Origin of the sequence: Blautia caecimuris, assembly GCF_024622975.1 — a bacterium.
Classification (GTDB): Bacteria; Bacillota; Clostridia; order Lachnospirales; family Lachnospiraceae; genus Blautia_A; species Blautia_A caecimuris.
The window spans coordinates 1-57671 of the sequence record NZ_JANJZT010000008.1 but is presented as its reverse complement, the minus strand read 5'-3'; the positions used below and the strand labels follow the sequence as shown (position 1 = coordinate 57671).

49 protein-coding genes, 1 tRNA gene and 1 pseudogene are annotated in these 57671 nt (G+C 45.3%); 12 read left to right on the top strand and 39 right to left on the bottom strand.

What is annotated here, in order from left to right:
- Positions 1-14: 14 nt before the first annotated feature.
- Positions 15-1259: a DUF1015 domain-containing protein gene (locus NSA57_RS07075; RefSeq protein WP_257464415.1), complete on the bottom strand. Its 1245-nt coding sequence runs from the start codon at positions 1257-1259 to the stop codon at positions 15-17.
- Positions 1260-1468: 209 nt separating this feature from the next.
- Here NSA57_RS07075 and dpaL point away from each other — a divergent pair, with 209 nt between their 5' ends.
- The 4 genes from dpaL to arcC all read left to right on the top strand — a co-directional run bounded on the left by dpaL (position 1469) and on the right by arcC (position 6360).
- Positions 1469-2698, top strand: a complete 1230-nt coding sequence (gene dpaL, locus NSA57_RS07070) for a diaminopropionate ammonia-lyase (protein ID WP_257464414.1) — start codon at positions 1469-1471, stop codon at positions 2696-2698.
- A gap of 98 nt (positions 2699-2796) precedes the next feature.
- Positions 2797-4107 (top strand): YgeY family selenium metabolism-linked hydrolase, encoded by a 1311-nt coding sequence (locus NSA57_RS07065; RefSeq protein ID WP_147599586.1) that lies wholly within the window; start codon positions 2797-2799, stop codon positions 4105-4107.
- 35 nt (positions 4108-4142) lie between these two features.
- Positions 4143-5336: a knotted carbamoyltransferase YgeW gene (gene ygeW, locus NSA57_RS07060; protein WP_147599585.1), complete on the top strand. Its 1194-nt coding sequence runs from the start codon at positions 4143-4145 to the stop codon at positions 5334-5336.
- A 79-nt stretch (positions 5337-5415) separates the two neighbouring features.
- The gene (arcC, locus tag NSA57_RS07055; protein WP_257464413.1) at positions 5416-6360 is read left to right on the top strand and encodes a carbamate kinase; all 945 of its coding nucleotides are present in this window, start codon (positions 5416-5418) and stop codon (positions 6358-6360) included.
- A gap of 93 nt (positions 6361-6453) precedes the next feature.
- Here arcC and NSA57_RS07050 read toward each other — a convergent pair whose 3' ends face one another.
- Together NSA57_RS07050 and NSA57_RS07045 are read right to left on the bottom strand one after the other, a co-directional pair.
- The gene (locus NSA57_RS07050; RefSeq protein ID WP_138270556.1) at positions 6454-6747 is read right to left on the bottom strand and encodes a BMC domain-containing protein; all 294 of its coding nucleotides are present in this window, start codon (positions 6745-6747) and stop codon (positions 6454-6456) included.
- A 22-nt stretch (positions 6748-6769) separates the two neighbouring features.
- Entirely contained in the window at positions 6770-7069 is a 300-nt protein-coding gene (locus NSA57_RS07045; protein WP_022067939.1) for a BMC domain-containing protein, read from the bottom strand.
- A 524-nt stretch (positions 7070-7593) separates the two neighbouring features.
- Between NSA57_RS07045 and NSA57_RS07040 the strand changes: the two genes are divergently transcribed.
- Complete coding sequence (locus NSA57_RS07040; protein WP_257464412.1) at positions 7594-8961, top strand: MATE family efflux transporter; 1368 nt, start codon at positions 7594-7596, stop codon at positions 8959-8961.
- Positions 8962-9001: 40 nt separating this feature from the next.
- Here NSA57_RS07040 and yqeC read toward each other — a convergent pair whose 3' ends face one another.
- The 20 genes from yqeC to NSA57_RS06940 all read right to left on the bottom strand — a co-directional run bounded on the left by yqeC (position 9002) and on the right by NSA57_RS06940 (position 35788).
- Positions 9002-10411 carry a selenium cofactor biosynthesis protein YqeC gene (yqeC, locus tag NSA57_RS07035; RefSeq protein ID WP_257464411.1) on the bottom strand — a complete coding sequence of 470 codons (1410 nt, stop codon included), beginning with the start codon at positions 10409-10411 and terminating at the stop codon, positions 9002-9004.
- Positions 10412-10510: 99 nt separating this feature from the next.
- Positions 10511-11329, bottom strand: a complete 819-nt coding sequence (yqeB, locus tag NSA57_RS07030) for a selenium-dependent molybdenum cofactor biosynthesis protein YqeB (RefSeq protein WP_138270555.1) — start codon at positions 11327-11329, stop codon at positions 10511-10513.
- Positions 11330-11332: 3 nt separating this feature from the next.
- Positions 11333-11824 (bottom strand): xanthine dehydrogenase subunit XdhC, encoded by a 492-nt coding sequence (xdhC, locus tag NSA57_RS07025; protein ID WP_022067935.1) that lies wholly within the window; start codon positions 11822-11824, stop codon positions 11333-11335.
- Positions 11821-12705 (bottom strand): xanthine dehydrogenase subunit XdhB, encoded by an 885-nt coding sequence (gene xdhB, locus NSA57_RS07020; protein WP_257464410.1) that lies wholly within the window; start codon positions 12703-12705, stop codon positions 11821-11823. Before xdhB ends, xdhC begins: the two co-directional genes overlap by 4 nt.
- A gap of 16 nt (positions 12706-12721) precedes the next feature.
- Positions 12722-14998: a xanthine dehydrogenase subunit XdhA gene (xdhA, locus tag NSA57_RS07015; RefSeq protein ID WP_257464409.1), complete on the bottom strand. Its 2277-nt coding sequence runs from the start codon at positions 14996-14998 to the stop codon at positions 12722-12724.
- Between the two features lie 260 nt (positions 14999-15258).
- On the bottom strand, positions 15259-15723 hold the full coding sequence (locus NSA57_RS07010) for a 4Fe-4S binding protein (RefSeq protein WP_147599579.1): 465 nt from the start codon (positions 15721-15723) through the stop codon (positions 15259-15261).
- A 3-nt stretch (positions 15724-15726) separates the two neighbouring features.
- Positions 15727-18291: a selenium-dependent xanthine dehydrogenase gene (gene xdh, locus NSA57_RS07005; protein WP_257464408.1), complete on the bottom strand. Its 2565-nt coding sequence runs from the start codon at positions 18289-18291 to the stop codon at positions 15727-15729.
- Between the two features lie 90 nt (positions 18292-18381).
- Positions 18382-21381 carry a putative selenate reductase subunit YgfK gene (ygfK, locus tag NSA57_RS07000; RefSeq protein WP_257464407.1) on the bottom strand — a complete coding sequence of 1000 codons (3000 nt, stop codon included), beginning with the start codon at positions 21379-21381 and terminating at the stop codon, positions 18382-18384.
- Positions 21382-21420: 39 nt separating this feature from the next.
- Positions 21421-22758, bottom strand: a complete 1338-nt coding sequence (ssnA, locus tag NSA57_RS06995; RefSeq protein ID WP_147599576.1) for a putative aminohydrolase SsnA — start codon at positions 22756-22758, stop codon at positions 21421-21423.
- Between the two features lie 275 nt (positions 22759-23033).
- Entirely contained in the window at positions 23034-23624 is a 591-nt protein-coding gene (locus NSA57_RS06990; RefSeq protein ID WP_147599575.1) for a histidine phosphatase family protein, read from the bottom strand.
- Positions 23617-23997, bottom strand: a complete 381-nt coding sequence (locus tag NSA57_RS06985; protein ID WP_257464406.1) for a bifunctional adenosylcobinamide kinase/adenosylcobinamide-phosphate guanylyltransferase — start codon at positions 23995-23997, stop codon at positions 23617-23619. Before NSA57_RS06985 ends, NSA57_RS06990 begins: the two co-directional genes overlap by 8 nt.
- A 19-nt stretch (positions 23998-24016) precedes the next feature.
- Positions 24017-24790: an adenosylcobinamide-GDP ribazoletransferase gene (gene cobS, locus NSA57_RS06980; RefSeq protein ID WP_257464405.1), complete on the bottom strand. Its 774-nt coding sequence runs from the start codon at positions 24788-24790 to the stop codon at positions 24017-24019.
- Positions 24765-25316 (bottom strand): bifunctional adenosylcobinamide kinase/adenosylcobinamide-phosphate guanylyltransferase, encoded by a 552-nt coding sequence (locus NSA57_RS06975; protein ID WP_147599572.1) that lies wholly within the window; start codon positions 25314-25316, stop codon positions 24765-24767. Before NSA57_RS06975 ends, cobS begins: the two co-directional genes overlap by 26 nt.
- Positions 25317-26369 carry a nicotinate-nucleotide--dimethylbenzimidazole phosphoribosyltransferase gene (gene cobT, locus NSA57_RS06970; protein ID WP_173752451.1) on the bottom strand — a complete coding sequence of 351 codons (1053 nt, stop codon included), beginning with the start codon at positions 26367-26369 and terminating at the stop codon, positions 25317-25319.
- Between the two features lie 18 nt (positions 26370-26387).
- On the bottom strand, positions 26388-26813 hold the full coding sequence (locus tag NSA57_RS06965; RefSeq protein WP_022067922.1) for a GtrA family protein: 426 nt from the start codon (positions 26811-26813) through the stop codon (positions 26388-26390).
- Positions 26814-26860: 47 nt separating this feature from the next.
- Positions 26861-27820 carry a glycosyltransferase family 2 protein gene (locus tag NSA57_RS06960; protein WP_257464404.1) on the bottom strand — a complete coding sequence of 320 codons (960 nt, stop codon included), beginning with the start codon at positions 27818-27820 and terminating at the stop codon, positions 26861-26863.
- Complete coding sequence (locus NSA57_RS06955; RefSeq protein WP_257464403.1) at positions 27817-30594, bottom strand: YfhO family protein; 2778 nt, start codon at positions 30592-30594, stop codon at positions 27817-27819. Before NSA57_RS06955 ends, NSA57_RS06960 begins: the two co-directional genes overlap by 4 nt.
- Positions 30595-30653: 59 nt before the next feature.
- The gene (gene nifJ / locus NSA57_RS06950; protein ID WP_147599569.1) at positions 30654-34193 is read right to left on the bottom strand and encodes a pyruvate:ferredoxin (flavodoxin) oxidoreductase; all 3540 of its coding nucleotides are present in this window, start codon (positions 34191-34193) and stop codon (positions 30654-30656) included.
- Positions 34194-34508: 315 nt separating this feature from the next.
- Entirely contained in the window at positions 34509-34916 is a 408-nt protein-coding gene (locus NSA57_RS06945; protein WP_022067918.1) for an RrF2 family transcriptional regulator, read from the bottom strand.
- A 182-nt stretch (positions 34917-35098) separates the two neighbouring features.
- Entirely contained in the window at positions 35099-35788 is a 690-nt protein-coding gene (locus tag NSA57_RS06940) for a cytochrome c biogenesis CcdA family protein (protein WP_022067917.1), read from the bottom strand.
- A 204-nt stretch (positions 35789-35992) separates the two neighbouring features.
- Between NSA57_RS06940 and NSA57_RS06935 the strand changes: the two genes are divergently transcribed.
- Positions 35993-37633 carry an ABC-F family ATP-binding cassette domain-containing protein gene (locus NSA57_RS06935; protein ID WP_022067916.1) on the top strand — a complete coding sequence of 547 codons (1641 nt, stop codon included), beginning with the start codon at positions 35993-35995 and terminating at the stop codon, positions 37631-37633.
- Positions 37634-37678: 45 nt separating this feature from the next.
- On the opposite strand, the gene ybaK is transcribed toward NSA57_RS06935, so the two are convergent.
- From ybaK to NSA57_RS06865, 14 genes are all read right to left on the bottom strand, one after another.
- Positions 37679-38155 carry a Cys-tRNA(Pro) deacylase gene (gene ybaK / locus NSA57_RS06930; protein WP_147599567.1) on the bottom strand — a complete coding sequence of 159 codons (477 nt, stop codon included), beginning with the start codon at positions 38153-38155 and terminating at the stop codon, positions 37679-37681.
- Positions 38139-39497: a TM7S3/TM198-like domain-containing protein gene (locus NSA57_RS06925; RefSeq protein WP_257464402.1), complete on the bottom strand. Its 1359-nt coding sequence runs from the start codon at positions 39495-39497 to the stop codon at positions 38139-38141. Before NSA57_RS06925 ends, ybaK begins: the two co-directional genes overlap by 17 nt.
- A 28-nt stretch (positions 39498-39525) precedes the next feature.
- Positions 39526-40770, bottom strand: a complete 1245-nt coding sequence (locus NSA57_RS06920; protein WP_147599566.1) for a transglutaminase domain-containing protein — start codon at positions 40768-40770, stop codon at positions 39526-39528.
- Positions 40771-40882: 112 nt separating this feature from the next.
- Entirely contained in the window at positions 40883-42910 is a 2028-nt protein-coding gene (locus tag NSA57_RS06915; RefSeq protein WP_257464400.1) for an NlpC/P60 family protein, read from the bottom strand.
- 189 nt (positions 42911-43099) lie between these two features.
- The gene (locus tag NSA57_RS06910) at positions 43100-43690 is read right to left on the bottom strand and encodes a zinc dependent phospholipase C family protein (RefSeq protein ID WP_138270652.1); all 591 of its coding nucleotides are present in this window, start codon (positions 43688-43690) and stop codon (positions 43100-43102) included.
- Between the two features lie 196 nt (positions 43691-43886).
- Entirely contained in the window at positions 43887-44837 is a 951-nt protein-coding gene (locus tag NSA57_RS06905; protein WP_303003501.1) for a DNA/RNA non-specific endonuclease, read from the bottom strand.
- A 148-nt stretch (positions 44838-44985) separates the two neighbouring features.
- On the bottom strand, positions 44986-45897 hold the full coding sequence (locus tag NSA57_RS06900; protein ID WP_257464399.1) for an SH3 domain-containing protein: 912 nt from the start codon (positions 45895-45897) through the stop codon (positions 44986-44988).
- A gap of 54 nt (positions 45898-45951) precedes the next feature.
- Positions 45952-46023 (bottom strand) — tRNA-Arg (locus tag NSA57_RS06895).
- A gap of 605 nt (positions 46024-46628) precedes the next feature.
- A complete protein-coding gene (locus tag NSA57_RS06890) occupies positions 46629-47849 on the bottom strand; it encodes an ABC transporter permease (RefSeq protein ID WP_257464398.1) in 1221 nt (406 codons plus the stop codon).
- A complete protein-coding gene (locus NSA57_RS06885; protein WP_147599564.1) occupies positions 47846-48517 on the bottom strand; it encodes an ABC transporter ATP-binding protein in 672 nt (223 codons plus the stop codon). Before NSA57_RS06885 ends, NSA57_RS06890 begins: the two co-directional genes overlap by 4 nt.
- An 11-nt stretch (positions 48518-48528) precedes the next feature.
- Positions 48529-50181, bottom strand: a complete 1653-nt coding sequence (locus NSA57_RS06880) for an efflux RND transporter periplasmic adaptor subunit (RefSeq protein WP_257464397.1) — start codon at positions 50179-50181, stop codon at positions 48529-48531.
- Positions 50182-50376: 195 nt separating this feature from the next.
- On the bottom strand, positions 50377-50850 hold the full coding sequence (locus NSA57_RS06875) for an RNA polymerase sigma factor (RefSeq protein WP_129182097.1): 474 nt from the start codon (positions 50848-50850) through the stop codon (positions 50377-50379).
- A gap of 85 nt (positions 50851-50935) precedes the next feature.
- Positions 50936-51364, bottom strand: a complete 429-nt coding sequence (locus tag NSA57_RS06870; RefSeq protein ID WP_054338242.1) for an RNA polymerase sigma factor — start codon at positions 51362-51364, stop codon at positions 50936-50938.
- Between the two features lie 98 nt (positions 51365-51462).
- Positions 51463-51978 (bottom strand): RNA polymerase sigma factor, encoded by a 516-nt coding sequence (locus tag NSA57_RS06865; protein ID WP_257464396.1) that lies wholly within the window; start codon positions 51976-51978, stop codon positions 51463-51465.
- Positions 51979-52510: 532 nt separating this feature from the next.
- Between NSA57_RS06865 and NSA57_RS06860 the strand changes: the two are divergent.
- From NSA57_RS06860 to NSA57_RS06835, 6 genes and pseudogenes are all read left to right on the top strand, one after another.
- A pseudogene (locus NSA57_RS06860) lies at positions 52511-52762 on the top strand (TnpV protein); the annotation flags it as partial.
- 142 nt (positions 52763-52904) lie between these two features.
- Positions 52905-53183: a hypothetical protein gene (locus tag NSA57_RS06855; protein WP_257464395.1), complete on the top strand. Its 279-nt coding sequence runs from the start codon at positions 52905-52907 to the stop codon at positions 53181-53183.
- A gap of 56 nt (positions 53184-53239) precedes the next feature.
- A complete protein-coding gene (locus NSA57_RS06850; RefSeq protein WP_257464394.1) occupies positions 53240-53608 on the top strand; it encodes a hypothetical protein in 369 nt (122 codons plus the stop codon).
- A gap of 36 nt (positions 53609-53644) precedes the next feature.
- Positions 53645-54094 (top strand): HEAT-like fold family protein, encoded by a 450-nt coding sequence (locus NSA57_RS06845; RefSeq protein ID WP_257464393.1) that lies wholly within the window; start codon positions 53645-53647, stop codon positions 54092-54094.
- Positions 54095-54227: 133 nt separating this feature from the next.
- Positions 54228-55313: an alpha/beta hydrolase family protein gene (locus NSA57_RS06840; RefSeq protein ID WP_257464392.1), complete on the top strand. Its 1086-nt coding sequence runs from the start codon at positions 54228-54230 to the stop codon at positions 55311-55313.
- Between the two features lie 65 nt (positions 55314-55378).
- Positions 55379-56050, top strand: a complete 672-nt coding sequence (locus NSA57_RS06835) for a hypothetical protein (protein ID WP_257464391.1) — start codon at positions 55379-55381, stop codon at positions 56048-56050.
- Positions 56051-56337: 287 nt separating this feature from the next.
- On the opposite strand, the gene NSA57_RS06830 is transcribed toward NSA57_RS06835, so the two are convergent.
- Together NSA57_RS06830 and NSA57_RS06825 are read right to left on the bottom strand one after the other, a co-directional pair.
- Complete coding sequence (locus NSA57_RS06830; RefSeq protein WP_257464390.1) at positions 56338-57117, bottom strand: ATP-binding protein; 780 nt, start codon at positions 57115-57117, stop codon at positions 56338-56340.
- Between the two features lie 12 nt (positions 57118-57129).
- A partial coding sequence (locus NSA57_RS06825; RefSeq protein WP_330671309.1) for a Mu transposase domain-containing protein occupies positions 57130-57671 on the bottom strand: 542 nt, incomplete at its 5' end.

Genomic DNA, 57671 nt, shown 5'->3' with positions numbered 1-57671 from the left:
GATCTTCTCCTTTTTCAGGAAAGCTTATGAATAAAAAATCCGCTTCTCAGCTTCGGCTCAAACCATGTGGATTTTGGTGGCATCAGCCTGCCTTCATCTGCAATCTGCATCAGTTCCTCCATAGAGGTGGGATACAGGGCAAACGCCACTCCTCCTGTCTCGTCAGCCATTTCCTGAAGCTCCCGAAGCTTATGATTTCCCCCTACAAAACGGATCCTCTGATCTGTTCTTGGATCCTTGATTCCCAGGACAGGAGCAAGTACCTTATCCTGCAAAAGAGAGACATCCAGCTGTGCTACAACATCCTTGTCCTGCCAGATATCCTCCCAGGCCTTCAGGTGATACCATTCGCCTCCCACGTACATGCCCATGCAGTGCTTTTCCACCGGCTTACAGGGAAATCCCGGCATGACCATCAGTTCAAAATTAAATTTCAGGCTTCCTACAAACGCTTTTTCCGCCACGCCGTTCAGATCCTTCACCACCCGGTTATAGGCAAGGATCGTAAGCTGATCTTCCGGGAATACCACAGAAAGAAAATAATTAAACTCTTCCCCTCCTGTATAATCCGGATGTTCCTCTCTTCTTTTCAGTCCTACCTTTACGGCTGAAGCGGCCCGGTGATGACCGTCTGCAATATAAAAAGAAGGAATCTCTCCAAATTCTTTTTTGATAAACTCAGTTTCCCCATCCCCGTCGATCACCCACACTCTGTGGCCGATCTCATCTTCTGTGACAAAATCATAAACAGGCGCGTGCTCTTTTTTCCACTGTTCCATCAGGGACAGAAGCGGCTCTGTATATCTGCATGCCATAAAAATAGGTCCTGTATTGGCGTTGCAGACATCCACATGACAAATACGGTCCCGCTCCTTATCTTCTCTGGTAAGCTCATGTTTTTTTACCACTCCGTTCAGATAATCGTCCACAGAGCAGCAGCCTGCAATACCGGTCTGAGTTTTTCCCATTCTTGTGAGCTCATAAATATAATAGCAGGACTTCTCATCCTGAATAAAGATCCCTTCTGCCTCCATTGCAGAAAGATTTTCTTTTGCTTTTTCGTATACGATGCTGTCATATGGATCGGTTCCTTCCGGAAGGTCGATCTCCGCCCGGTCCACATGGAGAAAAGAAAACGGATTTTTATCTCCTGTCTCACGGGCCTCCTCCTCTGTTACCACATCATATGGAAGCGCTGCCACGCGCTCTGCTTTTTCCGGTGTGGGGCGCAGCGCCCGGAATGCCTGAAAAACTGCCATAATAACTGTCCTCCTCCTTCTTTTTTACTGTAAAAATATACGTTGATTTTAACACAGGAACCCTGTCTTTTCAATGTCGCTAAATATTTTTTGAAAAACCTAAAAATTTTTGTATTTTCTATTGCAAAATTCATTATTTATGATATGATAGACTTAACAGGAGCAAAAACAATAAGTGTAAAACAAATTTTTTAAGGAGGGATTTTTACATGACTGAAGGATTAAAATGGACGCTTAATGAAGTTCCGAAATCCGACGATACTTTCCTGGAATTAATGTCTGAGGAAAATGTAAAAAAAGCAAATGAATTTCACAAAAGCTTCCCCCAGTATACAGTGACGCCTCTTCAGAAGCTTTCTTCTCTGGCATCCTATCTGGGTGTAAAAAATATTTTCTGCAAGGATGAATCCTATCGTTTTGGTCTGAATGCATTCAAGGTGCTGGGCGGCTCCTACGCCATGGGATGCTACATAGCAAAAGAGCTTGGACGGGATATCAGCGATCTGCCCTACAACGTACTCTCTTCTGATAAGCTGAGAGAAGAATTCGGGCATGCAACCTTCTTCACTGCCACAGACGGAAATCACGGCCGCGGAGTTGCATGGGCTGCCAGCCGCCTTGGACAGAAGGCTGTGGTAAGAATGCCAAAGGGAACCACCAAGACAAGATTTGACAACATTGCCAAAGAAGGCGCAACTGTTACTATTGAAGAATGCAACTATGATGACTGTGTAAGAATGGCTGCTGCCGAGGCTGCAAAAACAGAACACGGCATCATTGTTCAGGATACTGCCTGGGACGGCTATGAAGAAATTCCTTCCTGGATCATGCAGGGTTACGGAACCATGGTCATGGAGGCAGATCAGCAGTTAAAGGAACAGGGTGTAGAACGTCCCACTCATGTATTTGTGCAGGCAGGCGTCGGTTCTCTTGCCGGAGCAGTGGTTGGCTATTTTGCTCACAAATACAAAGAGAATCCTCCGGTAATGGTTGTATGCGAAGCAGCCGCAGCAGACTGTCTCTATCGCTCAGCCGAGAAGAAAACCGGAGAACTTGTAAACGTAACCGGAGATCTTCAGACTATCATGGCAGGTCTTGCCTGCGGCGAAGGAAATACCATTGGATGGGATATTTTAAGAAATCATGTAACCGTATTTGCATCCTGTCCTGACTGGATGAGCGCAAAAGCTACCAGAATCTACGCAAACCCGCTTGAGAGAGATCCTCATATTGTTTCCGGAGAATCCGGCTCTGTGCCTCTCGGTCTCTGCTACACTGCCCTTCATGACAAAGATGCAGAAGATCTGAAAAAGGCTCTGAAGCTTGATGAAAGCTCCAACATTCTTGTAATCTCCACAGAAGGAGATACAGATCCGGTACGCTACCGTGAAATCGTATGGGACGGACTTTACGGAACAGAGGAGTCCTTCAGCGAATAACTGACGGAAATCAGCCTGTTCTTTACAGTGATCATCGGGTCACTGATACAAAACAAATTCTAATTTTATCAACTGATTTATTATGGGAGGTATTTACAATGGATTATGCAAAAATTAACGAAGCGGCTCAGAACTATCTGGAGGACATGACCAGATTTTTAAGAGCAATCGTAAAAAATCCCGGCGAAAGCTGTGATGAAAAAGCTCATATTGACACAATCGCCGCTGAAATGAAAAAGCTGGATTTTGACCAGGTTGTGATCGATCCTCAGGGAAATGTAATCGGCTACATGGGAACCGGAGATAAAATCATTGCCTACGATGCACATATTGACACTGTTGGTATCGGCAATATGGAAAACTGGGAATTTGATCCATATGAAGGCTATGAGACTGATGAAGAAATCGGCGGCCGCGGCGTATCTGACCAGTGCGGCGGTATCGTATCTGCTGTTTACGGCGCAAGGATCATGAAGGATCTTGACCTGATCCCTGAGGGATGCAAGATCATGGTAGTGGGAACTGTTCAGGAAGAAGACTGCGACGGTCTCTGCTGGCAGTACATCATCAATGAAGACAAGGTACGTCCGGAATTTGTTGTTTCCACAGAGCCTACTGACGGCGGTATCTACAGAGGACAGAGAGGACGTATGGAAATCCGTGTTGACGTAAAAGGTGTTTCCTGCCATGGCTCTGCTCCTGAGCGCGGTGACAACGCCATCTATAAAATGGCAGATATTCTTCAGGACGTACGCGCTCTTAATGAAAACGATGACTCTGATGAAACAGAGATCAAGGGTCTGGTAAAAATGCTGAACCCGAAATACAATCCGGACTGGGAAGAGGCAAGATTCCTTGGACGCGGTACCATCACCTGTTCTCAGATCTTCTACACCTCTCCAAGCCGCTGTGCAGTTGCTGACTCCTGCGCAGTATCCCTTGACAGACGTATGACCTTCGGTGAAACCTGGGAAAGCTGTCTTGACGAGATCCGCAACCTTCCAAGTGTGAAAAAATACGGAGACGATGTTGTGGTTTCCATGTACAATTACGACCGTCCATCCTACACCGGATGCGTATATGAGATCGAGTGCTACTTCCCCACATGGGCAATTCCGAAAGATCACAAGGTAACAAAGGCTCTTGAAGATGCATACAGGAATCTGTATGGTGAAACAAGACTTGGAAACACAGAGACAGAAGAAATGAGAAAGGCCCGTCCTCTTACAGACAAGTGGACCTTCTCTACAAACGGCGTTTCTATTATGGGACGCAACGGAATCCCGTGTATCGGCTTCGGCCCCGGAGCAGAGGCACAGGCTCATGCACCGAACGAAAAAACATGGAAGATCGACCTGGTAAGATGCGCGGCTGTTTACGCAGCTCTTCCGGCTTCCTACTGCAAGTAAGAATAATATCTATAATATAAATAAGGAGATCATTTATGAAAACTTTACAGGATTATATTGACAAATTAAATGCACTGAATTTCAAGGAGATGTACAATAACGACTTTTTCTGGACATGGGATAAGACAGATGAAGAGCTGGAAGCTGTTTTTACTGTTGCGGACGCTCTCCGTTTTATGAGAGAAAACAACATTTCCACAAAGGTATTTGAGAGCGGTCTCGGAATTTCTATTTTCCGCGACAACTCCACAAGAACCCGTTTCTCCTTTGCTTCTGCATGCAACCTTCTTGGCCTTCAGGTTCAGGATCTGGATGAGAAAAAATCTCAGATCGCTCACGGCGAAACTGTCCGCGAAACAGCCAACATGGTTTCCTTTATGGCTGATGTGATCGGTATCCGCGATGATATGTATATCGGAAAAGGCCATGCTTATCAGAAAGAGTTTATGGACGCTGTAACTGAGGGCAACAAAGACGGAATCCTTGAGCAGAGACCTACTCTTGTAAACCTTCAGTGTGACGTAGACCACCCCACTCAGTGTATGGCAGATATGCTTCATATCATTCATGAGTTTGGCGGCGTTGAGAACCTGAAAGGCAAAAAGCTTGCCATGACATGGGCTTACTCTCCTTCCTACGGAAAACCTCTTTCTGTTCCTCAGGGTGTGATCGGTCTTATGACACGTTTCGGCATGGATGTTGTGCTTGCTCATCCGGAAGGCTATGACGTAATGCCTGAGGTTGAAGAAATCGCAAGAAAGAACGCAGAAGCTACCGGCGGTACTTTCACAAAGACAAACAGCATGGAAGAAGCTTTCAAGGATGCCGATATCGTTTATCCTAAGAGCTGGGCTCCTTTCGCAGCTATGGAAAAACGTACAAACCTTTATGCAGAGGGTGATTTTGACGGCATCGACAAACTGGAAAAAGAACTTCTTGCTCAGAATGCACAGCACAAAGACTGGGCCTGCACAGAAGAGCTGATGAAAACAACAAAAGACGGAAAAGCGCTTTATCTCCACTGCCTGCCGGCTGATATCACAGGAGTAAGCTGTGAGACAGGCGAGGTTGACGCAAGCGTATTTGACCGCTACAGAATTCCGCTTTACAAAGAAGCAAGCTTCAAACCATATATCATTGCTGCTATGATCCTGCTTTCCAAATTTGAAAAACCGCAGGATATCCTCAAAAAACTGGAAGTAAAAGCAGCCCCGAGAATCCTTAAATAAATCATTCTAAAAAGCGACAGGGCCTGTGGAGCATTGTTCTGCACGGCCCTTCTCTTTTTCCCAATCAGGAGGTTTTTACATGTATAAACGGAAACGTATTGTCATTGCTCTGGGGGGCAATACTCTTGGAAATACTCTGCCGGAACAGATGATGGCTGTAAAAACAACAGCAAAAGCTCTCTGCGACCTGATCGAGGACGGACACCAGGTGGTTGTGGTCCACGGAAACGGTCCCCAGGTAGGCATGATCAACAATGCCATGGCCGCTCTTTCCCGGGAAGACGCCAGCCAGCCCAACACACCTCTTTCTGTATGTGTCGCAATGAGCCAGGCTTATATCGGGTATGATCTTCAGAACGCGCTCAGAGAGGAGCTTCGCAAAAGAGGCTTTGTGCGTACTCCGGTCGTTACTGTTGTAACTCAGGTGCGGGTAGATCCGGACGATCCTGCTTTCCAGAATCCCAGCAAGCCTATCGGACATTTTATGTCCAGAGAAGAGGCGGAACACGCGGAAAAAGCCTACGGCTATATCACAAAAGAGGATGCAGGCCGCGGTTACCGCCGTGTAGTGGCTTCTCCGAAGCCTGTAGAGATTGTGGAGCAGGATGCCATCAACAGCCTGGTAGATGCCAATAAGATCGTTATCTGCTGCGGAGGCGGCGGAATCCCGGTTACTCTTCAGGGAGATCATCTGAAGGGCGCTTCCGCTGTGATCGATAAGGATTTTGCAAGCAGTCTTCTGGCAAAAGAGCTGGGCGCAGATATGCTGATCATTCTTACTGCTGTGGAGAAGGTTGCCATTAATTTCGGCAAAGAAAATGAAGAATGGTTAAGCGATCTCACTGTTGAGGAAGCGCAGAAATATGTGGACGAAGGTCATTTTGCCGCAGGCTCCATGCTTCCGAAGGTTCAGGCAGCTATGGATTTTGCTTCTTCCGGATCCGGCCGCACAGCCATGATCACACTTCTTGAAAAAGCAAGAGACGGAATCCAGGGAAAAACAGGAACCCTGATCCATTCATAAACTTTTATCATGCCATCTGTAATAAAAAAGGAGACTGCAGGAAAGCTTGACCTCAATGGACAAAAGCTTTCCCCGGCCTCCTTTTTTCTGCATTTATTTTGCAGATGCGTGTTTTGCGGCTTCCTCTTCTACCAGGCGCACAGCCTCCTCAGACGGATTGGAGATCACTGCCGCTGCAATGATCTCACAGGGCGGATTTCCTTTTACACTGTCTACTGCCGCCGTAACTGCTGCCACGTCTCCGCTTAAAAATACGGTTGTATGACCGCCGCATTTGGTATTCCAGGTACGAAAGGCTACCTCTGATGTTTTCAGCATCTGGTCGATCACCAGAATCGCATTGCTGCTTCCCAGAACCTCTACCAGTCCGAACGCTCCGTATCTCATAATGATTTCCTCACTTTGTTATTTATTTGTTTACTGTCATTGCCAGGGCTGTTTCCGTATCAGCCGTCGGAGAAGCGATCACTGTATGACTTACCACCTGTCCCAACGGCTTAGCTGCCTCAAGAGCAACCTCCATAGCAGCATTCACATCAGAAACAGAGCCTCTCATTTTCACACAGGCGCCGCTTTTCAGTCGGTTACGCTCCACACTCTGGATCGTTACATTTGCTGCTTTGGCTGCAGCGTCAAGAGCCACAAAGCAGGCAACCAGATTATCCAGTTCAAATACTCCCACTGCCATACCATTGTAATTTTTCGCCATAATACCTCCCATGATGAAACATCAAGAACTTTTATAATTGTATTTATGATAAGTATACCTGTTTTTCTTTTAAAATACAAGGAAATTCAACAAAAAATCCCTGTAATAATGTGGATTTGTGTTACTGTTCACAGGTTACTGTCCCGCAAGGTGTTTTGGCATGTATATGCAAAAATCCCGGGACACACAGGGCAAAATGCCATCACCGAAGGCGATCTGGAATACATTTTGATCAGGTTACTGTTCAGGAGACATTTTCCCAAGCTGATGCAAACAGAGTAAGCAGTGGTTTTGGGGGTGTTGGTTTTTGTTGGTTTCCATCTGTGAAATGATGCAGATTATTACCAAAAACAGCTTAACAAACCGCTGTGCATGATTTTACAGGATGCTTACGGAAGGTCTGGTCTTGTTTTTCATAAAATTTGTTATATAATAATTTCCAGAAATATAAGACGGCTATCTGAAGGCTTTATCTGATTCCAGTTCTCATGGAGCCCCGTCTTTTGTAATCAAGGAGTCTATTTATGAAAATTCATCAGACAGATTTTTCAAAGGGAAATGTAAACAGAAATATTCTGGAAGTGGCTGTGCCCATGACCATGGCGCAGATTCTGAACCTTCTTTATAATATCGTAGACCGGATTTATATCGGAAGAATCCCGGAGGCAGGCACAACCGCGCTGACCGGCGTGGGAATCTGTTTTCCCATCATTACTCTGATCACTGCCTTTACCTATCTTTTCGGAAATGGAGGAAGCCCTCTGTGCTCCATGGAACGGGGCAGAGGAAATCACAGAGAAGCAGAACGTCTTATGGGAAATACCTTTTCCATGCTTCTTCTTACGGGCGTGCTTCTGATGGCTGTTGGATATCTTTTTTATGATCCACTGCTTCACGCCTTTGGAGCCAGCGACATTACCTACCCCTATGCCCGGGATTACATTCAGATCTATCTTCTGGGCACATTGTTTGTAATGATCACTCTTGGAATGAATCCTTTTATTAACAACCAGGGCTTTGGAAATATGGGAATGCTGACTATTCTCATTGGCGCTGTGCTGAATATTATTCTGGATCCGCTTTTTATTTTTGTTTTTCATATGGGAGTAAAAGGCGCTGCAACAGCTACGGTTCTTTCTCAGATGTGTTCTGCTTTGTGGGTTCTGAAGTTTCTTACAGGAAAAAAAGCAGTTCTCCATCTGAAAAAAGATGCCATGCGCCTTAGCTGGAGCCGGGTCAAAAGCATTATGTCTCTTGGAATCTCCAGTTTTATGATGGCTTTTACCAACAGTATTGTACAGGTTTTCTGCAATACCACCCTTCACCAGTACGGCGGAGACCTCTATGTGGGGATCATGACTGTGCTGAATTCCATCCGCGAGATCACAACCACTCCTGTCAACGGCATCACCAGCGGTTCCTCACCTGTTATGAGCTTCAACTATGGAGAGGGCGCCTATCACCGGGTACGAAAAGCTATCCGGTTCGTTACCGTTCTCTGTGTTTCTTACACACTGATCATATGGGGGCTTCTGAAGCTGTTTCCGGAATTTTTTATCCGAATCTTTAACAATGAGCCTGAGCTGATCTCCAGAGGAATCCCCGCTCTCCATATTTACTTTTTCGGCTACTGCTTTATGGCCTTACAGTTTACCGCCCAGTGTACCTTTGTGGCTCTTGGAAAAGCCAGAAAAGCAACCTTTTTCTCTATTTTCCGAAAGGTACTGATCGTAGTTCCCCTTACTGTCCTGTTGCCCGGGATCGGGAATCTGGGCGTGGACGGAGTATTCTGGGCAGAACCCATCTCCAACCTGATCGGCGGCTGCGCAAGCTTTTTTACCATGCTTCTCACCGTAATGCCGGAGCTTAAAAAAGGAGCAAAGGGGAAATAAAAAACCAGCTTTATGATTCTGATTTTCCATATTTATGGCTTTATGAAATATCCGGAGGGATATCCATATCCGTAAGCTCTTTTTTATCTGGCACTTCCAGCAGAGCCACATCCTGCATGTATTTTCTCATCACCCTTTTCCCTCCGGTATCGCCTGTCAGAGCCAGAAGCTCCGGGTAATATTTTCCGGAAAAAATACAGGGATTTCCAGGCTGTCCATTTTTTGCTGCGGCAGCCATGCCCTTTTCGGATTCTGTATACATCCTGATCAGAGCTTCTATCGTATGGCACCTTATCCACGGCTGATCTGCCACCAGAAAAAGGCAGGCATTATTTTCCCGGCAGGCAGAAAAGCTTTGCGCCTGAGGCTTTTCTTTTATTACTTCCAGAAGCCCCAGCTTCATAGATGAGGAAATTCCTTCTTCCGGATGGGGATTCCATACCACCCGGGCTCCCAGAGCCTCTGCATTTTTTTTGATCTCCGAATACTGAGTAACAAGAATAACGGAAGAAATCCTGTGTTTCATTTTTTTTTGTACCAGAAGAACCTTCTGAAGTGTGTGTAAATACATGGGAATGCCATCTATTGGAAAAAACAGCTTGTTGCTGCCAAATCTTCTGCTGTTTCCCGCCGCCAGAATAACAATAGAAATATCCTGTTTCAGGCTGCCGCATACGGCCCAAATGCCATGTTTTCTCAGTCTCTGTACTATTTTATCCGGCAAATTCCTGTCACTAAGAACATCCTCTTTATTTAAAAACACTCGAAATCCTCTGTGTCCCACGGACTTACGAAGTCCCTGGTCTGACTTTGCAATCCGTATGATATCTTCCTCCGTAATCTTTTCCTTTGAAGATTTACCCAGAAATTCTGCCGCTGATTCCGGTCGGTGAACTGTGTCTTTGATTGCTTTTCCCAGACAGTCCAGTCCAATCACGCCGATCACAAGATCGGTCATCTCCGGAATTACCGGCTCCCAGGCTGCCGGAACCTTTAAAGGCAGACGTCTGGCTCCGTCTGCCTCAATAAGGATTACATCACATTCTTTTTTCAGTTCCTGAAGCTGCTCCTCCGGAAGCGCCTGAAGCTTTCCTGTAAACAGTTTTCCGCTTTTGTTCTGCTCTTCGGAAGCGCTGCAGTGCGTACCTGAGGATCCCTGAATATTTTCCGGATTTTTCCAACTTTTTTCTTCCCGTTTTTCCATACAGGCAGCTACCGTATAGCCGTACTTTCTGAGATTTTCCCTGACTTTATTCAGTTCTCCGTCTCTGGCAAAGGGGCGTTCCGGCTCAAAAGCTATGTGAGTGGTGGTGGTAACAATGACCTTTTTTCCCTGCTCTGCCAGTTCCTCTGCAAGCCGGAAGATCAGGCTTGTTTTTCCACCGCCTCCCACAACTGAAATGATCTTTTTGCTGTTTACATCAATATCCAGAAGTTCAGTAAGTCTCATAATCCTGTTCCTCGATCACCTGATAATTGTATTCCTGCCTTTTCCTCTCCGGTTAAAGCATCCGTCATACAGCAGGCAGGTTTCTTCCTCTCCTTCTGTTCAGGGAACAATTCCTTCTGACAGAAGAATTTCCACAACAGTTCCCGCTATGCATCTTGCTTTATCAGAAATGGTATTGCAGTTTTTTTTCTGTTCTTTCCGTGGGTCAATATCCGCGATCTTCATTCCTTCCGATACCTGATACTCTTCCCGGATCATTCCTCTTAATACTCCTGAAATTGTGGCAAAGACAGGAATTTCTCTGTTTTTCTCTGTACTGATGACAGCAATTACCTGATCCTTTTCTACCAGATCGCTGATCTTCGCCCGGCTGTGTATCGTACCCGCTGCCGGAGAATGAATCACTCGTTCTTTCCCATAACCTCCGATCATTCCCGGAATCCCTGTATTGGGAGCTGCCCAGCCCTCTTCCACGATCCTTCCAAGATCATGGCCTCTCTGAGTCTCCACCACATAATCCACATCTCTACCGGCCAGAAACCCAGGTCCCAGAGCAATGGTAAGAGGCGCCATTGCCCTGTTTGTGCCGAGATTTTTTTTTGCAAGAATAGCGTCGATCACTGCTGCAGGATGAAGTTTTTTGATAGCTTCTCCTGTCTCATCTACCAGAAGAGGAATCTCGCCCATTTCCCATATTCCGGCACACTCACCCACATCCTGGATCCTGTGGCTTAAAACGCCCTCCACAAATGCCTCTCCGTCATAAACAGCCTCGCAGAAAGACACCTCCCGGCGGATCGCGCTGGGTCTGGCGCTTTCAAGAATCAGCACCCGGTATCCGCAGCGGTAAAGTCTGTGGATCACTCCACTGGCAAGATCACCGCCTCCGCGGACAACCAGTATGTTATTCTGTGTCATAAATCAAACTCCTTCAGTCTCCTGCTGTTCAAGCATTACTTTTTCTACTGCATTTACAATATTCTGGTATCCGGTGCAGCGGCACAGATTACCTGACATGTGTTTTTTGATAGCTTCTCTTGTAAGCACCTCGCCCCGCTCCAGAAGCACCGTTGCAGACATAACAAAGCCCGGTGTGCAAAAACCGCACTGGATCGCTCCCTCCTCAATAAAAGCCTCCTGAATACGGGTAAGATCCCCGTTCTTTTCCAGACCTTCCAGGGTACGGATATTTTTTCCCTCCGCCCACACTGCCAGATAAATGCAGGAGTCAATAGTCTCTCCGTCAATGATCACTGTGCAGGCTCCGCATTCTCCTACCTCACAGCCTTTTTTTACGGAAGTAAGACCCAGACGGTTTCTGAGCATGTCAAGCAGAGACTCTCTGGGATCCACATACTCGGCTACTTCTTTTCCGTTTACCACACATCTGACCAGAACTTTATCTTTGATCATTTTCTGTCACCTCCTGCAAGCTCTATGGTACGCTTCAGCGCTCTTTTTGCGATTTCTCCGCCGATCTGCATACGGAACTCCCTGGATGCCCTCCAGGAATCTCTTGGGTTGATCTCCTGACGGATGCTCTGCTCTGTCATTTCATACAGTTTTTCGCTGATTTCCTGTCCTTTCAGCGCTGCTTCTGTTTTTTCACACCGGAAAGGAACCGGAGCCGCTACGCCAAAGGTAATGCGCACATCTTCCAGAATATTTTTTTCTGTATTTACCTTACTTACCACGGAACAGCTTAAGGTTGCAATATCCATGGCTTTTCTCATGGAATACTTAATATAGTTTCCATGATAACCCTGGTATTCCTTTGCAGGAATGATCACATGGGTAAGAATCTCTCCTCTTTTCAGATCCACACGGCCCGGACCCAGGTAAAAATCACGGATCGGAACGGTTCTTCCGTTGTTTCCATCCTCAATGCGAAGAAGGGCATTCAGAGAAAATACCGTAGGCGCGCTGTCTGCGCTGACTGCACCATTACAGATATTTCCTCCAATGGTTCCGATATTCCTGATCTGAGGTCCGCCCACCTGATCTACAGCTTCTCCCAGAACCGGAATGTTTTCCTGAATCACAGGGTCATTGGTAATATGGGAAAAAGTAGTTCCTGCGCCTATATAAATATCTCCGTTTTCTTTTTTTGTGATACCGTTCAGTTCTTTAATGTCACGGATACTCACAAGAGAGGTTCCTGCCATTTTCCCTTCCCGGATCTTAATCAGTACATCGCTTCCGCCGGAGATCACTCTGGTATCCGGATGTTCCTTTAAAAGCCTGACGGCTTCCTCTATTGTGCTGGCATTATAGTAATTTTCAATATCATACATGATTCCGTTCCCCCTTTCAGATCAGTCCGGCTTTTTTGAATCCCTCGATCAGCCGCTGAGGCGCCAGAGGAATTTCATTAAATGCCACGCCGGTAGCATGAAGAACCGCGTTACGGATCGCAGGAGCTCCCGGAATTGCAGGCGGTTCACCTAAAGCTTTGTTTCCGTAAGGTCCCATGGGGTCATCCAGTTCCACAAAATCTGCCTTGATATCCGGTGTGTCTAAAGCTGTCATCAGCTTGTAATCCAGAAGATTGCCGTTAAGAGGCCGTCCTGTTTTTTCGTCCAGAACAAGCTGCTCGCTTAATCCATAGCCCATGCCCATGGACATGCCTCCGTGCACCTGCATCTGGGCAAGCTGCGGATTCAGAAGCTTTCCGCTGTCATGGACATTGATGATGTTAAGAATCTGTATGGTTCCAAGCTTCATATCCACTTCCACCTCTGCAAAGCAGCAGCCTGTGGCAATGGTATTTTTCTTCACCTGTGTGGACACCTCTGCTGTCAGCACAGAGGAATTGCTGAGACTGTAATAGGCTTCCTGTGCCAGCGCCTCCAGAGAAAGTACCTGTTCCTCTCCTGCGTAGATCCAGCCGTGATCCAGAGACAGTTCTCTTGTCTCCTGCTCCGGAAGAAGGGTTTTGGCATAGTCCAGAATCTTTTGGAGAAGCTGTTCTGCGCACTGCTTCACAGCTGTTCCGGTAACAAAGGACTGGCGGGATGCATATGCGCCTGTGTCAAACGGCGTCACATCGGTATCCTGTACTGTGACAATATGGACGTTCTCCACATCCATGTGAAGTGTCTCTGCCGCCATCTGGGAAAAGACGGTATCTGCTCCCTGGCCGATCTCTGTAGCTCCGATCTGAAGCTGAACGCTTCCGTCCTGGTTCATGGAAAGCCGGGCGCCTGCAATTTCCAGTGAAATGGGCCATACACCTGTCTTATAAGAAAACAGTGACATGCCAATGCCCCGTCTTACAGAACCTGTCTGATCTGCATATTCTTTTCGCTTTTCATCCCAGTGAATATATTCCGCGCCTTTTTCCAGGCACTGGAAAATCCCGTTTGTATTGGCTGCAATAGGCTTCAGATAAGCGTCCTCATAATATCCCTGAATCAGATTTTTCCGCCGGAATTCAAGAGGATCCGTATGAATCTCCGCCGCCACATCATCCATCAGACATTCAATGGCAAAGGCTGCCTGAGGAATGCCGTAGGCACGCATGGCTCCGGCTGTAGGGGTATTGGTATAAATGGTATAAGCCTCGCCTCTGGTATTTGGGCAGGCATACTGAAGTCTCCATGCAGTAAGACCGTTGGCGGCAATGGCGTGACCATGGGATGCATAAGCCCCCTGGCTGGAATATGCCTTCATATCTTTTGCAAGCAGATGACCTTCCTTATCCACGCCTGCAGTGAGATCATACTCAATAGAATGACGGGTTCTTGTATTGCAGAAGGTTTCCTCTCTGGAAACCTCAAGCTTTACAGGACGGCCGCCTACCTGAGTAGTCAAAAATGCATTCAGAGGCTCATAAAGCACATCCTGCTTGTTTCCGAATCCACCTCCGATATACGGTTTGATCACCCTTACCCTGCCCCAGGGGATTCCCAGAGCCTGGCCGATCACACGGCGGACAATATGAGGGATCTGCGTGGAAGTAACTACAACGATCCTTCCCTTTTCCATATAGGCAAAGGATATGGGATTCTCTATATGACAGTGCTGGACAATGGAGGTCTTGTAGCTTCTTTTCACAACTGTATCAGACTGCTCCAGGCCTTCATCCACGTTTCCGATAAAAAAGTTGGAACGGGCAAGTACATTGTCTTTTTTATCAAAATGAATGGGAGGATTGCTTCCGTACATGGATTTTCTGGGATGGATCTCCACCGGATATTCCTCATATTCAACCTTGATCAGCTTCAGCGCCCTGGACGCAGTTACTTCATCTTCTGCCACAACGGCAGCAATATCATCGCCATAATAGCGGATACGTCCTGTAAGGATATTTCTGTCCGCAATATCCTGATGAGCAGGCTCCACAGACCAGGGATGTCCCGGTGTGGGATAGCAGTGATCCGGCACGTCTTTAAAGGTAACTACCTTTACCACTCCGGGAAGCGCCTCTGCCTCACTGGTATCAATAGATGTTACGATCCCGTTTCCAATGGTGGAGTGAAGGACCTTGGCAACCAGAGCGCGGTTGAGAATCAGATCATCTGTAAATTTTGCTCTGCCTGTAACTTTTTCATAAGCATCTACTCTTGGAATACTTTTTCCAACCATTTCTTCACCTTCTTTTCCTTTTCTACATGAATTCTCCCAGACTGTCTGAGATTTCCCTGAAGCTTTTAGAATATGGAAAAAGCCAGACTGCGTCCAGGGAGTGTGTGTTCCCCTCAGGACGTATGTCCGGCTCCGAACCATGCTACTTTCTTATAATATGTATCCTGAGTCAGAATAAGAACATCAGGAACCATTTCCTTTTATTCATTTTAACATATTATAAGGGTTTTTTCCATTGATTTTTAGTGTTTTTTCTTGAATTATTTTAAAATAATCCCTCTTGTATCCCGGATCACATTCCGCGGACATTTTACCGCGCAGTTTCCGCAGGCAAGGCAGAGCTCGTCATTGATCACCGCCACATTGTCCTGAACCTCCACAGCGTCTGCCGGACAGTTTCTGGCGCAGATCCCGCATCCGATGCAGCTTGCTTCACAGGCCTTTTTTGCCGCTGCTCCCTTATCCTTATTGGAACACTTTACGATAAAAGGATTGTCTGTCAGATGAATATGGATGATTTCCTGAGGACAGGCCTTCACGCAGAGGCCGCATCCGATACACCTGCTTTCCTCAATTTCAGCCACACCATATTCATTATAAAAAACCGCGTCCTTTCTGCAGACCTCAATGCAGGAGGAACAGCTCATACAGCCGTATGTACAGCTGTGGCAGCGTTCTCCGCCGTCACATGCAACATAAGCTGTCTTTTTCGGAAATCTTGCCATAGATCATTCCCCCTTTTTCTTTCTCTCATACGGCGTATTGGCAAGCGGAAGGCTTGTGCGGTACTGACCGTCATATTTATAGTAAGCCCCTGCTATAGCCGGCGCCGTAGGAATGGAGGTGATCTCTCCGATGCCGATGGCTCCCTCTGCTACCTTTAAGCCTTCTTTTTCTACAATGATGCTTTCCACCTCCGGAGCCTGGTTTGCCCGGAAAAGTCCCAGCGTTCCATATTTATTCTGAGGTCTGCAGTCCTTCAGTCCATACTGCTCTGTGAGAGCAAAGCCTGTGGACATGAGCACTCCGCCCTCGATCTGACCTTCTACAGAAAGAGGATTCACTGCCCGTCCCACGTCGTGGGCTGCCACTATTTTTTCAATCCTTCCGTTTTTATCCAGAATGCACACCTGAGTTGCGTACCCGTAGGCCACATGAGAAACAGGATTTTTTACATCAGAACCCATGGCGTCTGTTCTGGCAAGATATTCGCCCAGATATTCCTGTCCCTCCAGCTCCTCCAGAGTTTTATAAGCAAGCTCTTCTTTCAGCTTCTCACAGGCGCGACGGCAGGCTTCCCCTGTAACAAGAGTCTGTCTGGATCCGGAAGTGGTTCCGGAATCCGGCGCATTATACGTATTGGAAGCATCATAATAAATCTGCTCTCTTTTCAGTCCCAGCTTTTCTGATACCATCTGTACCAGTACCGTTCCAAGTCCCTGTCCAATGCAGGAGGCTCCTGAGTGGATCTCTACTTTTCCATTGTGCACATACAGCTTACAGCGTCCCCAGTCCGGAAGCCCGACGCCCACACCGGCATTTTTCATGGCGCAGGCAATTCCTGCATAAGGATGGCTGTCATACACTTTCTTTACCGCTTCCAGAGTCTCTGCAAGTCCGGTGGAATCATCTACAAGCTGACCGTTTGGAAGCTCCTGTCCCGGACGGATCGCGTTGCGGTAGCGGATCTCCCAGGGAGAAATGCCAACCTTTTCTGCCATTTTTGTAAGAAGCATTTCCACTGCAAAGCAGGTCTGGGTAACGCCAAACCCGCGGAAAGCTCCGGCAGGTGGATTGTTTGTATAGTAGGCTTTTCCGTCAATATCAAAATTCTGGTAATTATAGGGACCGGAGGCATGGGTACAGGCTCTCTGAAGCACAGGGCCTCCCAGAGAGGCATAGGCTCCGGTATCTGCTATAACAGCTGCTTTCACACCCTGAATGATACCGTTTTCATCACAGCCCATAGTAAATTCCATGTCCATGGGGTGGCGTTTGGGATGGATCAGAATACTTTCTTCACGGGTAAGCTTTACCTTTACCGGGCGTTTGGTAAGATAGGCGATCATGCCTGCGTGATGCTGGACCGTCACGTCTTCTTTTCCTCCGAATCCGCCGCCTACCAGCTTATTGCGCACCTTTACCTTTTCAGCCGGAAGTCCCAGAAGCGCCATACATTCATGCTGGGTATCGTACACACCCTGGTCTGAAGAATAAATGATCACCCCGTCCTCTCCGTCCGGCTTTGCCACAGCGCACTCCGGCTCCAGAAACGCATGCTCTGTCCACGGTGTCCGGAATTTTTCTGTAAGAACATAGGCGGATCCGGCAATGGCTTTTTCCGCATCGCCACGGTGCACGTGCCAGTGGGCCAGAAGATTTCCGTCTTCGTGAACCAGAGGAGCATCCTCTTTCATTGCTTCATAAGGATCACGAACCATGGGCAGTTCTTCATATTCTACTTTAATCAGCTTTTTGGCCTTTTCCACAAGCTCCGGTGTCTCTGCCGCAACAAGAGCGACCGCATCTCCCAGATAATGAGTGATCTTTCCAACAGGGATCAGTCCGTCCCAGTCCTGCTTCAGATGCCCCACCTTTACGCTTCCGGGAATGTCCTCTGCTGTAAAAACCCCGATCACTCCGGGCAGCGCTTTTGCCTTTTCTGTGTCAATAAATTTTACCAGAGCTCTTGGATAGGCGGAACGAAGAGCGCTTCCGTAGATCATGCCCTCCTCATAGATATCGTCCGGATACTGGCCATAGCCCAGAACCTTTTCACGGACATCCACTCTGGGCACACGCTCTCCCAGCTTCCAGGCATACTCCCTCTTTTCGGGAAGTCCTTCTCTTTTATATTTTGCGGCAAGGAGAATACCGTCTATGATTTTTTTGTAGCCTGTACAGCGGCAGATATTGTTGCGGATCGCATGAGCCGCCTGAGCGCGGGTAGGATCCGAATTCTGGTCAATAAGCCCCTTGGCGCTGATCACCATGCCGGGAATACAGAATCCGCACTGCACTGCGCCTGCTTCTCCGAACGCCCGGTCATAAATCTCTTTTTCTTCCTCAGAAAGTCCTTCCACAGTTATAATATGCCTGCCTTCCATCATAGAAAGAGAAGGAATGCAGGCCTTCTGCGCTTTCCCGTCGATCAGTACATGACAGGTTCCGCAGGCGCCTTCGCTGCATCCGTCTTTTACTGAAGTAAGATGAAGCTTATCACGAAGAAAACGAAGAAGCTTCATATCCTTTTCTTCCTGATATTCCTTTCCATTTACATAAAAACTGAACATAACCTTCCTCCTGACATATATTCAGCACGAGCGCGTCCCTGCACAAAACACAGAGACACGCTCTTTTTCACTTCATTTCAGATCCTGTAATCATTTAAACAGCAGATAGGAATAATCGTCGATCACTGCACAGATCAGCGCGCGGATTCCGCCCGGCACCTTATCTTCCGGATCGTCTGCCTTACACTCTGTTACATTTCCAAGGAATCTCACTCTGCATTCCTTTGTGTCTGCATTCAGTACAGCAAATCCGTCATTTGTGCTGTCATCCATATCCTCTGGTTTTGCAAACAGTGTAAATTTATCTTTGTAAGGAGCGCTTGCATACGGACAGAAGGTCCTGCAGTTTCCGCACTCATTACACATATAATCCACGTGGATCACCTGAGCCATTTCCATTCCGGGTACTTTAACGGAGATATTTGCTCTGTTTGGACATACATCCACACAGTTTTCACATACCTTGCTGCAGGAAAGACATCTTGCACTTTCTTTTGCAGCGTCCTTCTCTTCTTTCAGAACGCCTTTCTTTTCATAGCACTCTGTTTCTGTACCTGTAACTGCTCTGTCAGAAACAACTTCTCTGCCAAGGATTGCTTTTGCAACAAGCTGTGCGTCGCGGATAGCTTCCACGATAGTTGCAGCGCCTCTGGCGCTGTCGCCGGCCAGATATACATCTTTTACGCTTGTTTCCAGAGTTTCCTGATCAAGCTTTGCTTTTCCTCTTTCATTTACATTGATGCCGTTGGCCTCATAGAACTCTGCAGGCACTTTTTCTCCAACAGCTACGATCACAGTATCCGCAGGCACTTCCACCATCTCATCTGTCTCTGTAACTCCTGCTCTTCCGGAAGCGTCCATTGTGCCAAGCTCCATTTTCCTGCAGATAAGAGTTCCGTTTTCAAGGCTTACCGGAGACAGAAGCTCTTTAAACTCAACGCTCTCTTCCAGAACCTCCAGAAGCTCCTCCTCTGCTGCCGGCATGTAGCGTTTTGTTCTTCTGTAAACCAGATATACATGCTCTACGCCTTCTGTACGTTTTGCCGCTCTGGCTGTATCCATGGCTGTATTTCCGCCGCCGATTACAACAACGTTCTTTCCAAGATCCACTTTTCCGTCATTTGACTTAAAGTCGGCAAGGAATTTAAGGGCATTTACTGTCTCGCCTTTTTCCAGCTTCAGTGTTCCCGGTTTATTCGCTCCGGTGGCAACGATCACCGCGTCATAGCCCTGCGCTTTTACATCAGCCACAGAAGTGATCTCGGTATTTGTGCGGATTTCCACACCCATTTTTTCAATAAAGGAAACGTCTTTGTCAATAGTTGTCTCAGGAATACGGAATCCCGGAATCACATAACGGATCACACCGCCGAGTTTTGCTTCTTTTTCAAAAATCGTCACAGAAGCGCCTGCTCTTGCCAGGAAGTAAGCTGCAGCGATACCTGCCGGGCCGCCGCCTACAATGGCTACTTTCTTTCCGTTACTCTCTCCGGCACGGATCTCGCCGATCACCTCGTCATAGCCGTTCTCTGCTGCCAGAAGCTTTGTTCCGCGGATATTTACAGACTCATCATAAAAGTTTCTGGTACATTTATACATACAGTTATGTGCGCAGAGAGTTCCTGTAATAAACGGAAGGGCATTTTTATCAAGGATCGCACGAAGCGCGTCCGCGTATTTTTCCTCTCCTGCAAGCCCAATGTATTCCGGAATATCCTGATGAATGGGACATCCGCCCTGGCATGGAGCAAAATAACAGTTCAGAAGCGGAACTTCCTCCTCATTTTTTCTGTTTGGAAGAGGCTTGATATTTTTTACATGGCGAGGATCTTTCTTTGCGTCCTCAGCCAGCTTTTCAAGAGCCTCCACGTCAATGCCGTCCCATGGCTTCACTCCGTCCGCCATGATCTTTTCTGCCATCTGGGAGAATCTCTGGTATCCTCCTGTTTTTAAAATGGTTGTTGCAACTGTTACCGGCCATACGCCGCAGCCAACGATCCTGTCAATATTATAAAAATCAGCTCCGCCGGAATATGCAATACGGAGTTTTCCGTCAAATTCTCTGGAAAGCTTTGCAGCCAGAGAAATAGACAGTGGGAACAGAGCCTTTCCGGACATGTACATCTCTTCGCTTGGAAGCTCGTTTCTGGTTACGTCTACCGGGAAGGTGTTTGTGATCTTTACGCCAAAGGCAAGGCCCAGTTGGTCTGCCAGCGCCTGGAGACGTTTAAACATCGGGACAGCGTCTTTATACTGCAGGTCATCCAGGAAATGGAAATCGCCGAATGCCATATAGTCATAGCCCATTTCATCCATGGTCTTTCTGGCAAATTCATAGCCCAGAAGCGTAGGATTACATTTGATAAATGTATTCAGATGTTTTTCTTTGTAAAGATGATTTGCAATGCTTTCAATCTCATTTGGAGGACATCCGTGCAGGGTGGAAATTGTTGCAGAATTACAGATCTCTGACGGAATTGCTTCAATATCCTCTTTTGTCACATGCTCAAACTGATCCACATGGTCAAGAAGCCATGTTCTGCACTCCTTAAATACTTCTGTATCCCTAGCTTCCTTCATGCAGTTGATAAAAGTATCAATCTTTTCTTCTTTAATTCCTGCAAGATCATAGCCTACGGAAATATTAAACTGGAAGCCGTCTGTTCCTCCAAGACCAAACTCCTTTGCCATTACATGAAGAATAAACCATGCTTTAATATATTCTCCCATAGCCTGAGGCACATAGAGCTCTGTGGACCACTCGCAGTTATAGCATTCGTCCTCTGCCAGGATACAAGGACGGTTAATGCAGGCTGCCAGCTCATCGCCGTCCATTTTCTGAACAGTTTTCAGCTCAAAGAATCTTGCTCCTGCATAGTAGGAAGCCACAATATTCTGAGCCAGCTGTGTGTTGGGGCCTGCTGCCGGGCCGATGGGAGTCTCAAGATTTCTTCCGAAAATCTCCATATCCTTTGCCGTATCTGCCTGATAAGCCCTGTGTACGCCAAATACAGTTCCTTTTTCCTTATGTTCTGTTAAAACCCAGTCCATTAACTGTCCAAAAGACATACAGGTCATTTTTTCACTCATAATTATCCTCCTGTCATCCGGTTTCTCCGGTCATTTTTCTTATTTTCCGAAATTGATATCATCTGCAAGCTCTTTTGCGGACTGACGGCAGTCTGCCATGATCTTTGCCTCGTCGCACACAAGAACTTCACGATCCTTCATCAGAACCTCCCCGTTACATACTGTAGTCTGAACCATGCTTCCGTTTACGCCGAACAGAAGATGTCCGTTGGTGTTGTCTGCGCGCATTGGCGTCAGAGGATCATATCCGATCACGATCACATCTGCTGCGGCTCCCGGCTTGAGAACGCCAAGCTCTTTTTTAAAGTAACGGTTGGCAATTTTTGCATTTCCCTCAAAAAGCATCTGCGGAACCTCGCCCCATGCTGCGTTAGGGTCACAGAGATGATGTTTGTGAAGAACGTTTGCCACTTTCCAGGACTCCATCATATCATGAGTATATCCGTCTGTTCCAAGTCCCGTAACGATTCCCTTGTGTACCAGAGCCATGGTAGGAGGGCATCCGCAGGCATTGCCCATGTTAGATTCCGGATTATGTACTACCATAGTATCTGTATCTTTAATGAGATCCATCTCATGTTCATTAATATAAATGCAGTGACCCAGAAGAGTTTTCGGTCCCAGAATATTCCAGTCATAAAGACGGTCAACAATACGCTTGCCATGCTCCTTTAAACACTGATGAAGATCATAGATCCCCTCTGCAACATGGATGTGATAGCCGACGCCCTCCGGCTTAAGCTCATTGCACAGCTCCATTGTCTCATCAGAGATGGTAAAGGATGCATGCATACCCATCATTCCGGCGATCATATCGCTGTCATCTGCAAGAGCATGTTTGATAAAGTTTACGTTTTCCATAACAGATTCTCTGGATTTTTCCATTCCGTCACGGTCTGAGATCTCATAGCAGAGACAGGTACGGATTCCAAGATCTTTTGCCGCTTCCTCAATGGCATTTAAGGAACCTGTAATATGTCCGAAGCTTGCATGATGATCAAAAACAGTTGTCACACCGTTTTTTATAGAATCAATATAAGTAGCATAAGCGGAAAGCTTTGTCTGTTCCAGAGTCAGATGACGGTCAATGGTCCACCACTGTCCGTCCAGGATATCCAGAAATCCCTGAGGATTGTATCCTTTAATACTCAGTCCTCTGGCAAAGGAGCTGTAAATATGTTCATGGGCATTGATAAACGCAGGCATGATCACTCCGCCCTTTGCATCAATAAACTCTGCATCCGGATAAGCTTTTTTTACTTCTTCTGTTCCGCCTGCCATAACGATGGTGCTTCCGTCCATTGCCACTGCACCGTTTTCATAAAAGGTATTGGACGCATCTCGTGTAATCATTCTTCCATTTCCAACAATCTTCATATTAAATCCTCCCTGTCTTGTAAAAATCTCCCAACTGTATACAAATTTCATCCTGTCATTTTAGGAATTTTATACTATTAATGTATCACACTTTTTCCTGTATTTCAATAGTAAATCTAAAAAACATTTTTTTATTCTAAAAATTTTTGTATATCAAGTATTGTCCGCTTTCCGGGTCAATACAGAATTATATTCCAGGAGTTTCTCTGCAATAAAAAAACTGTTCCGGCAGATATTCCGCATATTTTTCATGGAATATTTTGCCGCAACAGTTTTTATAATTCATTTATTAATTCCAGGACTTTTCTGTTCCGGTTCCACAAAACCGGATCTGCCTTCACCTGATATCCGCATCCGTTTTTTACATGCCAGTCATAAAAGCTTCGCCCTGGATATCCGTAAGCCTCCATAATGTTCATAATGGTTCCCCCGTGAACCACTACTGCCGCCCTGCTGATGTGACTGCGGAAACAGGCACTTACAACCCTCTGGAACCCTTCCAGAGTACGTTTCTGAAATTCTTCTCTGCTTTCTCCATTTGGAAAAGGCAGAATCCCACCGCTGTCTACCCAGGCCTGATAATCCGGATTTCCGGATAATTCCAGATAGTTTTTGTTCTCAAAGTCCCCAAAGTCACACTCTGCAAGCTGGTCTATGATCCTCAGCCTTTTTTCCGGAAACAGGATCTCTGCTGTTTCCCTGCACCGCACAAGAGGACTTACGAATACAGCTTCCGGCTCCGGATAGAAAAATTCCTTCAGCTTCTCTTTGCCCTCTTCACACAGAAGTTCGTCTGTTTTTCCAATATACCTCTGATAACGGTTCCCTTCTGTCATTCCGTGACGGATCAGCCATATCTCAGTCATGTTTGATCACCGTACCGATACCGCAGACCACTCTGGTTACTTTTCTGCTGAAGGAAGCAAGCTTCGTACATGTTCTTCCCACAACCTCCCGGTAAGCTCTCTGAAAAGCGTCAACAGGAACCACTCCGTATCCAACCTCATCTGACACCAGAATTACCTCCGGGTTTTTCCGGATCAGCTCTTCTGCCAGAGCTTCCACGGAGCTTCCTTGTTCCATTTCTTTTTTTATAAATTCATGAAAGCCCACAACGCCCCTGGCGGAAAAAAGTTCTTCTCTGGAGATTTCGTTTCCCTTTACCCAGGAAATTCCCGGATACATTTTTTCTGCAAAAGCTGCCTTTCCCTGAAAGGCGCCTCCAATTACCATTTCCATACTCATCCTTCTCCTTTACCTATATAAGAATCACTGACAGCGCCGCTGTCACCAGCACTATTGCCAGCTCACAGAGACAGAGAAACCAACCGGAAAGATCCCCTGTAGTTCCGCCGAAATACTTCATTGCCATATATCTGTAATATGCAAAAACTCCTGCTGCCGCAAAAAAAGCCGCTGTTCCCATAACAGGCTCTGTCCGGATCATAAGCGCTGCAAGAATGATCAGATAACAGATCAGAGTGTTTCGTACCGGAACGTCCTCGGATTTTTTTGAAAATTCTGCAACCGTTCCATCCTCTCTGGCCTTTGGAAGAGTGATCACACCCAGTCCGGAAAAACATCTGGATACCATAAATCCAAAAGCAACGATCATCATAGCCTGTCTGTCAAAGCAGATCTCGCTGTACGCGCCAAGCCAGCAGAGAAAATAAACGCCTGCCGTGATCACTGCAAAGGCTCCCGCATTGGAATCCTTCAGTATTTCCAGCCGTCTTTTTCGTTCCTGCCAGGAGCTTAAAGCGTCTGCAGTATCCAGAAGTCCGTCCACATGGATCCCTCCTGTAATCAGAACAGGAAGCACTGTCAGAGCCACAGAAAGAAAGGTTACGTTAAATCCCAGATAATTGGCAAGCCATGCGGCCCCAAGAGAAACGGCTCCGATCACTGCGCCGATAAAAGGAAAAAAACAGAACATGTACTTCATGTTTTCCTTTGTCCATTCTGCCTGGGGCACCGGTATTTTGGAGAACATGGCAAAGGCAATCTTAAAGCTGTTCCACAGACTTTTCATGGAAATCCCCTCCTTTTTTATGATATACAGGAATTCCATAGACAACCTCAACAACCGAATCTGCCATTATTCCCAGACGCTGATTGACCTTTCCAAGGACTTTCTGATAAGCTTCTGTCTCCCCTTCATAAGAAGCAGCCTCGGAAAAAATCTCATTTGTTACAACAATAAGATTTTCTGCCTGTGTTTTCAGATTTCGGATTCCCTTCAGAATTTCTACTTCTGTATTCTCATGAGTGCCGTCCTCACGGAAAAATTCATTTGCCACAAGGTTGGACATACACTCCAGAAGTACTATACACCCTTCCGGAACCTTCACACCGGAAAGTCCCGTATAACATTCCACCGTTTCAAAGCCTTTTCCAAAGCGCATATCCCGATGTCTTTTCACCCGTTTTCTGCTTTCCTCATCAAAGGGATACATGGTGGCAATATATATCCGGGGCATTTCTCCGCAGGCAATCACGCAGTCCTCGGCAAAGGCAGATTTGCCGCTTCCGCTTCCTCCTGTTACCAGAATCATCATTTATACCAGCTCCTCATACTGCTCTACTTTGATCTCCTCAAAGGTACTCATGGATTCATAAACTGCAAGTCCCATATCGATAAACGGAAAAAGAGCCACTGCTCCGCTGCCTTCTCCCAGACACATTTCTCCGTGAAGCACCGCTTCTTTTTCAAGCGCCTCAAGAATCATGGCTGCCGCAGGCTCTCTGGATACATGAGAGGCGATCATATAGTCTTTTGTAAGAGGAGAAATTCTCTGAGCCACAAGAGCAGCCACACAGGAAATAAAACCGTCGATCACAACCGGGATCCGGTAAACGGCTCCTCCCATAAATACGCCTGCCATTCCGGCAATGTCCAGGCCGCCTACCTTTGCCAGAACATCTACCGGATCAGAGGGATCCGGCTCATTAAGCTTTACAGCTCTTTTGATCGCATCAATTTTCCTTTTCAGTCCCTCTCCGGAAAGTCCGGCTCCCCGTCCGGTCATTTCCTCCACCGAACGATTTAAAAGTACAGAAGCCACTGCGCTGCTTGTAGTGGTATTTCCAATTCCCATCTCTCCGGTGGCGATCAGACGATAGCCCTGCTCCTTCAGTCTTCTCACCATCTCAATGCCTGCCTCGATCCCCTGTACTGCTTCCTCATAAGTCATGGCAGGCTCTTTTGTCATGTTCCGGGTTCCCATCATGACCTTCAGATCAGAAGGAACCTTTGTATCTGAAGCCATGCCCACATCAACAGGAAATACATCTGTCCCGCACTGTCTGCACATCACGCAGGCAGAGGTGTCTCCTTTCAGGAAGTTTTCTGCCACAATGGCTGTTACCTCCTGTCCGGTCTGGGTCACACCTTCCTCCACCACTCCGTTATCTGCACACATGGCTACCAGAGCTCTTTTATCCAGACGCACATCCGCGGAACCTGTAATACCCGCGATCTGCATCACGATCTTTTCCATTTTTCCAAGTGAATGAAGGGGCTTTGCTATGCTGTCCCATCTTTTCTGTGCAGCGCAGACCGCTTCCTGATCCACAGGTCTGATCTGCTTTTTTGCTTCTTCTAATGTCATTTTTCCGCCTTCCCTTCTTTATCCTTTTTTTCCTGTTGTAAAAACAAAAAATTTACTGAATATGTAATTAAGAGCCAGTACAATAAACTGCGTGATAAATTTTCCCATCATATCATTCATACGCAGGATCTCCACCAGAAGCCATACGCCTCCCACCTCTATGACCATAGTCACCAGACGGGCGCTGATAAATTTCATAAAAGGCTGAATGTGATCACGCAGAGTCTCGCATTTGTCCTGAAAAACGAACTTTGAATTCACCACATAGGCAAAAAGAATTGCGGCAATGATAGAGATTATATTTGCCACTGTAAGCTGCAGTCCGCATTTTCTCAGAACATAAAAGCTTACAAGGTTTACCAGGGTGGTGCAGCCTCCAAAAAACACATATCTTACCACGTCATTCCCGTACAGCCGGGCAATCATTTTTCTGATCTTTTCCATTGTTTACTCCTGCTTTTTACTGTATGTTTTTCTGTCCGGAAACTGTCTTACACAGAATCATTCCGCGCATTTTCAGATACGTCTTCACTGCCTCTGACGATCCGGGAAATAATATAGCGGGGACGCCGCTTTACTTCCTCATAGATTTTTGCGATATAATACCCGATGATTCCCAGACTGAGCATAATAGCGCTTCCGATCAGAAGAAGAACGATCACAATTGTCGTATAGCCCTCCACTGCATGTCCGGTAAAATACTGGGCAAGAGAGTATACAGCCAGTGCAAGCGAAAACAGGAAGCAGATCCCACCTCCTACAGTCACAAACTGTAAGGGCACTGTTGTAAAGGCCACAATATTCGTAAATGCATATTTGACCAGGGACCAGGCAGACCATTTGGAGACTCCGGCCTCCCGCTCCCGGACCTCAAAGCTCACAGAAATGGTTTTAAATCCTACCCATGAAGAGGTTGCCCTGAAAAACATATTTCTTTCCGGCATGGAAAGAATGCTCTCTGCCGCCCGTCTGTCCATGAGCTTGAAATCAGATGCATTCTGCATATCGACTCCCGTGGCCTTTGACATGATCCCGTAAAAGAATCCCGCGCATTTTTTATGGAGAAATCCTTCTTTTCCTCTGCTGGACTTTACTCCTTCGATCACCTGATATCCCTGTTCCCACAAACGGTACATTTCCACCAGGGTTTCCGGGGGATGCTGAAGATCGCAGTCCATCACCGCTACTGCATCCCCCTTTGCCTGAGCAAGTCCGGCAAATAAAGCAGCTTCTTTCCCGAAGTTTCTGGAAAAGCTCACTCCCAGAATATTGGGATCTTTCTTTCCTGCCTTTTCAATTTCTTCCCAGGTACGGTCTGACGAGCCGTCATTGACCAGTACCAGCTCATAGGAAATCCCTGCATCTGTCAGCACCTCTCCAAGTACGGAGCAGGTTTTTGCAATCATAAGCTCTTCGTTATATGCAGGAAGCACAACCGATAAAACACTCATACCTTTGGTACCTTCTTTTTATTTAATTTCATTCTTACAAATACCAGACAAATGTAACACAGGCCTCCCGCCAAAGTCAAGCAGATGCCGGGCACCAGAAACGGCGTCCTGTATTCAAGCCGGAGTTCATGCTCTCCCTTCGGAAGCTCCAGAGCCATATACATGGTATTGGCCTTTTTAAGCTCTGTTTCCTTTCCGTCCACATAAGCCCGGAAGCCCTTGCTGTACGGTACAGAGATCAGAAGTCCCTTAGGTTCTGAAAGAGAAATATTTCCGGTGATCCTGTTTGTATCCATGCGGATATCTGTCAGAACCTCCTGGTTCAGCTTTTCTGTCTGCTTTGTAATGCGCTCCATAGGCTGACATACGATTTTCAGCTTATCAAACGTATATGCGCCCGGCTTTTCAAACGTAAGGGTAATGGATTGTTTCGCAGCTTTTTCATATCCTGTGTTGCAAAGGAAATTATGTTTTCCGCTGTAAGCATTATACTTGTCTGTAAAGATCCGGATAGTCTTTTCAGGAAACTGACCGCCCACTGTTATTGATGCCTTCTGGCTTTCTTTCCAGTATCTCCAGTGGCTGTCCTCATGAAGAAGCTGATTCTGCTCATAACGGGTCATTTTATTCCATTTCTTTTCACTGACCCTATCCTTCGGAGAAAGGCCGTCATAATCCAGTCCCTCCGCAATCAGATACGTCTCGCTGTTTTCCAGACCGTTAAAGAGAAGCTCCAGCTTTGCCCCTTCTTTTGTAACCTTTATTTTTCCGTCCTTCACTGTACAGCCTTTGCCTTTTCTGATCTCAAAAGGAATTTCCTGATCGTTAAATTCCGGTGTGATTTCAGGAAGAGAACTGTCTTCCAGAACAATTCCCTGAAGAAGCGCCTGCTGTTTTTCCGTAACTGTCATTTTTTCATATTCCTCTCTTGGTATAAAGGAATCATAGGTATACCCCAGAGGAAGAGCCTCTTCACTTCCAAATGCCTCGTATATTTTTCCGTTTTTCTCCGCGCTTCCCTCCAGCCAGTAATATCCATAGGGCATATACTGGTATCGGTTGCTTTTTACAACAAAATATTTCACAGAGGCCAGCCTGTCCAGAATCGTTCTTCCGTCCAGATTTTCATAATGCTGCTCCCAGGGCGTATTCAGATACATTTCATCAAAAAATTCTCCGATACTTCCGCTTGCAACACTGAAATAATAGGAAGTACTGTTTGTTCCCATATGCATGGCGGAATTTTCACAGGAAAGGGCATCCAGCTGGTCATAGCGGTACACAGAATCATCCTCTGTATCCAGAACCGCCAGATCTGTGCCTGATTCCAGGGTTTCCATTGCCTCTCCTCTGTCTGCAAACTCTGACAGATAATCCTTTTCCATGGAATACTGATAATAAATATTAAAAAATATTCCCGCTGCAAGAAGTCCGCTCATCATCAGACAGAGATTTCTTTTTCTTACAAAGATAGATCCGTACAAAAGAATCACTGCAGTGGAACATACCAGAAGAAGCATTGCGGACATGTTTCTCTGAGTGCGGGCCGCCTCCGAAAAGAGAGCTGCTCCGCAGTAAATAAGAAGCATGACAAACACCTTGCGCTTTTCCCGGATATCCAGTCGAAAAAGCTCAGGATAAATTTTTACAAAAATATAGGCAATCAGCATTCCGTAAACCCAGATCCACCGGTTGGACACATAGGAAAAACCATTGAGCACATGCCCGGCAAAGGGTACCAGAAGAAATACATTCAGAAGAAGGAACCCCGCCTTCAGCGCTGTATTTGACTTTTTCTTTGCAAACAGGACAAACACTCCTGTCATAGAGATCGCCGTGTAACCAGCCACTCCCCATTGGATCATATTTTCTCCGATGAGACAGCTTAAATATTTTTCATAGTAAATTCTGTCATAGAAAAGTGGCACATAATTTTCTGCCTGAAAACGTCCTGTGCCAAACACAGGAAGGATCACAGGCAAAAGAATGATCCCAGCCAGAAGAACAGCAATCACAGAATAACCTGCGAAGACTGCCAGCCACTTTCCAATGCATCTGATGGTTCTTTCCGACTTATCTGTAAACACAACAAAGTAGTCAAAGGCAGCATAGAGCACCATAAAAATTCCAAGCATATAAAAGAAGTAGAAATTCGATACTCCTGCCAGCGCCACAGACCAGATAAATACATAGGGCTTTTCTTTCCGGTAAATTTTGTCAATTCCCAAAAGGATCAGAGGAAGATAGATCATTGGATTGGCAAAATACGGATGTTTCATAGCCGCATAGATCGTCCATCCCGCAAATATATAGATCAGAGAGCCCAGAAGGACTGCCTGCTTTGAATTTCTGTGATAAAAACAGTATCTGCTGAATGCAATTCCCGCAAGATAAATTCTCAAAAAGATCAGAAACGCATACAGATATTCTGTTTTTTCCGGCGATACAAACACAGATAAAAGAGTCAGGGGATCGCCGATCACATAGTAATGGAGCGTTGTCAGTATATCAGACCCGTAACCGATATGCATATCCCACATGGGAATTTCAAATTTGTGCTCCACAAAAACAGAATGAAGAATATTTCTCAGATATTCTCCATAATAAGCAAGGGAATTCAGATGCTGGGGCACGCCGTCATGGCTCCAGATCAGTGATTTCCCGTTCAGATAAAACTGCAGATAAAGAATCAGTCCGATAATCCCAAAAGCCAGAGTATAGATCAGATAATAATCTGTTTTCTTTTCTGTTGAAAATCTTTTTTTCATATTCATAAATTAGCTTTCCTTTAAAAAAGCCGCGGTACCTTTGTACCGCGGCCAAAAGTCTGAATTTATTCAGCATCTGCTCCGTAGAGAGTGATGAGTTTGTTCAGATAATCATATCTTTCCTTAGCCTCAGCCTCGTTCTTAGCAAACAGTCTTTCAGCTTTCTCAGGATTCTGACGTTTCAGAGAATTGTAACGAACCTCTCCGTCAAGGAATGCCTGATAGTCATCCATGTTCGGAGCCTTGGAATCCAGAGTAAATTTGTTCTCTGCTGCCGGATTGAAGCGGAAGTTGTGCCAGTATCCGCACTTAACTGCCAGCTCTTCCTCTGTCTGAGCCTTGGACATACCCTTCTTGATACCATGGTTAATACATGGAGCGTATGCAATGATCAGAGACGGTCCCGGATAAGCCTCAGCCTCAGCGATTGCTTTTACAGTCTGGTTGAAGTCAGCGCCCATGGAGATCTGTGCTACATATACATAGCCATAGCTCATAGCGATGGAAGCCATATCTTTCTTCTTCACTTCTTTACCGCCTGCAGCGAACTGAGCGATCGCACCTGTCGGTGTGGATTTGGAAGACTGTCCGCCGGTGTTGGAGTAAACCTCTGTATCGAATACCATAACGTTGATGTCACGTCCGCTTGCGAGAACATGGTCAACACCGCCGAATCCGATATCATAAGCCCATCCGTCACCACCGAAAATCCACTGGGATTTCTTGGAAAGGAAGTCTTTCTGTGCAAGGATTTCCTGAGCTTTTTCACATCCGCATGCTTCCAGAGCTGCTACCAGTTTATCTGTAGCTGTTCCGTTAGTAGCGCCTACGGAGAAGGTGTCAAGCCATTCCTGTCCTGCTGCCTTAACGTCTTCATTTTCAGCGTTTGCAACAAGATCCTCAACTTTTTCTTTCAGGCCGTCACGGATTGCTTTCTGAGCAAGAAGCATACCATAACCGAACTCTGCATTGTCCTCGAACAGAGAGTTGGACCATGCCGGACCCTGTCCTTTTGCATTTACAGTGTAAGGTGTGGACGGTGAGGAGTTACCCCAGATAGAGGAGCATCCTGTAGCGTTTGCAATATACATTCTGTCACCAAAAAGCTGAGTGATCAGTTTTGCGTAAGGTGTCTCACCACAGCCTGCACATGCTCCGGAGAACTCAAGCAGAGGCTGTTTGAACTGGCTTCCCTTAACAGTTGTCTCTTTGAATTTGGCAACAACATCTTCCTTAACCGGAAGCTCTACGCCATAGTCAAAGAATTTCTGAACTCCTGCATTTGCTTCCATGTTTTCCATGGCAAGAGCTTTTGCACCCTTCTTGCCCGGGCAGACATTTGCACAGGAACCGCAGCCTGTACAGTCATAAGCGGAAACAGTAATGGCGAATTTGTAATCTTTCATACCAGTCATCGGCAGAGTAGTCATGCCTTCCGGTGCGTTGGCAGCTTCTTCCTCTGTAAGAGCTACCGGACGGATAACAGCGTGCGGACAAACATATGCACAGCGGTTACACTGGATACAATTTTCCGGCTGCCATACAGGAATGTTCACTGCGATACCACGTTTCTCATATGCGGAGGAACCGGACGGTGTAGTACCGTCTACATAATCCTTGAATGCAGATACAGGCAGGGAGTTACCTTCCTGTGCATTTACTTTGGACTGAATGTTGTTTACGAAATCAACAACATCTTCTCTTCCGTTCTCAGCATGAGTCATATGAAGACCTTCGTCAGCTGCGTCTTTCCAGCTTTCCGGTACCTGGATCTCAACAACCTGCTTAGCGCCGGCATCAATTGCAGCCCAGTTCTTCTGAACGATATCATCACCCTTACGTCCGTAAGTAGCTTTAGCAGCTGCTTTCATAAGGTCGATTGCCTGCTCCTCAGGAATGATTCCTGTAAGTTTGAAGAATGCAGACTGAAGGATTGTGTTGATACGTGTTGGTCCCATGCCGGTCTCAATACCGATCTTCACACCGTCGATGGTGTAGAATTTAATGTCATGGTTAGCGATAAATGCTTTTACCTGTCCCGGAAGGTGTTTCTCAAGTCCTTCCATATCCCACGGGCAGTTCAGAAGGAAGGTTCCTCCGTCTACCAGTTCCTGAACCATGTTGTATTTATTCACATAAGAAGGATTGTGACATGCAACAAAGTCAGCTTTCTTGATCAGGTAAGTAGATTTGATCGGTTTTTTACCGAAGCGAAGGTGAGACATTGTAACACCGCCGGACTTCTTGGAGTCATAATCAAAGTAAGCCTGAGCGTACATGTCTGTGTTGTCACCGATGATCTTAATGGAGTTCTTGTTTGCACCTACAGTACCGTCAGCGCCAAGACCCCAGAATTTACAGTTTGTGGTTCCTTCCGGAGTTGTTACGATCGGAGCGCCTGTTTCCAGGGACAGATTTGTAACATCATCCACAATACCGATTGTGAATTTCTCTTTGGAAGTGTTCTCATATACAGCAACGATCTGTGCCGGTGTTGTATCTTTGGAACCAAGTCCGTAACGTCCGGAGAATACCGGAGTATCTTTGAACTTGGAATCTTTAAGAGCTGCTACAACATCAAGGTACAGAGGCTCGCCAAGAGCACCCGGCTCTTTTGTTCTGTCAAGAACTGTGATCTGTTTTACAGATGCAGGGATTGCATCGATCAGTGCCTGTGCGCAGAATGGTCTGTAAAGACGAACTTTGATCACGCCGACTTTTTTGCCTGCTGCAGCAAGGTAATCGATAGTCTCCTCGATTGTGTCATTTACGGAACCCATAGCAACGATCACGTGATCTGCATCCTCAGCTCCGTAGTAGTTGAACAGTTTGTAGTCTGTTCCGATCTTTTCGTTTACTTTGTCCATGTATTCCTGTACAACTGCCGGAAGAGCATCGTAGTACGGGTTGCATGCTTCTCTTGCCTGGAAGAAGATATCCGGGTTCTGAGCAGAACCTCTCTGGCATGGATGATTCGGGTTCAGAGCGTTTTTACGGAACTCTGCGATCGCATCCATATCAGCCATATCTTTCAGATCTTCATAATCCCATGTTTCGATCTTCTGGATCTCATGAGATGTACGGAAACCGTCAAAGAAGTTGATGAACGGAACTTTTCCTTTGATAGCTGCAAGATGAGCTACCGGTGTAAGGTCCATAACCTCCTGTACAGAAGACTCGCAAAGCATTGCGCAGCCTGTCTGACGGCATGCCATAACGTCAGAATGATCTCCGAAAATGGAAAGTGCGTGAGAAGCAAGTGCACGGGCAGATACGTTGATAACGCCCGGAAGCTGCTCTCCTGCGATCTTGTAAAGGTTCGGGATCATCAGAAGAAGACCCTGAGATGCTGTGTAGGTAGTTGTAAGGGCACCGGCTGCCAGAGATCCGTGAACTGCACCTGCAGCACCAGCCTCGGACTGCATTTCAGTAACCTGTACTTCCTGTCCAAAGATGTTCTTTCTTCCCTGGGTTGCCCACTCGTCTGTAGCTTCAGCCATAACAGATGAAGGGGTGATCGGGTAAATAGCAGCTACATCAGAAAAAGCGTATGATGCATGAGCGGCTGCATGATTACCATCCATGGTTTTCATCTTTCTTGCCATAGTTTTCTTTTCCTCCTTAAAGGTATGATGAAAATTATTTCTAGACTGTTATCCAGTCTAAAATTCCATTTCTGATTATATCATATTCCTGTGATATTGTCCAACCGGATTCTGGATTTTTTTGCATACAACAAAGGAGCGGCTCCTGTCCGCGCCCTTCACAGCAGCCTGGGCAAAATACATTCCTGTTCACCTTCGGTGACAGCATTTTGCCCTTTCCGTGCCATAATACGCGCCTGAAGCAGACCGCTCCCTTTTTATTTATCCTGACTGCTTACATCAGCAGCTTCAATTGATTTCACTCTGTCCGCACAGTCACATACTGTCGAAAAGTTCCTGAAGAGTTTTACGCTGAAAAAGCTTCCACAGCTCTTTCTGGATCTCCACAAGCTCTCTGTGAACAAGGCAGGGCGTTTTATCCCTGTTATCTCTGACGCAGTGATACTGGGGATCCATACATTCTATGATCATAAGTTCCGGATCAATGGCTGTATAAATATCAAACAGCGTGATCTCCCCCGGCGTCCGGTTCATGGAATAACCTCCATGGACTCCTCTGTAGCCTCTGACGAGCTTTGCTTTCTGAAGTTTTTTCAGGATTTTGTAAGCAAAAGGCGCTGTAATCTCCTCACGCTCACAGATTTCTCCGACACTGAGCCGCTCCGCACCTGAAAGTGCGCGGATCACTCGTACTGCATAATCACATTCTCTTGTAATCAACATATCTTTTCCCTCTCTACTGTCTCTTATGTCCGTCGCTGCTGTCACTGATCAAAGCCTGCAGTTTTTCTGAATATTTCCTTGGCAGCTTACTACCGGAATGCTATGTTCCCAATTATAGCAATTTGTTTGTAAAAATTCAACAATTTTTAAAAATACCCTGTATTAGATGCAATAATAATCTGCTATTTTTCTGCAAAGATCAACAGAATACCAAAAGCCAGGATCACAACGCCCAGTATTCTTCTGAGCCATACTCCCGCGGCGGCATATCTGGGATTTTTTATTGCCCGGTCCACATAACTGTAGCCGATCCCCGTTCCTACCAGAAGCACACTGTGACCCACCGCATAAAGCACCATAAGCAAAACGCCCCACCAGGCATTCTGCCCCAGCTCCGCAACAAGCGCCAGCAGGGCAACCATTACCGGGATCGCACAGTGGGAAGCAAACACGCCGCCCAGAGCTCCTGTAAAAAATGCGCCGATGTAACCTTTTTTCGTCATGTGCTCTGATATGTGGATATGGGGAATCAGACTGATGACGCCAAATACCTGAAGAGCCATCAGTATCATAAGAATTCCCATAAGAATTGTCCACCAGTGCCCTGCCTCATGCATCCGATGTCCGATAAAGGATGCCACTGAGCCAAAAATACCAAAAGTCACTGCCATTCCCGAGGCCATGGAAAGCGACAGGCAGACTGCTTTTTTGCGGTCTGCTTCCACAGCCCCCACACAGGCCAGCAGCATGGGTACCGAGGCAAGAGAGCAGGGGGTAAAAGAGGTAAGGATCCCTGCCACAAGACTCAGCACAGGCGCTGCCCAGAGATTTTGTGTCATCATCTCTGTAAGCGTATTTATGATTTCAGTCATAAACAACTATCTCCCTTCTATAGAAATACAGCCATATTTTCTGTTCATTTCCTTTTAAAAGTTGATTATAGCAGTGTCCTGTTGATTTTTCAAGAAAATAACTCTTGCAAAATCCAGACTTTACGGTACAATGGGAATGAGCTGCAAAAACAGCATCCTGATAAAATGTAAAACCGAAACCGTAACGAAGAAAAGAGGTACTTTATGATTTCAGCAAATAACATCACTCTGAGGGTTGGAAAAAAAGCCCTGTTTGAAGATGTCAACATCAAATTTACAGAAGGAAACTGCTACGGTCTCATTGGCGCCAACGGCGCAGGAAAATCTACTTTTCTGAAGATCCTGTCCGGACAGCTTGAGCCCACCAACGGCGACATTGTGATCACACCGGGACAGCGTCTTTCTTTCCTGCAGCAGGATCACTTTAAATACGACTCCTATCCTGTTCTGGATACAGTTATTATGGGAAATTCCAGACTGTATGAGATTATGAAGGAAAAAGAAGCCATATATGCAAAGGAAGACTTTACAGATGAAGACGGCATCCGCGCCAGCGAGCTGGAAGGTGAATTTGCGGAAATGAACGGATGGGAAGCAGAATCTGACGCCGCAACCCTTCTGAACGGTCTGGGCATCGAAACAGAATTCCATTATTCACAGATGTCTGACCTTACAGGAAGCCAGAAAGTCAAGGTTCTTCTGGCTCAGGCGCTTTTCGGCAACCCGGACATCCTTCTTCTGGATGAGCCTACCAACCACCTGGATCTTCCTGCTATTGAGTGGCTGGAAGAATTCCTGATCAACTTTGACAATACGATCATCGTAGTTTCCCATGACCGTTATTTCCTTAATAAGGTCTGCACTCACACTGCCGACATTGACTACGGCAAGATCCAGCTTTATGCAGGAAACTATGATTTCTGGTTTGAATCCAGCCAGCTTCTTATTAAACAGATGAAAGAAGCAAATAAAAAGAAAGAAGAAAAGATCAAGGAGCTGCAGGAGTTTATCTCCCGTTTCAGCGCCAACGCCTCCAAGTCCAAGCAGGCCACTTCACGTAAACGTGCTCTGGAAAAAATCCAGCTTGACGATATGCGTCCTTCAAGCCGTAAGTATCCTTATATCGACTTCCGTCCAAACCGTGAGATCGGAAACGAAGTCCTTATGGTGGAAAACCTTTCCAAAACAATTGACGGTGTAAAGGTCCTGGACAACATCTCCTTTACCCTCGGACACGATGACAAGGTAGCCTTTGTAGGCGCTAACGAGCAGGCTATCACCACTTTCTTCCGCATTCTTATGGGAGAGCTGGAACCGGATGAAGGAAATTACAAGTGGGGCGTAACAACCTCCCAGGCTTATTTCCCAAAAGACAGCACTCAGGAATTTGACAATGATCTGACTATCACAGACTGGCTGACCCAGTATTCTGAGATCAAAGACGCCACCTATGTCAGAGGCTTCCTGGGACGTATGCTTTTCCCGGGCGAGGACGGAGTAAAACGCGTCAAGGTTCTTTCCGGTGGTGAAAAGGTGCGCTGTCTGCTTTCCAAGATGATGATCTCCGGCGCAAATATCCTTGTTCTGGACGAGCCTACCAACCATCTGGATATGGAATCCATTACTGCTCTGAACAACGGACTGATCAAATTCCCGGGAGTTATTCTTTTCACCTCCCATGACCATCAGTTTGTTCAGACAACAGCCAACCGTATCATGGAGATTCTCCCTGACGGAAAACTCATTGACAAGATCACAACCTACGACGAGTATCTTGCCAGTGACGAGATGGCAAAGAAACGTCATGTATTTGAGATCAATGAGGAAGACGCTTCCGACAACTAAACACTTTATAACATTCATCTGTACTGCAAAAACGGCAGGCACCACTTACAAAGTGATGTCTGCCGTTTTTCCCCGGGTTACTTCCAGAAGACTTTTTACCGGAACCTTCAAAGTCAGACCGATACGCCCGCCGCTTATATAAATTTCCTCAAAACTTTCCGCTGAGGAATCAAATACTGTGGGATATGCTTTTTTCATTCCCAGAGGGCTGCAGCCGCCTCTTACATAGCCTGTGATCTTCAGGATATCCTTTACATGGATCATGTCCACTGTTTTTTCTCCAACTGCCTTTGCCGCAGCTTTTCTGTCAACCTCTTTCTGGATCGGTACCACGAACACGTAATACCCTCCGCTTTTTCCTTCCATTACCAAAGTTTTAAAGGACTGCTCATAAGGAGCGCCCACAAGATCCGCGCTGTGGATCCCGTCTATAAATTCATCACACTCATAAGGAAATGCCTCATAGGAAATCTTTTTTCTTTCCAGCATCCTCATAGCGTTTGTCTTAGCCTCTTTTGCCATTTCGTCTGTCCTTTCCGACCTTTCTTTCTGTAATTTTCTTCCATGGAAGAATACTTTCTCTGTCTTCCTCTTCCATCATTTCTCTGAGGATTTCCTCATCAAGCTCATCCTCGTCAATGGGGTCGTCATAATAATCATATCTGTCTTTTTCTTTCAGATCCGCATAAAATTCTCTTTCCCGCCAACTGTTGGAATATCCGTCCAATTCATCAGAAAATTCCTGCGGATTCTTCTGTTCCGGCTGATCTACCCGGATGGTATAGGTCTTTTTTCTTCCGGGATTCATACTGTAAGATGATCGTCCGCAGGAATCATCGTACGCATAAGAATCAAGGGGCAGATCAATCTCCGGATCCTTTGTCCGTCTTGGACGATACACAATAGTTTTGTCCGGATCCAGTCCGTACTCATCCACAATACGGCGTTTCCTGTCTTTTTCCCCAACCTGAATATCCACCGGAGTATGCCTTCTGGATGAACTTCTGTTTTCTGAATAATTTCTCCTTGCCGAAGAATCTCTTTTTTCCGAAACATTTCTTCTTTCATTTCTTTTTTCAGAGACTGTCGGCTGTCCCTTTGTATGTTTCTCAAACACATCTTCCTGAACTCTTTTTCTTCTTGCCGGAGACTCATAATACATTTCTTCTTCAATGTCCGGGTACAGATCATATTCTTCCTCTCGGCGGTGTTCCTTTTTGCCCCGGCTGGCAGAAGCTTCATATTCTTCTTCATCCTCTTTATATCTGCTGCGGTTTGTCGCAAACTGGATCAGCATACCCAGAACAGCAAAGGCTGCGCTGAGCCCTATCCCATAAGGAAAATCTGCCAGTCCCCCGATCTTTGCCAGAGACATTCCTGCCATTGCGCCGCCAAGAAGGCTGGTTCCTACAATGATCACTTCTTTTGCCCACTTCATGGCAAGAGTTCCCAGTCCTGCTCCTGCAAGAAGACAGATAAAAAACATCAGAGAAGTTGTCGGGTGAAGAACATAAACGGCAATTCCCAGGCCAAGTCCTGCTCCCAGAACAAAAATCCCCACCTTATAACTTACAAATACAAGAACAGCCAGCACAACGCCTACTCCGGCTCCGATCGCAAGCCGCACTGTATTATCACTGACCTCCATAAAAAACGAGGCTCCATATCCAAGTGCCGCTCCGATAACAAAAGCAAAAAGCATCATCCAGAAACGGAGAAGCCTGTACCCCAAAATACAATTTATCACACCAAATACCAGCAGGATTCCAAATCCTATCAGCTGTATGTCTGTTACTGCTGAAGCTGACCGGAACCGTTCTATCATATCCATTCCCCTCAGCAGGATATCCAGAATGCTGTTCATACTCTTTTTTCCTCCTTTATGTTATGTGTCAGAACATAAAATACATGGTTTTCATATTTTCCAGAAGTCCGTAATGATACTCCACAGACTCCAGCCCATAAAGCTGAAGATAATACTCTGCCACACGATCAATATAACTCTCCTGTATCCATTCTCTGTAAGCTTCATTATACGCTTCCTGAGTGCTGAATTTGAATCTCACCACAGCCGCGCCATTGTCCAGACGCATTTTACAATAGCTGTAAAGAGCTTCTGTATCATAGGTGTCAAAACAGCCCTGATTCAGCACATAAAAATTTTTGTCCACTGCTGTACATTCCGGTACGGGAAATTCTTCTGATGCCGTATAAATCTCCCGGTACTCATCAGGAAACGGACAGAGATAATCATACAGAGTTGTTTTGTGCTCCACAAACTGAACCGCATCCCCTTCCAGAAATTCCGGCTGATCTCCATTTGTGGCATCCACATAATAATACTGTCCGTCAAGCAGCACAATATTCCATGCATGTCCCTCCGTGCTGCCCTTTGTGCTTCCCTCCACATAAATGCAGGGGATCCCCAGTCTTTCCAGAAAATACTGGACTGATCTTGCATACCCGGCGCACACTGCCTGCTTTTTCCAGAAAACTCCTGCCAGATTCTGGTCATGATCAGATGAGACATACTCCGTCGTATCGATCAGATATGTATAAACTGTTTTGACCTTTTCATAATCATCTGCATTTTCCGGTATCATTGCAGTCATTTCCTGATATCCCTGCTCCATGGCAGCCTGAATCTCCTGAACTTCCTGGTCCGTATAAGTATATCCGGGCGAAAACAGGCTGTAATCCTCTCCCGGATACGTGGTCCGGTAAACAGCCTCCCTGTTGTGGATCCAAAAAAGCTCTGGATGATCCTTCAGAACAGCATGGTATGCTCTGTCGATCACCTCATCCTCCGAAGAAGTCAGATAAAATTCTTCTTTTCTCTCCCGGATACCCTGGAGCATCTGTCTGTAAATAACTTTTTCCTGATCTCTCAGAAGCTGAAAATAGTATTCCTGATGACCTTCCTCTGTCTGCGCAGTCTCCTGCTCCCGAAGTTTTTTTACCTGTTCCGGTTCCTGATCAAACACGGCTCTGGCTGCATCTGCCATCTGTTCCAGCCCTGTTTTTTCCTTCTGATCACCTACGGTTCTCTCTTTCTGCGATATCCCGAATATAAGGCCGGCAACGATCAGAAGCAGAAATAGCAGAAAAAGGAGCTTGGGAAAACGCCTTTTTTTCATTTGTTTCTCCTTTTGAAAAATCATGCCCATGCGGCTTTCATTTTTCCGCATGGGCATATGTTACGCTGCGTGTAAACAGTAACTGACTGATTTCTCTGTCAGCTCTTCCGTGTCAGTCTTCAAAAATAACCTCTATATCCTCAAATTCCTCTGCCTTTGAGGTACTCTGAGTAACTGAAATATTCTGGTCAAGGATTCCCTGAAGCGTATCTGTCACCTCAACATTGCCTGTTTCCCGATCTTCTTCGGACACTACAGTCTGCTCATCCTCTTCCATATCCTCAAAAATCACTTCTACATCTTCATCAGAGACAAAGATTTCGTCGCTGCTGCCGCTATTTAACACAGCATCAGAAGCGCTGCCTGAAGTAAGATCTTCTGCTGTTCCATTCTGTTCCAGTTTTTCAGGAGCTGAAACGTTTGCTGCAGAAGCTCCGTCACTGAGCATCTGAGTCCGTTCTTCCTCTGTAGGATAAAAATCCGGCTGACGGATATATCGGAAGCTTGCACCGTAAGCCTCTCCTACTGTAACGCCGTTTTTGCTGGAAGAACAATGTACTGCGATCCAGTCTCCTGCATCTGTCTGACCGCAGATAATACCCACATGGTTGTCGCTTCCCGCCTCCGGTCCGCTCTGGAATACCAGATCTCCAGGCTGAGCGTCTTCTTCACTGACCACATTGGCATTGAGCCATTGCTCAGAAGTTCCGTCTCCTACGCTGCTCTGCATTCCCTGGTTCAGATATCCATTGATCACAGACCAGGTAACAAATCCGCTGCAGTCCAGTCCGTAGGCTCTTGTACTTCCTGTACTTGGACTTCCTGCCGCATCTACCTTTTCTGCATTTCCCCAGTTCGCATCCTTACCGATGGCTGTGGATTTGCCGCCCCAGAAATATCCCACCTCTCCAACCAGAGAATATGCTGCTGTGATCACATTTACACGTTCCTCTGAAACATCGTCACCGACACTCTGGCGCACAAAGCCTTTTGCGTCCGTTACAACTGCACAGAGAAGCTTGCAGTCTGTTTCCACATATTTTTTAAGGATATCTCTCTGATCCTGAGGAATCTTGTTTTTCTTTATGTAAGTATTAATATGATAATTTCCATAGGAAACATGAGAAGGATTCTCTTCATCTCTCACGATCGGATTCATTTCTGCAAAAATTTCCGCCAGTTTGTTTTTTGAAGAGGAATCCATTTGAAACTCCTTAACGCCGCTCTGACTCTCTTCATAAACATAAACAGCAAGAATATCCTGCCAGTTTCTCACCAGAAGGGAATCCGAAGAAGCCGTCTGACCGTTTTCACGGGTATCACTGGCATCTGTCAGGCCATTCTTTTCTTTATATTCCCTTTCAATCTGATCCATCACAGAAGCGAAATCCTCTGAAAAAGTAAGCTGATAATTATTTTTCAGACTGTCCAGATAAAACTCTCTTCCTGCATGAAGATTGGATACCATACTTGTGTAATATACCGGAGTACCTGTCTTTCCTGTTTCAGAACCATCTGAAAAATCCGTCTTATCATCATCCTTGCCTTCCTGTTTTTTAAGAACTTCCATTCTCTTTTCCATTTTTACAAGAATATCGTAATTTGTCACAAGCTTCTTTTCTTCTTCTGTAAAATCATCATAAATCTCACGAAGCTCTTTCAGCTTTTTTTCATGCTTTAATGTAAGCTTTTCCTTTGAAAGTTTATCAATCTCAGCAATCAGAGCTTTTACTGCCTGTTCATCCGGTTCCGGTGTTACGGTTGGCTGAGGCGTTACGGTTGGTTCCGGCCCCGGTGTTACTGTCGGTGAAGGCTGCGGTGTCACTGTCGGATCTGGTTCCGGTGTTACCGTTGGTTCCGGTTCCGGCGTCACGGTTGGCTGCGGTGCTTCTGTAGGCTTCGGAGCCTCTGTCGGCGCAGGCGTTGCAGGTGCCTCTGTCGGTACCGGAGCTACTGTAGGCGCAGGTGTGGCAGGTGCTTCCGTAGGCGCAGGAGCTGTTTCTCCCTGTCCTGAACCGTCTCCGAAATCCGCTGCAGTCTCTGTCCCTTCACTGCCTGCCATTACAGCCGCCGGACTTGACAGAACTGTACCGGAAATCAATGTAATACATAAATATTTTGTCAGATATTTGTTCTTCATTCTGGTTAATATTACTCCCTTCCAAGAACATATCTTTATTCCCCTATATAAAGGTATGCCTTCCTCAATGTCGTTTGCTTACATATGACCGTTTTTATTTTATCATACACTTTTTTCAAAATCAACCGCCGGAGCACAGGCTCCGGCGGTTTTAGTACAAAATTCATATTTTTTTCATATTTTTATATTTCAGAAAACACATACAGGAACTTTTTCCGGCTCCAGTCCCGGACACAGCCGGCACACTCCCCGGAACACCTGACAGCACACATCAAGAATATACCTGATATCATCTGAAATATTCCGTTCTTTTTTCAGATATTCCGCATGTTTTTCCCGAATATACTCTGTAAGCTGTCCAAAGCTCCCAAAGCTGATCTCAGCCGCCTGATACCGTGCCGCTTCGCCATTTCTTATACAGGTCTTCAACCGGTTTTTCAGTTCTTTTTCATAACTGTTATGCTCTACAAGAGATCCGGTAAAGGTTTTATTATGAGGAAAAGTAAAGTAATCGGCAATGTAGTGAAAAATCTCCCCAAGCCTGCGCCAGAACACTCTTTCTCTGTACTGATCCACGCCATCCTCTACCAGGGTCTTCAGTTTTTCCTGTATTTCATCAAAGGTTCCAAAAAACTCATGTCTTTTTGTTACAAAAGACGGTCTGATATCCGGAAGAATGTTTCCCAGACAAAATGCCTTTCTGTGTGACTGAAGACTCTCAGAAACCGTCATCTGATCAGCCAGATATCTGGCCAGCAGTATATGTGATTTTTTCCTCAATTTCGTATTCTCTCTTTCATAAAAAACAGTTTACTGCAACCACTGTTCACTATAACAGAAAATCTCAGCTTTTACAAATAAAGTTTTTATAAAATCTGTAAACTGTTTTTTATTTGCATATCCAGAGCTTTTGATATACATTCGCCAAAACTGCCGGGGAAACAGCTCTGTTTCCTCCCGGCAGTTCTTCAAAATATCACGGATTACAGTTCTGACAGGGAGAATAGCCCTGTTGTACCAGCTCATCCCTTGTTCCCGTCATCTCCATTTTGTTTTTTTCTTTCATCTGATTTACACTGTGACAGTCCGGACGGTGAAATTTGCCTGTATTCACATTAAGGATATAAGTAGCCTCAGCTGCGCTTTTATCTGTGAAAGTCTCCTGTTCTGAAGATGAAAATGTTTCTTCTGTTCCCGCGCTGAGTTCCGGACTTTCCTGCGCAGAAAAGTCCTCTGTTTCCTCCCAGCTGTCTCCGGTACTGTAATCAATCCCCACTCCCTGCTGGACATTATAGCAATATACATTAAAAAGAACTCCCTGACCGCCGTCCTCTACAGACTGTGCTTCCATCTGAACGCCTGATGCCACCAGATCATCGCCGTTATATAAGGGAGTCACTCTGTAAAGCACATGGTTCCCGGTTTCGCGGATATAATCTGCAGTCATATCCTCAAAAGGCAGCATCCCTTCTACATTCATATACCTGGTCCCGGTGATCAGATTTTCTTCATTGGCGTTTTCCCCGGTAAGCTGATAGCCGATCAAATGACATCTGTTATACAAATATTTTCCATCTACACAATCGTATTTCTGAGTATGCCAGCCGGACGGGCGAACCTGTCCGATCTTTCCCCGTTCCTCTGTGGGCATCAGCTCCTGTCCTATATTTGCAAAAGCAGCTCCGCATCTTCCCAGTGAATCCAGTTCACTGTAGCTTTCAAAAGATTCAAGAGCAAGATCTTCTTCTGTAAATTCCGGAACATTGTCATTGAGCACTGTATAGGCGCTTCCTGTATAAGAAGGAACAGAAGCCAGACCCACCGCTCCATAAACCGTTTCCGGCATCCACAGGTTCCCTGCCGCGTTTCCTGTCAGCAGACCCACAGACAGTATGACGGAAGCCAGAATTTTCTTTAAGTTTTTCATTATACCCGCTCCTTTATGTAAGATTTTACAGTTTTTGCCATTTTGCGGCAAAATCTCTGCAAAAATCCTATCACAGAAGCAGATATTTTGCAATGCATTGGTTCCATAACCGCAAAAAGGGGTACGGAAAATTTCCGTACCCTGCTTTTTACTCTAATAGACTACTGAACACGTATCCTGTCTGGCCTTCATAATCAATCTGAATCCAGTCGCCTTCCTGGCCTGTTTTTTCAACCTGAGTTCCCTCGTCCAGACCACCGATAATCTCTGATTCATCACTGGCTTCCGCTCTGACATTACAGCCTTCTGTAACTGTCATAGTACTGCCGCTCTGTGAATCTGCAGCTGCCGCATCCTCTCCCAGTCCGTTCAGGAATTCTGCAAGACTGCTGTCTTTCTGCTGTGCCGCATCATATTCTGCCTGTACCTCTGCTCTCAGCTTCTGTACATCCTCATTATTCAAAAGGTCTTCCATATAAGAAGAAACTTTTGTATTCTGATCTGCCGCGCCCAGAATTTTATACTTCCCGTCACTGTCCTTTACAACATAGGCATACCCCAGCGAAGGTACCGGTGTGTCAATTCCACTGCAGATATAACTGTAACAGGTATATACTACATAAGAATTATCGTCCAACCCCTTTTTCGTATAGACACTGCCCGGTTCATAAGCTTCAATATAATCCTTGGCATTCGTGATCCTGCTCTCATCTGCTGAAGTCAGATCACTGACCAGAGTTTTTAACGTTGCAATATCTCTTTCCCCTAAAGCCTTGTAGTAGCTCTGCATAAATGCAGTAATGTCTGCATCGCCTTTTTCCAAGGGATTCATGTCTTCTTCTTTATTTCCGTCGTTTGTCTCCCCATCATCTTCCGGAGAAGAAGGATCATTTCCCTGGCTGTTGTCCTGAGCTGTTTTCTGTTCTTTATCAGAAGCACCCTTCCCGCTTCCAACACAGGCACGTACACCAAAGAACAAAACAGCTACGATTACCAGAATAGCGCCGCCAAGCATAAAATAGCGGAGGTTATCTGATAACCATTCCCTGAAATTATCCAAGTTCTTGTCCTCCTTAAATTACAACGCGCCGGAACATCCCCAGTTCCGCGCAAATACACCTGAAGGGAATCGAACCCCCGCACATGGTACCGGAAACCACTGCTCTATCCACTGAGCTACAGGTGCTTTTTACTGTCTGAACCCTTTTTGCGCTCTGTATTTTCTATAAAAATGCTTATTTTTACGCATTTACCAGATATACTCAGAACGACCCCTATATTGTCTTATGTGTATTTAAAGTGTTAATCAGTCGCCATTAGCCCCTTACTGCCATCACCGATTATAATTCTATAATGGGGAAACTATGGGGAATATTAAATACACATCCCATTATGACGAGGAAAGATCATTGTCTTTTCATCACTAACATATTATAAGTGGTTCAACACGATATATATATTACCACATTATTATTCAAAAGTAAAGTTTTTTCTTTTTTCTAAGCAAATCAGGCAATTTAATGGTTACTGTTCAGGAATCTCCTGAAGCAGGTATGTTCATGCATTGGCAGAGCTAATCAACACTTTCGAAAATTCTGAATTCCATTTTTCCGGCTGTTAAAATTATGGCTGCAGTTTCCGGAAATACTATCGGCATGAAGCACAGGGAAGCCAGAATAAGTTTTCTCGGATTTTTGATCATGATTTTTCCGTAAAGCGCCTCGCAGAAATTACCTGTTCCGGATTCCCCGTATGCATTTCCCTTTTATTCAAATTATTTTTTCAAAGGCTTCATCCGGAATAACGAAGTGCTTCAATTGGTTTTTTTCGTGCCGCCTTATTGGCAGGATAGAGTCCAAATATCACTCCGATCAGCAGTGAAAATATCACGGAGATCCCGGCAACCTTCATGTCCATATGGAAGCTCATAGAATCTTCCATTACTTTTCCGATAATTTTCAGTATCGCAAAGGATATTCCAATTCCTGCCGCACAGCCCATCATACTGACTATAAGAGCTTCCATAAGGAACTGCATCATGATTCCTCCTCTTCCGGCTCCAATTGCCTTGCGAATACCGATTTCTCTGGTTCTTTCAGTAACTGACACCAGCATAATGTTCATGATACCGATGCCTCCTACCAGAAGAGAAATAGCTGCGATTCCTCCGATCATCAGGGACATGGTATCATCCACACCCTCCATAGCACTCATAATCTCAGACTGATTCATAATGGAAAAAGCATCTTCATCTTCAGACAGCCGCTCAAGCATGATTCTTTCCACGGCTGCTTCAGCCTGATCCATGGATTCCTCATCTGCGGAGGATACATAAAACTGTGTGATATCCAGCACATTATCCGCTATTCTGGTAAGCGTAGAATAAGGAATATATCCTTCCAGTGTTACAGTTTCCGACTCCTCCTCAGAAGAACTTTCTGTCATAGACTGTGTTGAGGTAAGAGAAGAATTATCGTCTGAAAGAACACCTGCAACCAAAAAGCTTTTTCCATCCAGAGACAGGGTTTCTCCCGCTGCGTCTTCCCTTCCAAAAAATTCTATCGCTGTATCCGCACTGATGATCACTACCAGAGAATTATTATCCAGATCCGTCTGCTTCAGGGTTCTTCCTGAAGAAAGCTCCAGTTTCATAATATCAAAATAGCTTCCTGTCGTTCCGGTGATACTCATGGTTCCGCTTGTATATCCGCTTTTTGCAGTAACAGAGGTTCTACCATATGGCGCGGCCGCTTCCAACGCCTCATCATCCATAAGCTCTTGAAATTCATTTAACCGTATGGGATTTTCCTTGTCATCTGTAACCCTTACCGTCAGATAACTGGATCCCATATCCGAGATCTGTTCTGATACAGATGAGGATGCCCCGTCTGCAATAGAAACCAGGACGATCAATGCCGAAACACCGATAATAATCCCCAGCATGGTAAGAAAGGTACGTAGTTTATTGGCACATACTGCTGCCCAGGACATCTTACAGGTCTGCCATATCATGCTGTCACCTCATCCACATGTCCGTCACGGATCCGTATCATTCTCTCAGCCTCCTGGGCCACCCCATTATCGTGAGTGATCAGCACAATGGTATTTCCGACTTCGTGAAGCTCATGGAACAGGCACATGATTTCCTGTCCGGTCCGGCTGTCCAGATTTCCCGTAGGTTCGTCTGCAAGAAACAGAGAAGGCTTCGTCACCAGCGCTCTTGCAATGGCAACTCTTTGCTGCTGGCCTCCGGAAAGCTCTGTAGGACGGTGGTGCATTCTATGAGACAGCTCTACCTTTTCCAGAGCTTTACGGACTCTCTCCTTTCTTTCTGCTGCTTTGACTCCCTGGTACAAAAGAGGCAGTTCAACATTTTCCTCTGCAGTAAGCCTGGGCAGGAGATTAAAATTCTGAAAGATAAACCCCAGCTTATGATTGCGTATCCTGGCCAGCTCCCGTTCCGAATACTGCTCAATGGAAATCCCGTCCAGAATATATTCCCCCTCGTCTGCCACATCCAGACAGCCGATAATATTCATCATTGTGGATTTTCCGCTTCCGGAGGGACCGATGATACTGACAAATTCTCCCTCCTGGATGCTCATGCTGGCATGATCCAGAGCGTATACCGTTTCATCTCCAATGGTATATATTTTTGAAATCTCTTTCAGTTCTATCAATGTACTTTCACCTACTTTCCCGACGGATTTCCCATTCCGCCGCCCATATCTCCGCCTCCGGGCATATTTCCCATATTACCGCCTCCGGACATATTTCCCATATCTCCGCCCGGCATATCTCCCATATCTCCGCCCGGCATGCTGAAGCCTGTATCAGAAGAGGTATTTCCGCCGCCAGTCTTCTGGTAATAAACCACATCGCCTTCGGAAAGCCCCTCTGTGATCTCTACGTTTTCTCCATCGGAAAGCCCCGTGGTTACCTGCTGTTCACCGGAAAGATTTCCTTCGTCATCCTGCTCTGTATAAACAAAAACTTCCTCTCCCCGTTCCTGCAGGGCATTAACCGGAATGGTTACAATATTTTCTTTTTCCTCGATTGTAATCGTTGCGGATGCGTTCATTCCTGCTTTCATTTCTTCATCTTTTGGAATGGTGATCTCCACTGTATACTTGGCCACACCGCCGCTTGCAGAAGCCGTATTTCCTACCTTTGTCACAGTCCCTTCAAATGTTTTATCCTCTATGGCATCAAAAGTCACCTGCGCCGTCTGTCCCTGTTCTACGGAATTGATGTCCAGCTCATCTACGCTTACCGAAAGCAGCATAGAAGTATCGCCGGAAATCGTAAAGGCTGTAGTGTCTGTGCTGTACTGGGAGGCTGTATCTGTCTGGGTTTCCTCTTCCCCTGACTGCTGGCCATTTGAGGTCTGTGTTCCGGAACTGGTTCCTCCGGCAGCATTTACACTTCCGGTTATTCCGGAGGATGTACTCCCTGCCCCCTGAGAACTGCCTGTATTCTGTGTCGTTCCCGTATTATTATTCTGAGTTTCTGGCGACACCTGACTTTCTCCGTCTGTAATTCCATTTTCCTCGCCCGTCTGTGTATCTGATCCCGAATTTTCCGTATTGTTCTGGGCGTCTTCAGAAGGAGCAGAGCCGCCTTGATTTCCTTCCGTGCTTCCGGAATCACCTGAGGTATCCCCAGGCTCCTCTGTACTTCCCTCTGTTTCCGGAAAAGTAATGGTAAAGCTCAGCGTGCTTCCATCAGCGGAAAGTGATACTCCGGACAGCACTCCGGATACCGCCTGAGTCACACTGTCGGCTGCAAACTGATAGCCCTCCCCTGCATAAAGCATAACTGCTGCCTGATAGGTTGCTGCCGGCTGGAAGGTACTGTCTCCCGGATTCCAGGATATAGTTCCTGTATAGCTGTTGTCTGAGGAAACAATCTGCGTCTGAGGACTGCCTCCTGTTCTTGGAACAACAATCCCCAGCGTCTGCGCGTTTCCCGCCGATGTGTCTGCCATGCTCAGATAAAGAGTCTGCTTCTCTGGCTGAGAAGGTGTTTCTTCCATACTTCCTGTATCATCAGAAAATATTTCTGCTGTTTCATCTGTATCGGACACATTAACGATACGAACAACGGATTCATTTGTGTAATACATGTTTGATGCCTGAACTCCATAGCTTTTCGTATAGGACATATTTAGCGCCTGGATGCCAGTCCCTTTTGTATAAGACATATTTGACAGCTGAACTCCGCTGCCGGCTGATACTGATGAGGAATCAGAAGTTTCCTCATCAGAAACATAAATCTCTTCGATAGTACCATCCATATCTGCAGTAATGGTTCCTTTTTTTGCAAGATTCAGAAGCTCTGTCAAAGTCTCTGCCAGTGCCTCTCTCTGTCCGTAAAGTGCTTCATAACTTGCTGTGATACTGTCTTCGTCCAGCGTCAGAAGCGTGTCTCCGCTGTCTACCGCCTCATCCTCAGATACATTTACCTCTGCTAAATTCCATTAGAGAACATATCAGAGAAACGCCCCCATATCTAAAGATACAAGAGCGTTATCAAACTGTTAGGGGCAGAGATATTTTTTCATCTGCACCTTTATCTTTTCTCTGGCAAGAACGACAGACCGCCTAACCGCCTGTGCCGTGCAATGCTCCATTGCAGCAATATCATAGTAATTGAAATCGTACTCGTAATAGAGCAGGAAACGCCGCCTTTGTATCTCTGGCAGAGCGGCAATGATACGGTGGAGCAGTTCGGAGCGTTCCTGCTCGATAATCAGCTCGTCAACGCCTTTCGGCGTAACCCTTGCCCTTTTGTTAAGGGCTTCATCGGAAAGCTCGAAAAATTCTTTGTGGCGTTCATCCGATTGCAGCAGATTACGGTTTCTGCGTTCCATCTGCCGAAACTCAGTAAAGAATTGTTCGGATACCTCTAATTCGTGATAGCCGCCTTGCCCGTCCTTAAAGCTGATAAAATACCTTGTGCCGTTTTCCGCCGCTTCCTCCCGAAGCGTATATGTTTTAACTCGGTATGCCATTATGTTTTTCCTCCTGCGAAAAAATAGGGCGAAAGGTTTTTGACCTCTCACCCCATAGCCCGCAGGTGAATGTATTTTTCTTCCCTTACCGCTTAAAGGCTTTCAGCTTTTTCCGCAGGTGTCCCATCCTTGCGTAGACAGCCCCCGTTGTCAGACCGACAATCGGGGCAATCTCCTTTGTGGAATAGCCCTGCATTTTTAGGAGAGCGATTTTCAGAGTGCGCCTGTCTACCGTGACTAATGCGAGGTACAGATTTTCATTTTCAATCTCGTCCAGTAAATCAGCCACCGTCCTAACCTCCGTTTGTTTCTCCCTGTCCGCCATTCCCTCAAGGTATTCCCCGACATCATTCAGATAGCGGTAGAACCGTCTGGCGGCATTAAAATCCGCCCTGTCGTAAATACGGATTTTCTCAATGGTATCCTCGTCAACACCACATTTCCGTAAAATCCTTTCCTCCGCTTCTTTCCAGATACGCCATTTGCGCTCCTCCCGTCCGTGGTTATATGCCATTTCTTTTCCTCCAATCGGGATTTCATAAATCCAAGATTGAGAGGGCAGTAAGAAATCCCCCTCGATTTTCCAAAGGAAAAATCAAAGGGGCTTTGCACTTAAAATCTGCTTTCCATTATTTTTCTGAGCTTTGCCAGAATTTTGAGCTTGTGTCTGTTTACCGTACTCTGGTCAACATTTTCCATCTTTGCAATCTCTTTAGTGGAAACACCGTCAAAGAAGATTGCCCGTATCAACGCCCGCTCATCATCCGACAGCAAGAGCAGGGCGGCGTTCAGCCTGTCCAACATCATGGAATGGATAACTGTTTCCTCAACGCCCGCCGTTTCATCGGCAATAAAGTCCAGAGCGTTGCCCTCGCTATCGACAAATCCATCTAATGAAAGCAGGCTGTTCTTCGCATCCAGTTTCTGAAGATAACGCCACCGCTCTTTATCCCGATAGAAGTCCGTGTACTGTTCCCGCACAACCTCAATCAGACAGCCCTGCACAGGGATAAAAAGCTTGTCCGAATATGTACGGTCTGCTTCTCTGCGGCGGCAAAAATCCATATAGGACAACTCCGCATAGCTGCCATTCTCTTTGATATATACCTTTCTCGGTGCGTATTTCACCGTAGACACCTCCAATCTGAATTTTGAAAATCGTTAAAATCCAGATTGAAAGGCGGGGAACGGCAGCCTACGCCAGAAACCGCTTTACGGCGCATTTCTGCAAAAAGTGACAAAAGAAAAACCGCAAAGGCTGTCACCATATAAGGAAGTAATTTGAAAACATTATTGGAATACAACTTATGGGGGATAGCAAAGGCAAAAGCCAGCGTAAGAAGCAGAAACGCTTCTTGCACTGGCTTTCTTTAATGTCAACAATAAAATCGCACATTCGCAAAGGGAGAAATCCTTTGCCATACTTTAGGGGAAAGAGATCGGGAAATATGCGATGTCAAAAATACTACATAGTGATTGACGAAAAAGAACGGAGAATTATTTCCAACGCTCTCAAAATCAGAATGACGGAGGGTTACTTATGGAAAAAACAATATTTGAACAGATGGGCGGCACTTATTCAAAAGTTGGCGATTATAATCTGCCAAATCTTATACTGCCACAAGAAGCCAAGCTAATCGGCTTATGAGGACAGCGGCACGCAAAGTATTTGGAACAACGCCATAAGGTTTTGCATATGAACCTACTAACAGGTGGAAAGCTGAACGACTACCTTGACGATATTGACAAGCGAGCAGATAAAATGTTTTCTCGGCTGGTAACGGAATATTCCGACAGGCAGGGTGTGACAGAACAATTGAAAACCGAAAATCAATTCTTATGGCTTCAAAAGATGAATAACATTCTGGCGTATGTAAGAGAAATTGTTGAAAATGAGATAATTTATTCATAGGTGAATGATAGCGTTTCCGCAATAAGCGACAATGCCATTCAAACTTAAGCAAGACAGTTTGTGAATTGAAAAATCTCATGTTTTTGTGTAAAATAGGAAAAAAGTCAAACTGAGAAGTCGAGATTTGAAAGGAGTAACAGACATGAAATTTCCTTTTTATGATTCACCCGATACTGCTACGATTATCTGTTGCCATATATTGGAGCGTCAGGCACCTATTCTATATGTATCGCATGATGAAGATGACGGAATGTGGCAATTTCTATGCGGAGAAACACATGAAACAGATGAAGCAAATTTAGTATCTTTAAAATGGGTTTTTGACTTAGATAACTCTGTCAATACCTTAAAGGATATGCCTTGCGGTTACTATGCAGAGAGAAAAAACCAAGATGACGATTGGATTATCAGAAAGCGATAACTTGCAGTTTATCGGGGAGCTAAATAGAACGAAGAATCGGTATTTGGAGGTTGACCATGATAGCTATTATAGGAGCAGGCGTCTTTTCAATAGTGATTGTATTATCATTTCTTATAGTTTGTGGTTTTCCATTAGGAGAGTTGACAATGGGAGGGCGATATAAAGTCTTCCCTAAGAAACTAAGGATTGTTTTGGTAATGCAGATTATTATACAGATATTTTTTGTGGTCATAATATTGCAAATGGGAGGACTTATACCATTTTGGTTTTCAGAGAACGCAACAAAGATAATCTGTATCATCATGGCAGCATATCTCTCATTCAATACAATTATGAATTTTATATCCAAAAGCAAAAAAGAAAAGTATATCATGACACCGCTTTCTGCAATTTCAGCAGTATGTTTTTGGATAATCACACTGTAAAAAATATAAAAACCCTCATTTGTAAAGGAGATTACCATGTCAGTCAATATAGCAGAAACATTTGAATTACTGTTTAATAAGAATAATAATGTTGCATACAAGGCGTTGCAGACATTGCAAAAACAAAGCGAAGAAACTGATTGTGTCTATCCCTATATGGATAGATTAAGCGATATGCTTGACAGCGATAATTCGTATATTCGCACAAGGGGACTTACATTACTTGCTTATAATGCGAAATGGGATAAAGATTATAAGATTGATGAGGTTATTGATAAGTATTTGAAACATATAACAGATGTCAAACCTATTACAGCAAGACAATGTATTAAATTGTTACCCATTATTGCAAAACATAAGCCTGAATTGAAGAGTGATATTCTTTCCAAACTTCATAAAGCAGATATTTCTATTTATGAGGATAGTATGCAGTCATTAGTTTATAAGGATATTCAAAAATCACTAAAGGTTATACAGAAATCATAAAAAAACACATTTCTATTTTGCCAAAAAAAGGAATACTAAGCATATTAGGAAAGACTTAAATCGAAATAAGTTGATTAACAAAGCGAGAAATCGGGATTTTCCGACACAACAATAAGTCAAAAAGGATATGGATATGAAAAACACGAAACCGAAATCTAAGAAGAAAAAGATTCTCTTTATTATATTATCTATTGTGGTCACACTAATAATTGCTGGCGATTGGATATTGACTGTAATGGTATATAACGAGAATTTTAACCAGCGATTTGAGAGCTATGAGCCGCTTATGCTCTACGTTGATGACTTTGACGGATTGCACCGCACGAAATATGAGTTTAGTTCCAACGGGGGGCAGAAACTGGCGGGATATATGTATAGTTCGGGAGAAAACCAGCGTGGTATCGTTGTAATGGCACATGGCTTTGGTGGAGGTGGACATAATTCTTATATGGATTGCGTGAATTATTTTGCCTGTCATGGATATTATGTTTTCTCCTATGACGCTACGGGAAATGATGAAAGCGAGGGTGAGGGAGTCGGAGGGCTTCCACAGGGAGTAATTGACCTTGACTATGCAATTACATTTGTGGAGGAAAGCGGGAAATTCCCAAGTCTGCCAATCGTTTTATTCGGGCATAGCTGGGGCGGCTACAGTGTTTGCAGTGTGCTTACATACCACCCCGAAGTAAAAGCCGTTATAGCGTGTTCGGGTTTTAACGCTTCACCGAATCTGTTTGAAGCCGAGGGGAAAAAACAGGTAGGAAATGGTATTTATTTGATGTTACCATTTGTGAAACTGCATGAGAGGATTCAATATGGCGGTTATGCCTCAAATACTGCGTTGGACGGCTTCTCAAAAAGCAATGCCGCTGTTATGATTGTGCATAGCTTTGATGATGAAGTTGTTCCAGCCGAATACGGCTACGAAATTTATTACGAAAAATACAAGGACGATTCCCGATTTAGCTTTATTCCTCTTGAGAATAAAGGACATAACTATTTCAATGACGACACATATCGCAATGAGTTTAATGCGAAATTTGATGAATGGCTCAAAACGCTTGACTATGACTATAACACAGAGGAAAACAGGGAACGGTTTTCGGAGGATAAAGCTAATTATATATATCAAAACCTTGACAGGGAAAAATGGTGTAATTCATTGGATTTGGAGTTGTTCGAGGATTTTGTTGGGTTTTATGATGAACATATACATTAACCAGATTCATAATTTGTCGGGAAGCCAAGTATAAAAGGAAAACGAAATTTCATAAGGTGAGGATAATGGTTAGAGAAGTAAAATGGACAAAATATTTATGGCTGAGCCTGCTCTCATTTGCAGCATTTATGCTTGAATATCTGTCAATATTCGGAATTGAAGTTATATTTCTACATGTAGATATACAGAATTATACAATGCAGCAAAGAAGTATTCATTGTATGATAATGGTTTTTATGTGGGCGTTCTTCATTAGTGTTCTCCTGCTTTTTTCTATAAAACATTATCATTTTCCAGTAAAAGGAAACAAAAGAGACATAATTTCTTTGGAAAATTGGATAGTGACGCTTGCCTGTTTTATTGGCTGCAAAATTATGACTTTCATTGATTGGCATACATTAAAGATTATTGGAGAAGCACAGGGTAAAACCGTATTTCAATTTTGTATGCAATATTTATACTATATATTTGAAGTAATGCTTGTTTTTCTAATCATAATATACGGGCAAAAAGCGATTGAAACCCTGTTGAAAAAAGAAAGCCCAATTCCTTTTGGCGGTATTATATTGGCTATGACATGGGGAGTGTTTCATTTTGTATCAAGAGGAGTAGGACTTGAAATATGGAACGGAATTTCCACTATGATATTTTCTGCTCTCAGTGGTGTAATGTATTTAAGATTAAACAGGAAATACTTATATTGCTATCTTTTCATCGCTATAGGTTATTTGCTATAATTTCCCATTTATCGGGTGGACAACATCTCATCAAAAAGCCAGACACATAATGCGCAGAGTCAACAGGCTTGTGAGCAATCACAGCCTGTCGGCTCTGCTCTTTTGTCCAAATAAAAACGAACATGATTTTTATTTGAAATTAAATAGTATGCCCACTTTCCGAAAAAAATATTCAAAAAATTTTTGGAAAGTATTGACAAACATGCATATTCCGCAAGAACTGCGCATCCGTTCCAGAGGAACGGAGCGCCATTCCGCTTCAAACTGAGCAAAGCTCAGCAGGTTGATTAATTACTATTGGTTATTCTGCAATCCCTGCCAGGAAATTCAAGGCGATATGCCTTAGATGTCATTCGACTTAAGCAGGCATCTGCGTAGGTGGAATCCCCAAAAAGCTGATACCATCCGGATACTGGAATCTGTGAGATAATAATAGTTGCCTTGCGGCAGTCTCTGGACTCGATGATTTCAAATAAATCGCGGCATTTCTCGATGTCCAGATCCATTAAGCCGAAATCATCTATCACCATGAGATCATAAGCGGCCATTTCATTCGAATACTCAAAGTAAGTACCTTCCTGCCTGGCATGATCTGATTCCTTTAAGAGTGTGCTCGCACGTATGTATTTAACAGTACGGTTCTGATGCATTGCTGTGATACATAAGGCGCAGGCGATGTGCGTTTTCCCAGCACCGGCCCCTCCGGTCATCAGCAGGTTATTCGGCTCATCGATCCAATCACACTTGGCCAGAAGTTCTATGACGTGTGTATTCAGCTGACGTTCTGGATCATAGATTGAACTGTCAAGATCAGCTGCAGGATATTTCAGGGTCGCTTTCTTCATGAGACGTTTAAACTTTTTACTCTCACGCTGATCCCACTCCTGATTTACAATAGCAGCAAAGCGGACTTCAAATGGTTCGAGACCTGTGTTTGGTTCCAGCAGCTGCTTTTCAAATGCTTCAGCCATACCGGACATGCGAAGTTTATACAGCCGATCCATGAGTATGTTCTGTTCCTTTGTGAGTTTATCGTTATAAAGATAGTCTTTTAATCTGTATGCCATAGTACGTCACCCTTACTTATAGTAGTCCTTTCCTCTGATATTTTCATGATTGGGCAGTGTTCCTGGTGAATGCTCGGGGAGTTCCTTCACATCCATCTTTTTCAGCATCTGCTTGAAGGTAAAATACTTACAGGAATTGATCTCTATACATTTACGGGCAACTTCTTCAGCAGCACCTTTCGGGATTGTTTTTACTTTATGCAGGATACCTGCACAGGCATTATAAGACTGCTCTTCATGTTTTGATGATTTAAGGAGTCTGTCAATCAGTTCTGACATCGCAGGACCAATGGCAGAAGCCCAGCGGCGGTAATAATTACCATCCTTTGAATTGACTTCTTTGTAATAAAGGTGTTCTGGCGGCATATGTTCATCTACCGTGATATACAGCGGAAACTCTCTATAAGACCGCTTATGTGTACAGATCAGCCGATTATACTGATCACAGATTCTGATCTCTGAAGCGGTTGCCTTCAGGATTGCAGGCTTGCCACAGTAAGAGTACAATACGGAGTAGTAGTGGCCGTCATACTCGATGTGGTAGTTGTTGGGAA

Coding starts and splice junctions, on each gene's coding strand:
- NSA57_RS07075 (WP_257464415.1), bottom strand. CDS start 1,259: ATGGCAGTTTTTCAGGCATTCCGGGCGCTGCGCCCCACACCGGAAAAA.
- dpaL (WP_257464414.1), top strand. CDS start 1,469: ATGACTGAAGGATTAAAATGGACGCTTAATGAAGTTCCGAAATCCGAC.
- NSA57_RS07065 (WP_147599586.1), top strand. CDS start 2,797: ATGGATTATGCAAAAATTAACGAAGCGGCTCAGAACTATCTGGAGGAC.
- ygeW (WP_147599585.1), top strand. CDS start 4,143: ATGAAAACTTTACAGGATTATATTGACAAATTAAATGCACTGAATTTC.
- arcC (WP_257464413.1), top strand. CDS start 5,416: ATGTATAAACGGAAACGTATTGTCATTGCTCTGGGGGGCAATACTCTT.
- NSA57_RS07050 (WP_138270556.1), bottom strand. CDS start 6,747: ATGAGATACGGAGCGTTCGGACTGGTAGAGGTTCTGGGAAGCAGCAAT.
- NSA57_RS07045 (WP_022067939.1), bottom strand. CDS start 7,069: ATGGCGAAAAATTACAATGGTATGGCAGTGGGAGTATTTGAACTGGAT.
- NSA57_RS07040 (WP_257464412.1), top strand. CDS start 7,594: ATGAAAATTCATCAGACAGATTTTTCAAAGGGAAATGTAAACAGAAAT.
- yqeC (WP_257464411.1), bottom strand. CDS start 10,411: ATGAGACTTACTGAACTTCTGGATATTGATGTAAACAGCAAAAAGATC.
- yqeB (WP_138270555.1), bottom strand. CDS start 11,329: ATGACACAGAATAACATACTGGTTGTCCGCGGAGGCGGTGATCTTGCC.
- xdhC (WP_022067935.1), bottom strand. CDS start 11,824: ATGATCAAAGATAAAGTTCTGGTCAGATGTGTGGTAAACGGAAAAGAA.
- xdhB (WP_257464410.1), bottom strand. CDS start 12,705: ATGTATGATATTGAAAATTACTATAATGCCAGCACAATAGAGGAAGCC.
- xdhA (WP_257464409.1), bottom strand. CDS start 14,998: ATGGTTGGAAAAAGTATTCCAAGAGTAGATGCTTATGAAAAAGTTACA.
- NSA57_RS07010 (WP_147599579.1), bottom strand. CDS start 15,723: ATGGCAAGATTTCCGAAAAAGACAGCTTATGTTGCATGTGACGGCGGA.
- xdh (WP_257464408.1), bottom strand. CDS start 18,291: ATGTTCAGTTTTTATGTAAATGGAAAGGAATATCAGGAAGAAAAGGAT.
- ygfK (WP_257464407.1), bottom strand. CDS start 21,381: ATGAGTGAAAAAATGACCTGTATGTCTTTTGGACAGTTAATGGACTGG.
- ssnA (WP_147599576.1), bottom strand. CDS start 22,758: ATGAAGATTGTTGGAAATGGAAGAATGATTACACGAGATGCGTCCAAT.
- NSA57_RS06990 (WP_147599575.1), bottom strand. CDS start 23,624: ATGACTGAGATATGGCTGATCCGTCACGGAATGACAGAAGGGAACCGT.
- NSA57_RS06985 (WP_257464406.1), bottom strand. CDS start 23,997: ATGGAAATGGTAATTGGAGGCGCCTTTCAGGGAAAGGCAGCTTTTGCA.
- cobS (WP_257464405.1), bottom strand. CDS start 24,790: ATGAAAAGTCTGTGGAACAGCTTTAAGATTGCCTTTGCCATGTTCTCC.
- NSA57_RS06975 (WP_147599572.1), bottom strand. CDS start 25,316: ATGATGATTCTGGTAACAGGAGGAAGCGGAAGCGGCAAATCTGCCTTT.
- cobT (WP_173752451.1), bottom strand. CDS start 26,369: ATGACATTAGAAGAAGCAAAAAAGCAGATCAGACCTGTGGATCAGGAA.
- NSA57_RS06965 (WP_022067922.1), bottom strand. CDS start 26,813: ATGGAAAAGATCAGAAAAATGATTGCCCGGCTGTACGGGAATGACGTG.
- NSA57_RS06960 (WP_257464404.1), bottom strand. CDS start 27,820: ATGAGTGTTTTATCGGTTGTGCTTCCTGCATATAACGAAGAGCTTATG.
- NSA57_RS06955 (WP_257464403.1), bottom strand. CDS start 30,594: ATGAATATGAAAAAAAGATTTTCAACAGAAAAGAAAACAGATTATTAT.
- nifJ (WP_147599569.1), bottom strand. CDS start 34,193: ATGGCAAGAAAGATGAAAACCATGGATGGTAATCATGCAGCCGCTCAT.
- NSA57_RS06945 (WP_022067918.1), bottom strand. CDS start 34,916: ATGTTGATTACAAGAGAATGTGATTATGCAGTACGAGTGATCCGCGCA.
- NSA57_RS06940 (WP_022067917.1), bottom strand. CDS start 35,788: ATGACTGAAATCATAAATACGCTTACAGAGATGATGACACAAAATCTC.
- NSA57_RS06935 (WP_022067916.1), top strand. CDS start 35,993: ATGATTTCAGCAAATAACATCACTCTGAGGGTTGGAAAAAAAGCCCTG.
- ybaK (WP_147599567.1), bottom strand. CDS start 38,155: ATGGCAAAAGAGGCTAAGACAAACGCTATGAGGATGCTGGAAAGAAAA.
- NSA57_RS06925 (WP_257464402.1), bottom strand. CDS start 39,497: ATGAACAGCATTCTGGATATCCTGCTGAGGGGAATGGATATGATAGAA.
- NSA57_RS06920 (WP_147599566.1), bottom strand. CDS start 40,770: ATGAAAAAAAGGCGTTTTCCCAAGCTCCTTTTTCTGCTATTTCTGCTT.
- NSA57_RS06915 (WP_257464400.1), bottom strand. CDS start 42,910: ATGAAGAACAAATATCTGACAAAATATTTATGTATTACATTGATTTCC.
- NSA57_RS06905 (WP_303003501.1), bottom strand. CDS start 44,837: ATGAAAAACTTAAAGAAAATTCTGGCTTCCGTCATACTGTCTGTGGGT.
- NSA57_RS06890 (WP_257464398.1), bottom strand. CDS start 47,849: ATGATATGGCAGACCTGTAAGATGTCCTGGGCAGCAGTATGTGCCAAT.
- NSA57_RS06875 (WP_129182097.1), bottom strand. CDS start 50,850: ATGGCATACCGAGTTAAAACATATACGCTTCGGGAGGAAGCGGCGGAA.
- NSA57_RS06870 (WP_054338242.1), bottom strand. CDS start 51,364: ATGGCATATAACCACGGACGGGAGGAGCGCAAATGGCGTATCTGGAAA.
- NSA57_RS06855 (WP_257464395.1), top strand. CDS start 52,905: ATGAAATTTCCTTTTTATGATTCACCCGATACTGCTACGATTATCTGT.
- NSA57_RS06850 (WP_257464394.1), top strand. CDS start 53,240: ATGATAGCTATTATAGGAGCAGGCGTCTTTTCAATAGTGATTGTATTA.
- NSA57_RS06845 (WP_257464393.1), top strand. CDS start 53,645: ATGTCAGTCAATATAGCAGAAACATTTGAATTACTGTTTAATAAGAAT.
- NSA57_RS06840 (WP_257464392.1), top strand. CDS start 54,228: ATGAAAAACACGAAACCGAAATCTAAGAAGAAAAAGATTCTCTTTATT.
- NSA57_RS06835 (WP_257464391.1), top strand. CDS start 55,379: ATGGTTAGAGAAGTAAAATGGACAAAATATTTATGGCTGAGCCTGCTC.
- NSA57_RS06830 (WP_257464390.1), bottom strand. CDS start 57,117: ATGGCATACAGATTAAAAGACTATCTTTATAACGATAAACTCACAAAG.